This window comes from Thermoplasmata archaeon (genome assembly GCA_015063285.1).
Taxonomy (GTDB): domain Archaea; phylum Thermoplasmatota; class Thermoplasmata; order Methanomassiliicoccales; family Methanomethylophilaceae; genus Methanoprimaticola.
This window is the reverse complement of sequence record SUST01000003.1, coordinates 57672-115342: the sequence shown is the minus strand read 5'-3', so window position 1 is coordinate 115342 and position 57671 is coordinate 57672. Positions and strand designations below refer to the sequence as shown.

58 protein-coding genes, 1 tRNA gene and 3 pseudogenes (2 of these 62 cut by a window edge) are annotated in these 57671 nt (G+C 49.9%); 22 read left to right on the top strand and 40 right to left on the bottom strand.

The genetic code is table 11. The features are described from left to right. Both E7Z62_03155 and E7Z62_03150 read left to right on the top strand, forming a co-directional pair. Positions 1–786, top strand: partial view of a hypothetical protein gene (locus E7Z62_03155; protein MBE6522110.1) — the 3' portion only. Its footprint begins 600 nt before the window's first position; only the last 786 of its 1386 coding nucleotides appear in the window; its start codon lies beyond the left edge, outside the window; it ends in the stop codon at positions 784–786. A gap of 33 nt (positions 787–819) precedes the next feature. Next, the gene (locus E7Z62_03150) at positions 820–1329 is read left to right on the top strand and encodes a DUF2085 domain-containing protein (protein ID MBE6522109.1); all 510 of its coding nucleotides are present in this window, start codon (positions 820–822) and stop codon (positions 1327–1329) included. Positions 1330–1341: 12 nt separating this feature from the next. Here the strand turns inward: E7Z62_03150 and E7Z62_03145 are convergent, their stop codons facing one another. Next, entirely contained in the window at positions 1342–3573 is a 2232-nt protein-coding gene (locus tag E7Z62_03145) for an adenosylcobalamin-dependent ribonucleoside-diphosphate reductase (protein MBE6522108.1), read from the bottom strand. A 357-nt stretch (positions 3574–3930) separates the two neighbouring features. On the opposite strand from E7Z62_03145, the gene E7Z62_03140 reads away from it, so the two are divergent. Genes E7Z62_03140 through E7Z62_03130 form a run of 3 tightly spaced genes read left to right on the top strand, consistent with a single transcriptional unit; the run spans position 3931 to position 6821 of the window. After that, positions 3931–4773 carry a Fic family protein gene (locus E7Z62_03140; protein MBE6522107.1) on the top strand — a complete coding sequence of 281 codons (843 nt, stop codon included), beginning with the start codon at positions 3931–3933 and terminating at the stop codon, positions 4771–4773. Between the two features lie 44 nt (positions 4774–4817). Continuing rightward, on the top strand, positions 4818–6023 hold the full coding sequence (locus E7Z62_03135; protein MBE6522106.1) for an aminotransferase class I/II-fold pyridoxal phosphate-dependent enzyme: 1206 nt from the start codon (positions 4818–4820) through the stop codon (positions 6021–6023). A gap of 6 nt (positions 6024–6029) precedes the next feature. Beyond that, positions 6030–6821, top strand: a complete 792-nt coding sequence (locus tag E7Z62_03130) for a hypothetical protein (protein MBE6522105.1) — start codon at positions 6030–6032, stop codon at positions 6819–6821. Here the strand turns inward: E7Z62_03130 and E7Z62_03125 are convergent, their stop codons facing one another. After that, positions 6822–7175 (bottom strand): hypothetical protein, encoded by a 354-nt coding sequence (locus E7Z62_03125; protein MBE6522104.1) that lies wholly within the window; start codon positions 7173–7175, stop codon positions 6822–6824. A gap of 98 nt (positions 7176–7273) precedes the next feature. Between E7Z62_03125 and E7Z62_03120 the strand changes: the two are divergent. Then, positions 7274–8257: pseudogene (locus tag E7Z62_03120) on the top strand (lactate dehydrogenase). Positions 8258–8318: 61 nt separating this feature from the next. Next, entirely contained in the window at positions 8319–9728 is a 1410-nt protein-coding gene (locus E7Z62_03115; protein ID MBE6522103.1) for an MFS transporter, read from the top strand. 3 nt (positions 9729–9731) lie between these two features. Here E7Z62_03115 and E7Z62_03110 read toward each other — a convergent pair whose 3' ends face one another. Next, entirely contained in the window at positions 9732–10724 is a 993-nt protein-coding gene (locus E7Z62_03110; protein MBE6522102.1) for a hypothetical protein, read from the bottom strand. A gap of 136 nt (positions 10725–10860) precedes the next feature. Then, positions 10861–11844, bottom strand: a complete 984-nt coding sequence (locus tag E7Z62_03105) for a phosphoserine phosphatase (protein ID MBE6522101.1) — start codon at positions 11842–11844, stop codon at positions 10861–10863. A gap of 70 nt (positions 11845–11914) precedes the next feature. Between E7Z62_03105 and E7Z62_03100 the strand changes: the two genes are divergently transcribed. The 3 genes from E7Z62_03100 to E7Z62_03090 are packed head-to-tail and all read left to right on the top strand — an operon-like array spanning position 11915 to position 15481. Then, positions 11915–12562: a hypothetical protein gene (locus E7Z62_03100; GenBank protein ID MBE6522100.1), complete on the top strand. Its 648-nt coding sequence runs from the start codon at positions 11915–11917 to the stop codon at positions 12560–12562. Position 12563: 1 nt separating this feature from the next. Next, positions 12564–14054 (top strand): hypothetical protein, encoded by a 1491-nt coding sequence (locus tag E7Z62_03095; GenBank protein ID MBE6522099.1) that lies wholly within the window; start codon positions 12564–12566, stop codon positions 14052–14054. Between the two features lie 59 nt (positions 14055–14113). Next, positions 14114–15481: an adenylosuccinate lyase gene (locus E7Z62_03090; GenBank protein MBE6522098.1), complete on the top strand. Its 1368-nt coding sequence runs from the start codon at positions 14114–14116 to the stop codon at positions 15479–15481. 205 nt (positions 15482–15686) lie between these two features. Here the strand turns inward: E7Z62_03090 and E7Z62_03085 are convergent, their stop codons facing one another. Then, positions 15687–16088: a pyridoxamine 5-phosphate oxidase gene (locus E7Z62_03085; protein ID MBE6522097.1), complete on the bottom strand. Its 402-nt coding sequence runs from the start codon at positions 16086–16088 to the stop codon at positions 15687–15689. Positions 16089–16261: 173 nt separating this feature from the next. Between E7Z62_03085 and E7Z62_03080 the strand changes: the two genes are divergently transcribed. Then, a tRNA-Ala gene (locus E7Z62_03080) sits at positions 16262–16336 on the top strand. 112 nt (positions 16337–16448) lie between these two features. On the opposite strand, the gene E7Z62_03075 is transcribed toward E7Z62_03080, so the two are convergent. Next, positions 16449–17384, bottom strand: coding sequence for a site-specific integrase (locus E7Z62_03075; GenBank protein ID MBE6522096.1), 936 nt, complete (start codon positions 17382–17384; stop codon positions 16449–16451). Positions 17385–17554: 170 nt separating this feature from the next. Here E7Z62_03075 and E7Z62_03070 point away from each other — a divergent pair, with 170 nt between their 5' ends. Then, the gene (locus E7Z62_03070; protein MBE6522095.1) at positions 17555–17833 is read left to right on the top strand and encodes a hypothetical protein; all 279 of its coding nucleotides are present in this window, start codon (positions 17555–17557) and stop codon (positions 17831–17833) included. A gap of 36 nt (positions 17834–17869) precedes the next feature. Here E7Z62_03070 and E7Z62_03065 read toward each other — a convergent pair whose 3' ends face one another. The 7 genes from E7Z62_03065 to E7Z62_03035 all read right to left on the bottom strand — a co-directional run bounded on the left by E7Z62_03065 (position 17870) and on the right by E7Z62_03035 (position 21955). Further along, positions 17870–18169, bottom strand: coding sequence for a hypothetical protein (locus E7Z62_03065; protein ID MBE6522094.1), 300 nt, complete (start codon positions 18167–18169; stop codon positions 17870–17872). A gap of 9 nt (positions 18170–18178) precedes the next feature. Further along, positions 18179–18904: a hypothetical protein gene (locus tag E7Z62_03060; GenBank protein ID MBE6522093.1), complete on the bottom strand. Its 726-nt coding sequence runs from the start codon at positions 18902–18904 to the stop codon at positions 18179–18181. Between the two features lie 66 nt (positions 18905–18970). Next, positions 18971–19159 (bottom strand): hypothetical protein, encoded by a 189-nt coding sequence (locus tag E7Z62_03055; GenBank protein MBE6522092.1) that lies wholly within the window; start codon positions 19157–19159, stop codon positions 18971–18973. A 163-nt stretch (positions 19160–19322) separates the two neighbouring features. Continuing rightward, positions 19323–20288 (bottom strand): hypothetical protein, encoded by a 966-nt coding sequence (locus tag E7Z62_03050; protein ID MBE6522091.1) that lies wholly within the window; start codon positions 20286–20288, stop codon positions 19323–19325. 109 nt (positions 20289–20397) lie between these two features. Further along, on the bottom strand, positions 20398–20814 hold the full coding sequence (locus tag E7Z62_03045) for a hypothetical protein (protein MBE6522090.1): 417 nt from the start codon (positions 20812–20814) through the stop codon (positions 20398–20400). A 106-nt stretch (positions 20815–20920) separates the two neighbouring features. Next, positions 20921–21160 (bottom strand): hypothetical protein, encoded by a 240-nt coding sequence (locus tag E7Z62_03040; GenBank protein ID MBE6522089.1) that lies wholly within the window; start codon positions 21158–21160, stop codon positions 20921–20923. Positions 21161–21376: 216 nt separating this feature from the next. Next, a complete protein-coding gene (locus E7Z62_03035) occupies positions 21377–21955 on the bottom strand; it encodes a DUF3800 domain-containing protein (protein MBE6522088.1) in 579 nt (192 codons plus the stop codon). A 381-nt stretch (positions 21956–22336) separates the two neighbouring features. Here E7Z62_03035 and E7Z62_03030 point away from each other — a divergent pair, with 381 nt between their 5' ends. The 6 genes and pseudogenes from E7Z62_03030 (at position 22337) to E7Z62_03005 (ending at position 24842) form a co-directional block, all read left to right on the top strand. Continuing rightward, a complete protein-coding gene (locus E7Z62_03030) occupies positions 22337–22576 on the top strand; it encodes a hypothetical protein (protein ID MBE6522087.1) in 240 nt (79 codons plus the stop codon). Continuing rightward, entirely contained in the window at positions 22576–22875 is a 300-nt protein-coding gene (locus E7Z62_03025; GenBank protein ID MBE6522086.1) for a hypothetical protein, read from the top strand. Before E7Z62_03030 ends, E7Z62_03025 begins: the two co-directional genes overlap by 1 nt. After that, on the top strand, positions 22876–23172 hold the full coding sequence (locus E7Z62_03020) for a hypothetical protein (GenBank protein MBE6522085.1): 297 nt from the start codon (positions 22876–22878) through the stop codon (positions 23170–23172). Beyond that, positions 23172–23879 (top strand): hypothetical protein, encoded by a 708-nt coding sequence (locus tag E7Z62_03015; GenBank protein ID MBE6522084.1) that lies wholly within the window; start codon positions 23172–23174, stop codon positions 23877–23879. Before E7Z62_03020 ends, E7Z62_03015 begins: the two co-directional genes overlap by 1 nt. After that, a pseudogene (locus tag E7Z62_03010) lies at positions 23876–24172 on the top strand (hypothetical protein). Before E7Z62_03015 ends, E7Z62_03010 begins: the two are co-directional and overlap by 4 nt. A gap of 247 nt (positions 24173–24419) precedes the next feature. Then, positions 24420–24842 carry a very short patch repair endonuclease gene (locus E7Z62_03005; protein ID MBE6522083.1) on the top strand — a complete coding sequence of 141 codons (423 nt, stop codon included), beginning with the start codon at positions 24420–24422 and terminating at the stop codon, positions 24840–24842. On the opposite strand, the gene E7Z62_03000 is transcribed toward E7Z62_03005, so the two are convergent. Next, a complete protein-coding gene (locus E7Z62_03000) occupies positions 24820–25713 on the bottom strand; it encodes an NgoFVII family restriction endonuclease (protein MBE6522082.1) in 894 nt (297 codons plus the stop codon). The genes E7Z62_03005 and E7Z62_03000 overlap by 23 nt on opposite strands. 209 nt (positions 25714–25922) lie before the next feature. Next, positions 25923–26906 (bottom strand): annotated as a pseudogene (gene dcm, locus E7Z62_02995) (DNA (cytosine-5-)-methyltransferase). A gap of 227 nt (positions 26907–27133) precedes the next feature. On the opposite strand from dcm, the gene E7Z62_02990 reads away from it, so the two are divergent. Further along, complete coding sequence (locus E7Z62_02990) at positions 27134–27814, top strand: hypothetical protein (protein MBE6522081.1); 681 nt, start codon at positions 27134–27136, stop codon at positions 27812–27814. A gap of 42 nt (positions 27815–27856) precedes the next feature. Here E7Z62_02990 and E7Z62_02985 read toward each other — a convergent pair whose 3' ends face one another. The 24 genes from E7Z62_02985 to E7Z62_02870 all read right to left on the bottom strand — a co-directional run bounded on the left by E7Z62_02985 (position 27857) and on the right by E7Z62_02870 (position 53321). Next, positions 27857–28534, bottom strand: a complete 678-nt coding sequence (locus tag E7Z62_02985; protein MBE6522080.1) for a hypothetical protein — start codon at positions 28532–28534, stop codon at positions 27857–27859. Then, the gene (locus tag E7Z62_02980; protein MBE6522079.1) at positions 28531–29706 is read right to left on the bottom strand and encodes an SPFH domain-containing protein; all 1176 of its coding nucleotides are present in this window, start codon (positions 29704–29706) and stop codon (positions 28531–28533) included. Before E7Z62_02980 ends, E7Z62_02985 begins: the two co-directional genes overlap by 4 nt. Before the next feature lie 10 nt (positions 29707–29716). Continuing rightward, positions 29717–31261: a hypothetical protein gene (locus E7Z62_02975; GenBank protein MBE6522078.1), complete on the bottom strand. Its 1545-nt coding sequence runs from the start codon at positions 31259–31261 to the stop codon at positions 29717–29719. Between the two features lie 10 nt (positions 31262–31271). Beyond that, the gene (locus E7Z62_02970; GenBank protein MBE6522077.1) at positions 31272–32198 is read right to left on the bottom strand and encodes a hypothetical protein; all 927 of its coding nucleotides are present in this window, start codon (positions 32196–32198) and stop codon (positions 31272–31274) included. Positions 32199–33118: 920 nt separating this feature from the next. Continuing rightward, a complete protein-coding gene (locus E7Z62_02965; protein ID MBE6522076.1) occupies positions 33119–33922 on the bottom strand; it encodes a zinc ribbon domain-containing protein in 804 nt (267 codons plus the stop codon). Positions 33923–33992: 70 nt separating this feature from the next. Beyond that, complete coding sequence (locus E7Z62_02960; protein ID MBE6522075.1) at positions 33993–35843, bottom strand: zinc-ribbon domain-containing protein; 1851 nt, start codon at positions 35841–35843, stop codon at positions 33993–33995. Positions 35844–35857: 14 nt separating this feature from the next. Further along, a complete protein-coding gene (locus E7Z62_02955; GenBank protein ID MBE6522074.1) occupies positions 35858–36463 on the bottom strand; it encodes a zinc-ribbon domain-containing protein in 606 nt (201 codons plus the stop codon). Positions 36464–36634: 171 nt separating this feature from the next. Continuing rightward, positions 36635–38164 carry a hypothetical protein gene (locus E7Z62_02950; protein MBE6522073.1) on the bottom strand — a complete coding sequence of 510 codons (1530 nt, stop codon included), beginning with the start codon at positions 38162–38164 and terminating at the stop codon, positions 36635–36637. Between the two features lie 236 nt (positions 38165–38400). Then, entirely contained in the window at positions 38401–38805 is a 405-nt protein-coding gene (locus tag E7Z62_02945; GenBank protein ID MBE6522072.1) for a hypothetical protein, read from the bottom strand. After that, positions 38802–39416, bottom strand: coding sequence for a hypothetical protein (locus E7Z62_02940; protein ID MBE6522071.1), 615 nt, complete (start codon positions 39414–39416; stop codon positions 38802–38804). The genes E7Z62_02945 and E7Z62_02940 overlap by 4 nt, the downstream gene beginning before the upstream one ends. Beyond that, the gene (locus tag E7Z62_02935; protein MBE6522070.1) at positions 39400–40149 is read right to left on the bottom strand and encodes a hypothetical protein; all 750 of its coding nucleotides are present in this window, start codon (positions 40147–40149) and stop codon (positions 39400–39402) included. The genes E7Z62_02940 and E7Z62_02935 overlap by 17 nt, the downstream gene beginning before the upstream one ends. Before the next feature lie 75 nt (positions 40150–40224). Next, complete coding sequence (locus E7Z62_02930) at positions 40225–40416, bottom strand: hypothetical protein (protein MBE6522069.1); 192 nt, start codon at positions 40414–40416, stop codon at positions 40225–40227. Between the two features lies 1 nt (position 40417). After that, the gene (locus E7Z62_02925) at positions 40418–40786 is read right to left on the bottom strand and encodes a hypothetical protein (GenBank protein ID MBE6522068.1); all 369 of its coding nucleotides are present in this window, start codon (positions 40784–40786) and stop codon (positions 40418–40420) included. Continuing rightward, positions 40771–41151, bottom strand: coding sequence for a hypothetical protein (locus E7Z62_02920; GenBank protein ID MBE6522067.1), 381 nt, complete (start codon positions 41149–41151; stop codon positions 40771–40773). Before E7Z62_02920 ends, E7Z62_02925 begins: the two co-directional genes overlap by 16 nt. 2 nt (positions 41152–41153) lie before the next feature. Then, a complete protein-coding gene (locus tag E7Z62_02915) occupies positions 41154–42485 on the bottom strand; it encodes a PKD domain-containing protein (GenBank protein ID MBE6522066.1) in 1332 nt (443 codons plus the stop codon). Then, complete coding sequence (locus E7Z62_02910) at positions 42475–44271, bottom strand: hypothetical protein (protein MBE6522065.1); 1797 nt, start codon at positions 44269–44271, stop codon at positions 42475–42477. The genes E7Z62_02915 and E7Z62_02910 overlap by 11 nt, the downstream gene beginning before the upstream one ends. Continuing rightward, positions 44261–45721 carry a hypothetical protein gene (locus E7Z62_02905; protein MBE6522064.1) on the bottom strand — a complete coding sequence of 487 codons (1461 nt, stop codon included), beginning with the start codon at positions 45719–45721 and terminating at the stop codon, positions 44261–44263. The genes E7Z62_02910 and E7Z62_02905 overlap by 11 nt, the downstream gene beginning before the upstream one ends. Positions 45722–45735: 14 nt before the next feature. Further along, positions 45736–45987, bottom strand: a complete 252-nt coding sequence (locus E7Z62_02900) for a hypothetical protein (protein MBE6522063.1) — start codon at positions 45985–45987, stop codon at positions 45736–45738. 142 nt (positions 45988–46129) lie between these two features. After that, a complete protein-coding gene (locus tag E7Z62_02895) occupies positions 46130–48400 on the bottom strand; it encodes a hypothetical protein (GenBank protein ID MBE6522062.1) in 2271 nt (756 codons plus the stop codon). 7 nt (positions 48401–48407) lie between these two features. Beyond that, a complete protein-coding gene (locus tag E7Z62_02890; GenBank protein MBE6522061.1) occupies positions 48408–49574 on the bottom strand; it encodes a hypothetical protein in 1167 nt (388 codons plus the stop codon). Positions 49575–49716: 142 nt separating this feature from the next. After that, complete coding sequence (locus tag E7Z62_02885; protein ID MBE6522060.1) at positions 49717–49929, bottom strand: hypothetical protein; 213 nt, start codon at positions 49927–49929, stop codon at positions 49717–49719. Further along, positions 49929–50333: a hypothetical protein gene (locus E7Z62_02880; GenBank protein MBE6522059.1), complete on the bottom strand. Its 405-nt coding sequence runs from the start codon at positions 50331–50333 to the stop codon at positions 49929–49931. The genes E7Z62_02885 and E7Z62_02880 overlap by 1 nt, the downstream gene beginning before the upstream one ends. Positions 50334–51054: 721 nt before the next feature. Continuing rightward, positions 51055–52029, bottom strand: a complete 975-nt coding sequence (locus E7Z62_02875; protein MBE6522058.1) for a hypothetical protein — start codon at positions 52027–52029, stop codon at positions 51055–51057. A 176-nt stretch (positions 52030–52205) separates the two neighbouring features. After that, a complete protein-coding gene (locus E7Z62_02870) occupies positions 52206–53321 on the bottom strand; it encodes an acyltransferase (protein MBE6522057.1) in 1116 nt (371 codons plus the stop codon). Positions 53322–53493: 172 nt separating this feature from the next. Here E7Z62_02870 and E7Z62_02865 point away from each other — a divergent pair, with 172 nt between their 5' ends. Beyond that, the gene (locus tag E7Z62_02865; GenBank protein ID MBE6522056.1) at positions 53494–54294 is read left to right on the top strand and encodes a 4-hydroxy-tetrahydrodipicolinate reductase; all 801 of its coding nucleotides are present in this window, start codon (positions 53494–53496) and stop codon (positions 54292–54294) included. 70 nt (positions 54295–54364) lie between these two features. Here the strand turns inward: E7Z62_02865 and dinB are convergent, their stop codons facing one another. Further along, positions 54365–55549, bottom strand: a complete 1185-nt coding sequence (gene dinB / locus E7Z62_02860) for a DNA polymerase IV (protein MBE6522055.1) — start codon at positions 55547–55549, stop codon at positions 54365–54367. A gap of 124 nt (positions 55550–55673) precedes the next feature. On the opposite strand from dinB, the gene E7Z62_02855 reads away from it, so the two are divergent. Continuing rightward, the gene (locus tag E7Z62_02855; GenBank protein MBE6522054.1) at positions 55674–56636 is read left to right on the top strand and encodes a hypothetical protein; all 963 of its coding nucleotides are present in this window, start codon (positions 55674–55676) and stop codon (positions 56634–56636) included. A gap of 4 nt (positions 56637–56640) precedes the next feature. Then, on the top strand, positions 56641–57671 hold the 5' portion of the coding sequence (locus tag E7Z62_02850; protein MBE6522053.1) for a tRNA-dihydrouridine synthase family protein. It continues 10 nt past the right edge of the window; only the first 1031 of its 1041 coding nucleotides appear in the window; it begins with the start codon at positions 56641–56643; the stop codon falls past the right edge of the window.

The following is a 57671-nucleotide window of genomic DNA, read 5'->3' as shown; positions in this document are numbered from 1 at the left end:
AGATACGGGGCACCGTTAATCGCGTCTATCCCACTGGCAATAATATATCTGGCTGTAGGAACTGACGATGATTGGATGCTCCTTTTCTCACTCGCACCGTCATGTATCGCTACACTGATATTGATGTCAGATACCATGTACAAGGAGACCAAGAGGAGGAAATGCGAGATGTCACTGATGGATTCCGTCTTTGACATTGGTAACAGGATGCTATCGGGTTACAATTTTGAAAGAGCAGGCGTGGATTCGATGCACTCCAGAAATCTGCTATCTGATATCTCAGATGCGTTGTCGAGAGAATTTGCATTATGCAGAGGGGACATCCGTTCTGCGATTTGTTCCGTGGTCGGCCCTGTTTCGTCAGAGGTGTCCTTATCTCTCCAGAACATACAAATGTGCTCAGAGAAGAGCAACGATGATGCAGGTAAACTTGCAGTTACGCTGGGAAAACAATTCCAGAACAGGACCTCGACCCAAAGGGATCTGGACATGAAATTGAAATCTACGACCGATATGATGATCGGAACTGCAATGTTCTTCGCACCGATGGTCCTGGGAATGAGCGTTTCGATGCTCGAACCGCTGTCGGGAATCTCTGGTTTCGTCTCCCCTCAAGGTACAACCGCCATCCTGGGGACCTACCTGATAGAACTATGCATACTCATTTCCCTGCTCGTATCCAGCCTTGGGAATGGAGAAGGACTTACCAAGATGATATGGAGATTTTGCTTGATGTGTCCCGTGTCCCTTTTGGTATTCACGGTATGCTGCTCGATATCCTTGTGACAATAATATAAAGAGGCCCTTCCATGTTCATACGTGATCCACGATACCATAGCAAAGTGTCTGTTGGCCTTCTTCGGCATTTCGTTGGTGCTCATATCTCTGACACCTTTGCTATATCCTTACGGGACTTTCGTGGACCTCGACGGCCGTGCTGGGATACTCGATCACGATTGGGGAGGCTACGGTGCCGGAGGGGTAGTCTATGCCATTGGGGACATGCTTTGTCACCAAGAGGCTTCCAGATCATTCTTCCTTAACGGTTCGCAATTGGCCTTCTGCATCAGAGACGTGGGACTTCTGATAGGATTGATTATCGGTCTGGTCATGACGATCCGCGAAGGGATGAAATCCAGAGAGAACAAGAGGCTGTTCATCGGCATAGTGCTTCTGGTACCAACGGCTATAGAATATGCCTGCGAGCACGCATTCGATATGGATCTGCCGGGATTACGTTTCATTCTCGGAATCGTATCCGGCTTCGGTGCTGCGATGATTCTCAGCTATGCTTTGTATAAGAATGCGGGGCACGAGGCCCCACTTTAAAGTTTGATGCGATCACTCGCACTTGGTCCATCCACAGGATTTGCAGACGTTGCATCCGCCCTGGAATTCCAACTCGGCACCGCATTTGGGGCAGGGGTTGATGATCTCCCTCTTGGGTTCCTCGGACTCCTCGGTCTTTACACCCTTGATCTGGGCCTGCATCTCCTTGTACATATCGGTAAGTGCCCATCCGACGGCCATCGGACAGCATGAACCGGTACTGGTGTCCCTCTTGGTATGTGTCCTGACGACATATGAAGGACAGGATCCGGTGGATTTGAGCTGATCGACTATGGCATCGATTCCGCAACCGGACCTTGCCGCAAGAGATATCATCCTGGACAGACCGACCATGAAGTTGTTACATCCGCCTGTCGATCCCTTGTTGAGGTATGCCTCCACAAGCTCTCCGGTCACAGGGTTGAAGAATGCTGTACAGTGCAGAGAACCGCATCCTGTCATCAGCTTCCTCTTCTTTCCGATAACATTATCGTCCACGACGTCCACGAAGCCTCTCTTCTCTTCCTCCTTGGGTGCTTCCTCGGCCTTCTTGCTCTCCTTCGTGGAGAGGATACCGAGACGCTTGCATCCGTCACGGAAGACTGTGATTCCCTTACATCCGGACTCCCAAGCGTACATGTAGATGTTGTAGACGTCCTTCTCGGGGAACTGCTCCGGCAGATTGACTGTCGACGAGATCGATGCATCGATGTGCTTCTGCCATGTTGCCTGCATATCGATCCTCTTTACATAATCAAGGCTCTGTGCCGTGATGAACCTCTCGGGGAGATCCTTCTCATCCTTGATGTCAAGGTGCTTGTCCATGTATGCCTGGACGATAGGTGTGTAGACCTTGTAGTATTTGTCCTGGTCACCGTTGAGCGAGGTGGTCCTCCTCTCGTAGGAGAGCGCGAATATAGGTTCGATTCCGCCGGAGATTCCAAGCATTGTGGAAAGCGTTCCTGTGGGAGCTATGGTCAGCAGCTGGGAGTTCCTAAGTCCGTACTGCTTTACAAGCTCCGTCGTCTCCTCTGATGCATTCAGCTTAAAGTAGGGGGATGCGATGATCTGCTCAGGAACACATTTCTCGAACATTCCGTATTCTTTGGCGAGCAAAGCGGATTCGTTCATTGCAGTGTCTGCCATGAGCTTTCCGAGCTTATCACAGAATGCTATGGATTCAGGAGAACCGAAGGTATATCCGAGTTCGATGAGCATATCTGCGAGTCCCATGATTCCCAGACCGATCTGTCTCCACATCCTTACGGAGTCCCTCTGTTCCTGGAGAGGGTGGAGCGGGAGACCTTCATCGAGGACATCGTTGAGACCGCGTATACAGATCCTAACTGCCTCGACGAACTCATCGTTTAGGAACTTACCATCCCTAACGAATTTGGCCAGATTCATACTTCCGAGCAAACAGCTTCCACCTGCGGGAAGAGGTTCCTCGGCACAGGGGTTGGTACCAGCGTAGGAGTAATCGGGGAATTCGCTCAGAAGGTTCCAACTGGAAATCCTGTCCCAATAGAGGCATCCAGGCTCCCCATAATCCCAGTTCGTGTAACACAGTTTCTCAAAGAACTCCCCGGCATTGAGCTCTTTTCTGATCTGCTCTCCGCTTTCTGGGCGATCGAACTTCTGTGTGAACATGGTACGCTGTTTGACGCAGCCCATAAACTCGTCGGTGACACGGATGGACATGTTTGCCTTTGTGACCCTCTCGAGATCGGTCTTAACCGACATGAACTCTTCCAGGTCAGGATGGTCACATGAAATAGTGAGCATCAGCGCTCCGCGGCGTCCATGCTGACCTATCAGCCCTGTCACCATTGAATAAAGATCGGTGAATGATACTGCTCCAGATGTCTGAGAAGCGGTATTGTTGATCTTGGCTCCGCGGGGTGCCAATTTGGATATATCGATTCCTACTCCGCCTCCGTAGCTAAACGTACGTGCGAGCTTTCCCGCTGCTTCAAATATGGATTCGATGGAATCTTCTGGGGGCGTCAGGACATAACAGTTTGAAAGAGTGATCTTCCTCCCTGTCTTTTCCAGACCTCTGTTTGCGAGGATCCTTCCTCCGAACAGGAACTTCTTCTCCTCCATCAAATTCCTTATGTCTTTATTTCCGGCACTAACACGGTCCAACCATTCATCGAAGGTTTCGTTATTGTAACAGTACTTCTTCGTCCAAATGTCGATCCCTAACTGGTTGTCAGCGCCTAGCCAATCTTTGATATCCATATTTTTCCCCCAACCGAGGCAATTGCAAATGCATTCCTCTTGACTTTTTCTGACAAGTCTCGTGAGTACATAATACTTGCAATGCGAATATTGGATGTATACTCCAACATGTACTAAAAAGGATTGATTAGGAGCGAATTTTGTTTAGCTGGCAGGTTAAATAGTAAGATATGTCCTTCAAATGATAATTTTTGTCCGTTTTTGATCACATTTCAACCAACTAAGCGGCATAATACGATGTCGATTCTCTATATTTTACAATTATTTACTAAATTTTAATGATTAATAGTATGATAATTTTTTTTACATACTTAAAAATAAGTTTTTATAGTAAGAATACATTCTACAATTGATATCATGCTGATGAATGAATCTCTTGACAAGGAAGATTTCGACATAATGAAGGAAATCTGGACAGTGAGTGCCTTGGATGGGATCAGGGGCTCGTTCTACAGCAAGGAACTCATTGCGGCTGAGAAAGAAATCAGGGTCACCAATGCCCTGCTTCACGATACGGAAAGCATTCCGGTCGGAGAGGCACGCATACGTTCCTTATTAGACGGGGATGCCCCGATGACCCATAATGAGCACTTGATCTCAGGTTACGACAGGGCAATGAACATGGTCATGAAGGACTACTCTCGTTTGGATTTCAACGAAAAGAGCCTCTTAACCTTACACCGCGTAATGTTCGCTGAACTCCTCTGCGAGAAGGGTAAATTCCGCAGCGGATGCGAGAATGCGATGGAATTCCTCTTCGAGGACTACAACTCAAAGACGACGGAGGCATTGGCATACATACCCCGTACATTGGAGAACTTCTCACAGATAGCACCGTTCCAGGATGGGAACAAGAGGATGCGGTCTCTGCTTACCAATCTGCTCCTCTTGAGGAACGGCTATACTGCACAGTTCTATGTCGGGCTGGATGAGACTATGCCTTTGCTTCCGTCATTGATGCGCAGCTACAAGGAGCTGGACAGAAGGTATCCCATAGTGGAGAACCGCAAGGTAAAGAAGAGGGATAGGATCCTCCATATCATAGAGACATCTTCCGAACCGGTGAAGAAGAAGGATATCTGCGCATGCATCCCTGACGTTAGCATCAGAACGGCCGATGTTGTACTGTCAGATCTTATCGAACAGAACAAGATCGAAAAGCTAGGCTCCTACAAGGATGCTAGATATATCCTGGTCTGATTCAACTATAAATAGGACCTATAATCTGAACTGGGTTCGATAATATGAAGACAATCAGAGCTTCCAGAAGATCGTTGGGAATGAACTACGCAATACGCGAGGTCATCGTCCCGGCAGCAGAGGCCGAAAAGGCCGGCAAGAAGCTCTACAGGCTCAACATCGGAGACCCCAACAAATGGGACTTCGAAACACCAGAGTACTTCAAACAGACCCTTAGGGAAGCCGTGGACCGTGTGGACAATGGTTACGGAGACTCCCAAGGAGAGATGGACCTTAGACAGGCTATTGTCCAGAGAGAGAAGGAAAAGAACGGAATCACCATCAGCACCGATGACGTCTACGTGACCGCAGGAGTCAGCGAATGCATCGAAGTCATGATGGGAACGTTCCTCGAGCCGGGAGACGAGGTGCTCGTTCCCGGTCCAGGATATCCTTCCTACATGCAGTACATCCACTTCTTCGAAGGAAGGACGGTACCCTACAGACAGATCGAAGAGGAAGATTGGAAACCCGATATGGATATGATCCGTAAGAGGATAACCAACAGGACCAAGGCGATGGTCCTGATCAACCCCAACAACCCGACAGGAGCGGTCTACGATCCCAAGGACATACGTGAGTTCGGGGATATCGCAGCGGAATATGACATTCCGCTGATATCGGATGAGATCTACGATAAGATCGTGTTCGACGGCGAGTTCCACTCCGCTTCCAGACTCAAGTCGGATGTTCCCAGGATAATCCTGAACGGATTCTCTAAAGTCAACCTCATGCCTGGATGGAGGATGGGTTACTGCTATTTCATGGATGAATCCGGACTGATGGATGAGATCCGTACCGGAATGATGAAACAGTTCAGAGCGAGGATCTGCCCCAACGTCCCCTGCCAGGCTGCCGCCCAAGCATCGCTGCAGGGCCCTCAGGACTACATCGTTGACATGAACAAGAAACTCAAAGAGAGGGCGGAATACAGCTACAAGAGGCTCAACGAGATACCTCTCATATCGACAAGGAAACCGAAAGGGGCACTCTATATGTTCCCCCACATCGATCTCAAGGGAACACCGTGGAAGACAGACAAGGACTTCGTATTCGACCTGATCAGGGAGGAGGGCGTCGTGTTCGTGCACGGTTCAGGATTCTGCGAGGAGTTCGGACAGGATCACTTCAGATCCATCCTCCTGGCGCCGCAGCCTGTCCTCGAAGAGGCGTTCGACAAGATGGAGAAATTCATCAACAGACACATCTGAGGTCTCATGAAGGACGTCCGCCTGACATTGGTCCAGATGAGATGCGTTGCGGGAGACTCCGAAAGGAACTACCGCAGGATGGAAGGTTTTGTCAGAGACAATGCAGATTCGGACATCATATGCTTCCCGGAGATGTGCCTCTCCGGATACACCACCAGCGATCCCGTAAGATACGCGATGTCCCCGGATCACCTCTCCGTAAAGAAGATAAGGGAACTATCCGAGGAGACCGGCATAGCTCTGGTCTACGGCTACCTGGAAGATAACGGTGCCAAGCCATTCCTCAGACAGGAGATCGCTGATGGCGATTCAATCGGATTCTATAGGAAGACGCATCTAGGCAAAGCGGAATCGACAGTGTTCACTCCGGGGGATTCTCTTCCGATATTCGATGTCAAAGGGGTTCGTACTGGGATACAACTGTGCATCGAATCCCATATCCAGGACATCTGCTCCACATACAGGTCCAAGGGGGCAGAGCTGATTCTCACCCCGTTCGCCAACGGGATATCCGGAGATAAGAGAAGATCGGTATGGTACAGCTACCTTCCGGCCAGAGCATCTGATAACGGGCTGTACGTCGTCGCTTGCAGTGCAACGGGCGATAATGGGCTGGGAACGGTATTCGGAGGCGGGATGATAGCCTTGGATCCGAAAGGGAACGTCATGAAGGAGCATTACGGTACTGACGAATGCTCGCTGACTGTTGACATAGGCGGTAAGCTTCCGAGAGATGGTCCGGAAACGATGTCTAATATCTCGTATTATGACAGAAGAAGGCCCGAACTGTACAGGTGATCATGCCTTTTCGGCGTGATTATGGACACATCCTTCCACGAATTCTTCGAGAACCTTGAACCTCTCGACATGAATGTAGTAGACGTGATCGGGACCATCGATACGGCTATTGACCAATCCAGCTCTGAGAACCCTCCTGAGAGCCTTGTTGGTCCTCTGTGAATCCATGCCGAAAAGTCCGTCAGGGAACGGCGAGCGAACCTCTGTTTTCATGAGCCCTTTCAGAATCTCCAATGAATCCGCATCGTCCAGAATGGAAATGATGTCCAATAGTGGATTCGCGGATACTGTCGTAAGAATGGGGCCGCATGCACATACGTGCTTGCTCATCTTCGGTTTGGATTCTTCTCCCATGAGGAATGGAACTCTGGAGTAGTAGATAATCCTTGTTCGTATATGTTCGGCGCATACCTATAAACGATACTGCCCGATACGGAAAGATGGTAAAGGTCATGAAGGTCTGCGCTTACGCTGTCAGAGAATTCGATGAATAGGGTTATTTGAAGAAGACCGCTGAAGAGCTCAAGGTCGAAATCGTTTGTACAGGAGATAATCCCACCATCGATAACTGCAACCTTGCTGAAGGCTGCGGATATGTTTCCGTCTTCACATCCCCAATTACCGCAGAGATGCTGGACGAGTACAAGAGGCTGGGCGTAAGAATGGTATCCACCAGATCGATGGGTTTCGACCATATTGACATGAAACATGCACAGGAGATCGGAATGGCCGTCGGACACATCACCTATGACCCCACAGGAGTCGCAGAATTCACAGTGATGGACATCCTTATGGCGGTGAGACGTATCAAAGAGATCAATGCCAAGACGATGGAGGGCGACTTCCGCCTCAAAGGGATGCTGGCCAGACAATTGAAGAACCTATCGGTGGGTGTAGTGGGGACAGGACAGATCGGACTGTCTGTCCTTAGGGACCTTAGCGGATTCGGGTGCAAACTGTATTATTGGAACCGCAGCAACAACGAAGAGGCCAACAAGTATGCAACACGCCTTGGGTTCGAAGATCTCCTGCAAAAATGTGATGTGGTCTCCATCCATCTTCAATACAACAGCTACACACATCATCTCTTCGATGCGGAAAAGATCGGTATGATGAAGGAAGGATCCATTCTCGTCAATACTTCCAGGGGAGGCCTTATCGATACAGAAGCGATGATCTCCGCTCTTGAATCTGGGCATTTGGCATCAGTTGCACTGGATGTTGTGGAGAACGAATTCGACCTCTTCTACTATGATTGCAGGGACAAGGACCTTTCTAACTATTATGTAGGAAAACTCAGGGGAATGCCTAATGTGATCTATTCGCACCACATGGCCTACTATTACCGCGAAGCTGTTTGGGGAATGGTTTACAACAGCATTTTGAGCATGAAACAGTTCGATGAGGGCAAAGAAGTACCGCTTAGGCTCATCTAATTGGAACGGACAGTTCTAAGATGCCCATAGTTAAATCCTTGTTAAACATCGCCGTACTGCTATGAATGACAGAACTAGAGCGGTATTGCCTATCTTCGGTATCCTCTTCATGGTGGATTTCCTGAATTGTCTGGATGCTTCCATCGTGAATGTCGCCCTGCCTGTTATTCTGAAACAGTTCGGCATACTTTCCGGATCCGACGGCTCTTGGTTGATATTCGGATATGCGCTAGGACTTTCCTCCCTTATCCTACCGTTCTGCAAATTCGGCAAGAACGGCAGGCTGAAGAAGATTGGTATCTGGGGAACGATTCTTCTTCTAATCACATCCATCTTATGCGGGATATCCTCAGATTTTATCATGCTGATCATATCAAGAATCGCCCAGGGTGCAGCATCAGCAATGATCGCTGCCACTGTCCCGATCGTCCTGTTGGATTTCGTTCCTAACGAGAGCAAAGGCTTAGGCCTGGCGGTGACCGGAGCCTCTACCGGTCTGGCCCTAGTGGTAGGACCAACCATCGGAGGGATAATCGCACATCTGTTCGATTGGTCTTGGATATTCTATCTCAATGTCCCGCTGTGTTTGATTCTTCTATATCTTTATGCGTATCATCTTCCCAAGGATACTGCGAAAGAAAAGGACAGGGACCCCAGCATCATCGGTACGATAGCATCCCTCCTGTTCTTTGCATCCATGCTCACTTTAGTCGAGGATCTTGGCGACCCCGATCTCACATTCAATGGCAGAATAATCTCGCTAGCAGTTGCTATCGTTTCTGCTGTTCTTCTTGTCCGCAGTGCTAAAAAGGACACGGACAGAGCAATACTTGCGACTAAGATGGTCATGAATCGCGAATACCTTATGGTAAGCATCGCCTTCTTGCTGACTACAATGGTGGCCGGAGGGTTGAATTTCATGGCACCTTATCTGATGCAGATGACCTGGGGAATGACTCCGTCGGAATGCGGCCTATATCTCATAATCTGCTCTGTGGCCATGATGTCCGTGGTCATATTGGTGGGCAAATGGTGCGACAGATCCGGTGCGAAGAATCCGTCTCTGATGGCGATGATTGTCAGACTCATAACATGTGGTCTCGGAGTGATCCTGGCACCGGCTGTGGGAATCCCGGTATTGGTCGTATATCTGATCATTCTGGGGATTGGACACGCATTCTCCGGTACCGCACAGCCGACACGTATGGTCCATCATGCCACTCCCGGTTTCAAAGTCGAAGGAACTGGGTTCATGCTGGTCATCAATTACTTCGCTATCGCTGCAGGAAGCGCTTTATTCGCTATGATCCTAGGATTCGTCACCGGAGGGATTGAAACGCCCGATTCGGTATTCGAAGCATTCAAGATTATGTCGATAGTCAGCGCTGGAATTGTAATTGCTGCAACCATACTGACATTATTGGCCAGGAACGTTGTGGTCGATGAGAACGGGAATCAAATCGAACGCTGAACGTCATTCCTCGAAGAATACGGAGTGCGTCTCATTCATCAGGTGAGCATATCTGTCATGGATCACAGTTTCCAATCTTCTGAGAACGTTATTGTATTCCCCTTCTAGGTCCTTCTCATTAAAGTTCAGTGAATTCAGGTAGATCTTCTGATATTTGGGCTCATCAGCTGATTCTACGAATTCGATAATGTCGCGAAGGCTTTCTTCGATGCCCGACTTGCTACTGACGTTTATGTTCAGGATCTTATCTATGAGGACGACATCGTTCTTCAGGAAATCTATGACTGCTTCGCACGCATCCTCTTTGGTATGGCCAGACATCTCCTCGTCGATGAAAAGATCGATCTTTGCATCCTTCATTTCTTTGACCTTCTTCAGGGTCACGGCATCATCGATAGAGATCACGAGTTCAAATGTGAAATCAGAGCCGCTCTGTGGTTTGATTTCCTCTGTATCGGCCGGAGACTCTTCTTCTCCTCTGGCTGTCGGCTGCTTTATCATTTGAGGAACCTCAGGTGCCGTAATGGATGCCTGTGCAACCGGAGACTCGATCTTCTGAGGAACTTCCGGGGCCTCTATCATATCCTGACTCTTGGCAGCAGAAAGTTTGTTTTTGTCTTCAGGAGCTTCTATTCTCTCAGAATCGTCAGGCTGTGCGATCTTCTCTATTTCCTGTGGGGCCTCGATCATATCAGGATTCTTTGCCGGAGAGATTCTATCCAGTTCATCTGGTGCCTCGATTTTATCTTGCGATGCCGGTGACTTCAGAGACACCTTTTCGTCTTCATCCATCATCCCTTTTCTGCATTGATCCATGACATATTCGTCCAAAGATTCGTATTTGGATAGCCTGCTGCGATAAAGCGGAGAAAGGATTGGTTCAGAATCGGGAAGAGGCTTTTCAGAGATCAGCGCATCCAAGACATCTAAATCGCTGAACAGATGGCGAATGATGTCCTCATACTCCTTTCTATTCGGCTGGTCGGTGCGAACCATCGCTGAAAATATGACCAACTCATTCAGTTTACGATCCCTAATCGAATCAAACCTAGCATCCCACATGAATATGAAATGGCGTTAAGAGTATAAGTATTAAGTGAAAAAGTGGGGGCAAAAGCCCCCTGGAAAGGTTTCAGAGGTATCCAGACTTCTGGAGGGCCATGAGGTCCTCAGTGGAGAGTTTCTCTCCCGCCTTGAAGCGCTCGAAGATCTCCTTTGCTTCTTTCTTACCGGACTCGTCGACCTTCTTCTTCTTGACGCTGTTCTTCTTGTTCTTGAATGCTGCGGCATCCTTGTCCATCTCGTGAACGGACTTGATCTGCTCGATGTGCTTCTTGTGCTCCTCATCGGCAGCCTGCTTGCACTCTATGAACTTTGCCTGGGCAGCGTCGGCTTCCTTCCTGAGCTTGTCTGCCTGCTCGTAGTAGCCGATCATCTTGTCGTGAGCGGCCTGGGCCTGCTCTGCGTACTCGGACACCTGGTGGTGGTAAGTCTCTGCCTGGGCCTTTGCCTCCCTGAGCTGTGCGACGAGACCTTTCATCTCATCGTTCTGCTCGTAGGTCTTCTCCCTCTCCTCGATCTGCTTTGCGAGGACGGATATCTGCTTGACGATGCCGTTCTCCTTGTCCTTTCCAAGGGGCATCGTCTGCTGCATGTATTCGAGATCCTGGAGCTGCTTCTTCAGCTGTTTGAGGGGGACCTGGTCCTTCTCCTCTGTCTTCTCAGTCCTGTAAGGTGCGAGCTGCTCTTTGAGTGCGGTTACCTTCTGGTTCCACTCGTCCCTGAGCTCCTTTGTTTCCCTTACCTTCTGGTTGTAGGAGTCGCGCTCCTCCCTGCACTTTCCTGCCTGGTCGACAAGTTCCCTGACCTGACCGTTGAGCTCGTCCCTCTTGGCCTTCCACTCTTTGGTCTGGTTGTTGAGCTCGTCCCTGAGCTTCCTGTGCTTCTCTGCATCCTCGTTAACGATGCTGCGCTTCTCCTCCATTGCTGCGAGACCTTCCTCAGAGGTGATAGACGTCTCCTCTGCGGTTTCGGCTACCTGCTCGATAGCCTCTTCTGCCTGCGCCTGCTGTTCCTGAGAATCCTGCTGCTGAATTTCCTCCACGAAATCTTCCATAAATGTTCAACTCACTATGTTCGCATTGACCATGAGATAAGCATGGCCCACTTTATTCGTGCATATTAGGATGTTATTTATAAAGATTTGCCGAGTTGGACACGTATTTCCCGTTCCATTTGAGGATTTAAACGCCTCGCTTTCGAATAACAGACGATCATCGTCACACTTATATCCGTCGTTATGCGAATCGGGATTCATGAGCGATGAGTTCGCCGTTGACGAATCCGGAATGACCTCGGACGGGTATCACAGACTGCAGCCGACATGCAAGAAGGCGATGTATGTCAGGAATGTCATCGCGATGGCAGTGCTAATCTTAATTGGAGCCGCGATTCTGGTATTCATGAAGCCTCAGTTGGGAGAATGGTACGATACTGCATTGTATCTGATCCTTGGCCTGCTCATCGTGATAGCCGTATACTTCATTCTGGGCCCGCAGATTTTCTTCATGCGCTACCGCTACAGAATCGATGACGAGAAAGCAGAAATCAGAAGAGGAGTGCTGGTCATCACCCATACGCTTGTCCCCATCGAGAGGATACATCAGGTGCAGGTAGCCAAAGGACCCATCAACAGGATGTTCGGACTGGCCGATGTAAACATAACAACTGCCGGAGGGACGGCGGTTCTCGAATACCTCGATATCGAAACGGCAGAGAGCGTCGCTTCGAAGCTCAACGAATGTGTGGTCAGTCTCCTGAAAGACCGTGATTAAGATGGACGAACAGACGAACGAAGTCGACCTGGAATCCAGGGTATACAGGAACCATTTCACCATCGTGGTCCAAAGCATGGTATCCATACTGATCATGCTTGGGATAATGGGGCTTGTCGGATCGGCGTCATCTGGAGGGGTCTTCCTAGGGAACCCCGCACTGTGGATAGTTGCTATCGTAGGCATCGTCTACATTTTCATCTCCATCAGAATCTGGATGAAGACCACGTTCACATTCGGGCCTACGGAGATAGTCGTGGTGAAGGACACCTTCTTCAAGAACACCAGCAGGATTCAGTACTCGAAGCTGGCATCAGTCAATGTCCGCAGGAGCTTCATCAACCATATATTCGGCACCACCACACTGCTTTTCAACGTGAACTCGTCCGTGAACTCTATGTCCGCTGAAGCCTCACTTACGCTAGAGAAGGACGAAGCGGACAGACTGCGCGAGATGGTGTCTGCCAAGATCTTCCAGAAACAGATGGTTATCGAGGAGGACAAGATGGAGGAGACGCTAGTCGATGTGAGCAACTTCGACGTCATACTCCACGGTTTCTTCGGACAGCCTACCAGGTCTTCGATCCTGGGATTGATTTTCCTAGCATACTCTTTGATAACGATGTTCGTCGGAGAGGGATCCTCACTGCTGGGATGGCTGATGTTCGGATTCACCTCCATCATCCCTTGGATAAGGACCATCTTGAGATACTACAATTACAGGATATACCGCATCGATGACACGATCACCGTTGAGAGCGGACTGATCAACAAGTACCGCAGCTCCTTCAACATAAAGAAAGTGAATTCGGTACGCATTAGGGAACCTCTGCTCGCCCGCGCCATGGGGAAATCCCTCCTCGAAGCAGAGGTGGTAGGTCTTGCAGACAACGAGGGACTTCCACTGCTCTGCCCTCTGAAGAACAGGAAAATCGTGGATTCCTTGACGAAACAACTGGTCCCCGAATTCATATTCGACAGCAACCATCAGACTCAGCCCAAGGAATCGCTGGTTCCCACCATGACCTACAAGATTCTCTGGGCGACGGTTTTCCTGGCGGTAGGCATCACCCTATACTTCTTCGTCACACTCAGCTATGACATCGGTTCCAAGAATTACGCCGAGTACATCCTGTATGCCGCTGTTGCGATGCTTGCTGTCGTCATCCCCATTCTGCTCATCGTCCACGGGATACTTGCCCAGAAGAACAGGGAGTTCGAGATGGGGCAGGAAACGTTCCTGTTCATCATCGGCGCCTATGACAGACAGAGAGAGTACATAAGATACGACAAAGTCCAGATGTGCGATGTCATTTCTGGGCCCGTCCAAAGGATGTTCGGTGTGGGAACATGCAACGTCGGACTCATGTCCGCCCAGGGATTCAGAGGGATCAGATCAGGATTATTCCGCAGAGACGAACTTGAACTGATTGGAAAAGAGGTCATAGACAGGATCAGGGACGGCAGGTACGATTATCGCAAGTACCTATGATGCGCGCATCCGTGCACATAGACTTATAAGTGGCACTCACAATCGCCGTATCGATTTCAATGAGCAACAGTTGTCCCCTCGACTACAGGTACGGGCGCCCCGACATGAAGGCAGTCTTCTCGGAGGAGAGCCGTATCCAGAACCAGATGTACGTAGAAGCCGCACTTGCCAGGGCGCACGCATCCCTCGGAACAATCTCCGAGGCTGATGCGAAAGAGATCACACGCGTTGCAAGTCTGGACGTCGTCAGCGTACAGAGGATCAAAGAAATCGAGTCGGAGACCAGGCACGACCTCATGGCCATGGTCAAAGCCATGACCGAGAAATGCGAGGGAGATGCCGGAAGGTATGTCCACCTTGGAGCGACCTCCAACGATATCGTCGATACTGCAACAGCTCTGCAGATCAAAGCCGCCATGGAGATAATTCTCAAGGACGTTGAGGACTTCATATACACACTGGCGGTAATCGCGAAGAGGGAAAGGGACACCCTCGAGATCGGAAGGACACATGCTCAGTTCGCTATACCGATCACATTCGGATTCAAGATTGCTGGATACATTGCAGAGATGATCAGGCACAGAGAGAGGATAATCGAGTGCATGCCGAGGGCCTGCGCTGGAAAGATGGCTGGAGCCGTCGGTACCGGTGCCGCTCTGGGAAAGAACTTCTTCGAAATACAGAAGAGGGTTATGAACGACCTTGAACTTACCTATGAGCCTGCAGCCACACAGGTAGTCGGACGCGACAGATACACCGAAGTCATCTGCCTTATGGCGAACATCGCCACTTCCATCGAGAGATACGGGACGGAGGTCAGGAACCTCCAGAGATCCGAGATTGGAGAGGCTTCCGAATTCTTCGATGTGAAGAAGCAGGTCGGCAGTTCAACGATGGCCCAGAAGCGCAACCCCATGAACTCAGAGAACTGTTGCGGTCTGGCAAGGGTTATCAGAGGATTCGTCACACCCACGTTCGAAAGTCAGGTCCTTTGGCACGAGAGAGATCTGTCCAACTCGTCAACTGAGAGGTTCACCCTCCCCCACGTGTTCATCCTAACTGACGAGATCCTGAAGAAGATGAATTGGATCTTCGAGGGACTCGAGGTCCATTCAGACAAGATGCTGGAGAACATCGAATCGTCCAGAGGTCTCGTGATGGCCGAACCCCTCATGATGAAACTAACCGAAAAGGGAATCGGAAGGCAGGATGCCCACGAGATCATCCGCGAATGCTCAATGATCGCAGAGGATCAGAAGAGGCACCTCAGGGATGTCCTCCTGGAAAGGGAAGGCCTGAAAGGCGTCCTCACCGAGGAAGAGATCATCGCCACCATGGATGCCGCCAACTATGTCGGCGGTGCAAGGGAGATAGTCGACAAGATGGTGGAGGCAGCAGAGAACGTGACCGGAAGGCAGGTGCCGTGATGATCCCCCAAATGAAGCACGGACTCATCATAGGGGCCGTCGTCGGTGCTGCTCTCACCGCTTTCATGTACTACTACAACCACAACCTGCTGGTCGACCTCATCATGATCCCGATCGGAGCAGTGATGGGTGCAGCACCCTGGTTGCTCAAACCGAAGGACGAATGAAAACAAGACGCCCCCGGAGACCCGGGAGCTGATTGATTTTAGAGTTTCTGTCCAGCGTGATCGCCGGGCGTGACGTAGAAGACCTCCTCCACCTTCATCTTTATCAGATTCTTGGCAGGATAGGTCTCCTTCTTGGAATGGGCAATGGAAACAGCTTTAAGATAATCCGATCCGGAATTCTCTATGATGACTGTTCCTTTGATCTGATAGGACTCCTTGAAATCCCTGTTCCATACGAAGAATGCCGCTTTGGGATTCTCCTTCAGGTTTGCAAGAGTCTTGTTTAGGTAGTTGTCCACAAGCCAAATATTACCGTCATCGCCCAGGAATATCATTCCTACAGGCACAACGTTGGGTGTTCCGTCCTTTGATGCGGTAGCGAAGGAAATGATTCCTGTCGCCTTCATCTCTTCGAGCATCTCTTCAGTTAATTGAACCATGAAGGCTTGAATCACAGTGATTTCATATAACGTTCACCACATAATATCCCATCCTGATCATTATAAATCCGGATCGCCAGAATACCATGAGCACAGATAGAATGCCAAACTTCTGGCAGTGCCAAGGTTTTTATTGGACTTCTCAGTACAGATGCCTGCCGGGAATTCTTAATGGGCAAGTAGATCAGCCCGGTTAGATCGCTTCGTTCGCAACGAAGAGGCCGCGAGTTCGAATCTCGCCTTGTCCACTTTCACTTCATACCCAGATTGTCCAAAAGTGGACAGAAACCTTGTCCGCCACGTGGACAATTGTCAGGAAAGTAATGAATTTCGATACAGGAAACTGTTTTCCGCTTGAGATCACCATGTGCTCTTAGCATTCTCGACAGCCTTGTTGAGCCTCTTCCTGCTGTAGAATCCCTCCGTTGTCTTTGTGCTCGCATGCCCCATGAGGACCGATACGGATTCGATATCCAGATCGTTATCGAGATATCTCTGTCCGAAGGTCCTCCGGCACATGCGGAGGTCGAATTTGATTCCGAGGTCCTTTTCCACGACGGTCTTGATCTTGCGGATCGAGTTGCCGGACAGATAGCCGTCAGAACTATCTTTGGATGGGAATAGCGCTTGTGACTTCACGTTATTGTCCGCCAACCACTTTTCGCGTAGCACGAGGTACAGAGTGAGGATCCTGCGGACATCGGGATGCAGCGGAACGGTCCTCGGCATCCCGTAAGTCGCCTCGCCTTTGACGTGGATGATGTCGAATGTCCACAGGGTGGTATCGACGTCCTTCACATCGGCGAAACGGATCTCCTTGTTCCTAGTGCCGGTGGTGATGCTCATCAGGACCAGGGCGTAGGCCCTGACCAGATTGAAATCGCCGGTGTCTATGATCTTCGACCTTTCGAGGATGAGGTCGTACATGTCGTCGGACATGCTGTCCTTCCTCCTAGTCCCCTTGAAGTTCGGCTTGAGCATCGGATTGTGCGCAAGGCACAGCTGGACCGCAGGATTGTCGAGGTACAGCAGCAGCTGGTTCAGAGCGTTGATCTCATGGACCATATCGGCAGTGCTGACCAGACCCTTGCAGTAGAGTATGTACTCGCGCACATCGTTCTCAGTCCAGTTCTTGGGGGACATGGACCTCATCTTTCCCTCTTTGACCAGGATCTGCACCTTGGACTCCATCCTGTGGTATCTGCGGACACGGTTCTTGAACGTCTCCTCAGAATACACTTCGCGTATGGTATCCAGATAGCGATCCAGGTATTCTCCGAGTGGATTTCTTCCCAATTCATTACCTCCTGTGAGCTATGTTCCCGATTGCCGGGTTCTTTCGCTCTGTATATTGCATTGGCAACCGTGTATTTAATTGTTGGTAAAAACTACACTGTAAGAAAATACCGAGTTAAACGGGTGTTTGATAGGAACTGTTAAAATATTACTCGGTAATAACTACTGTAATGGATTGGAACTCATCGCTGCTCGAGGAGAAATACGCTCTCAGCATTCTATGGATCATCAGGAACAATCCCAATATGACCAAGACGGATATCGTCAGGGTCGACAAGGGAGGGGAGAAGACCAAGTACGCTATGATCAACAAGCTCATAGATGCCGGTCTCGTTTCCACATACAGCGACGAGAGCATGAGATGGAACACCGAATATCTCATCCTCACTGAAAAAGGGAAGACCGTCGCCGAGCACATCGAGATTATCAACGAAGCGATGAAGAATTGATATTGAAATGGAGGGTATGGCCCTCCGGTTTTCAGATCAGGCGTTTATCCTGATGGATTGGATTGAAGACAGAGGATAGGAAGCTCTGATCGATTCGTAATAGATGATGTCGCCATGAACTGACAGAATGGTTCCTGCCTTGATCTCGATATGACCGGCACTGACGAAATTGATCGTCCCGCCTTTCTTGCTGAGAAGTTCTACCTGCTCCTTCAGGAAATCGGTAGAATCGTCATCTGCATGCGATCCTCCGTTCGTTATGAGAACGGCCCCTTCGACCGCTACAACGGCCAACAATGCAATAGCGACTATGGTCAAAACCTTCTGAGAATCCATTTCATCACCTCATTCATCCTTGATCCAGAAAAGGACCAGTCTCGTATCCCCTTTGTGATACCAGCAGTAATCATCGATATACTTGTATTCAAGACCGTGCTTGGCAGCGAAATCGATGGCATTGCGTTCCTCCCCTTCCTTCTTATAGGGGTTGGATACCAGGAACACCCTGTCATCCTTGGTCCTGACGGCGAACTCGTGATCGATTATCTCATCGTAGATATCGAAATCCACTCTGGAGAGGGGAACGGTACCGACGACGTCGTAATCCCTAACGAATCTCTCCAGCTGTCCGAGGTCATCGACATAGATCGACTCGCGGTTCAGTTTCCTAGTCCTCCTGTCACGGAATATCTTCCTTATCGGATCATCGCCCTTAGATCCGTACCAAATCCTGTCATTGGAATCCCTTGTAAGTTCTCCTGTTTCAATCATAATATCGACCGCACGTTTCGTCATCGCATCGGGAGTGCCCGTGGACTCGTAAGCATAGAACTCGACCTGAGTGAGGAAAAGACCTTTCTTTCCAAACTCCTCGAAGATGGATCTCACAACGCTGACAGCTTCCTCTTCGGTGAGGGCGCTCTTCTCCGGAACAATCTTATCGGCGAAATCAGGCACCGAGATATCAATGAGGACCTGATCGCCGGCATCGAGGCCCAGCTTGCGGCAGAGCCTGGTGACATTCACACTCAGTGAATTTCCGTTCTTGATGATACGGGCTATCTCTTGCATAATACTTGTATTACATGTATGACATATAATACTTGTCGGACAAAAAGAGAATGGGAGGATTCCCATTCAGAATTCCTTGACATCCTTGAAGATGGTCTCGGGAGGTAATGGTTCGTCACCGGAAAATCCTCCGATGCAGTTTGCCTGACCTACATACTGGCGTGCGTAGATCCTTATCCTGTCCATGATGCTGATCATCCAAGCATCCATATCGCCGGAGAAGTAGCGGTCCATGTCCATGGAGACTGCTGTCATGAGAAGCATCTCAGCCTACCTGTCCTTATCCTGGACCTCAACGAAGGAATGCTGCTTTATCCTGTCGATGATGATCTCGTTCTCAGTCAGATCCAAAGGTTGCTCGGTGCGAAGTCTCATGCTGATCTTCATCTGTTCGCAATAGGGCATCATCCCATCCAATTCACTCACCAGACATTACGTTGTATTCATTGATCAGATTCTTGACCTGCACCACCGTGCTCTGGTCGGAATCCTGCTTGATCTCCAGCTTCCACTTCAATCTGAGGTAGGAGACGAGCTCTGAGCACTCGGATTCATCCATATACGGACCGAATGCGTATGATTGGGAATTGTCATCGGAGAACGATTCCAAGGCCATCCTGTGGGTCGGAGCGGATATGACCGAGAACTCCGGCATACCAGTGAATCCTCCGTCGGATCTGTTCATCTTCAGACCGACGAAGTACATGTCGCGGTAGATGACCTTGTTCACCTCGTCCTGCCATTCCTGATTGATTCTGCTGCACTCCTCCTCCCTTCTTTCGGGAGCACAATGGAACAGCCTGACCACATCCTCCAGTGCCCTGTCCATATAGTTCTGGAGATGCTTGACGGAATCTATCGGGGAGAAATCGAACAAAGGTGTGTTCAGACACGCCCTGAGGACGTTAATCTGCGTCATGAGGTTCTTGATGTTGCGTGAGATCTCATCATCATCCACAAGCTCCGACGGATCGAACTTGGCCACGAACGTCCTGAGATCCTCTGCATAGTATGCATAGGGTCCGGAGACCATGGTCTTCGTGTAAGAGCGCATGGTGTCGATCATGTAATTCAATGCTGCCAACCTATTGACGATGAGCTCGCATTCTGAGCGGTTGGTGTCATCCAGCATGTTCTCGAAATGATGTCCAACAGGATTGCAGTCCTTCGATGTGAGGTACTTCTCATTCACATAGTATGCGCCCTGGTTGCAGAAGGTCGTGGCGAGATCCAAAGCATACTCCTCAAGGGATCCGGGGATCGCGAGATAAGCTACGACGGTATCCTTCGGACCCAGTCCGAGCTCCTTGACCTCGGTGGAAACGGGGATGATCTTCGACGTACCTGATATCGTGATGTTCCTTACAGCCTTCTTGTAGGGCATGATCGGCTGGATGTATATGACAAATATAAACCTTATCAGATACTGATTACATAAGTATGATTGAACGTCTGGCTGATGGTCCTGAGGGTCGTTTTCGGACATTATGTAATCACCTGAAGTTACAGAATTCCGCCTTGAACCAAGAGATCCAACCGAATCTTGCACCGGCGTTCTTCTTCCGAGCCCACTCGTTGAGATCGGGATCCTCTGTCCTGTCGGACAGGGCCATGAACTTGTCGAGATGGTCGTTGACGAACTGCCTGATGACGTTCTTATTGTACTCGGGCGTGCGCTTGTTGTTCATGACCTTCTCGACGTAATGCTGATTCTGAGCGATGGTGTTGGTGCGGGGCATCCTCTGCATGAGATAGCTTTCGGTCATCGTCCTGCGCTTGGTATTGATGCCCGGAGCGAAGTGCACCCAACCGAGAGGATACTTCTTACCGCGGGTGCTCGTGGGGATGAGCTCGTAATCGCTCATGGGAGCACCCCTTGCATTCCTTGCAGCGGCTGCAGCGATCGTCATCGCAACCTCTGAAATCGGTGATGTAGGAGAGAGCATCGACATATCCTGCGACAGATGTCGATCCGCCAAAGACTGTATCTCTATCGAGATTGTCAACTATAGAATCCTATACGGCCGAGATGAATTCCCCCAGGACCTCCGTCGGATTATCGAGAACGGAATACTGTCTGTGGAATTCCGCCGCTAGAGCTTGGATCAGAGTGTCGATGCGCATCTCGTCATCGATGCAGAGGGAATCTGCGAAAACAGATACCATGGCGGCGTTGAAGCCGACCTTGTAAGAGTATTTCGTGAATGCTGTCCCCGAATCCTTTGACTCGGTTGAATCGTTTGAGAGATCTTCCATTTGTTATCCTCCGAAAGAGTTTGCGAATGACAGTGTATGTCATTCCCATTATTTTATTAAGTGTATATTTTACATATAATATTTTACTAAAAACAAAGAGGAAGGATGCGGACAATCAGCGGGATCAAAAGTTGAGAAAGGGATAGATTAAATATGAATGAGGCCAATAGTGTATTATCCTGATAAGACCCGCATCCAGGTTGCCATGGGTGGCCATCAATGCTTGCGGGCAAAGGATATCTTCTCTATTAACCCGTAGAATCTGATATCGTCGTATTCGAATTTGCGGTTTATCGCACCGGCAGCGAAATCGGCGATCTGGACACATCTGTTCTGATGGGATGTGGCCTTGACGCATTTCTTCACGTTTGTTCCGTGATGCGACGCAGCTTCCAGACAGATGCTGTTCAATTCGAGAATGGTCACGAAGGTGCTGCGATCCAAGAAAACGGAAACGTCATGGGCACCGATATGTTCGAAAACACTGTCGAACAGATCCCCGAGGACAGCTGCGTACAGCTTGTTCCCGTGAACCCCATAATGACTTCCGGTATAGTCATGTTTATCGACAGTGACCGATATGATGATCGAATCGGAATCGGGCAACGAAGCCAGTACATCGATGATCTCCGATTCGGTCGAGTTGTAGAATTTGGAATCCTCTCTGATCTTAGGGATCTTTTTGAAAACAGGTTCCAGATTGCGTACACGCTCGTTGATGACCGCTGCCATAGAGAAGAATCTGGAATCCTTACCGAGATCCCCTGATTCATCAATTGCAACGACCCATGTCATGACCTATCGAATCCGGGAAAGAAAGACGACAATAAAGAGATTTGTTGGTGGACAGTGGAATCAATACATTCAACCCGTGCTTTCTTCTCCGCCACCCTTCGCTAATCTCGGCCCGCATCATCGGGCTTTCCATCTTCGATGTGTAAGCTACGTGCATGCGGCCCTCGTTCCTTCCCGCTTGGGTTTCGAAGAAAGCCCAGGGTTGAAAGAAATGGTCTGTAAAAGAGATCAAGGAACCAAGTCAAACTCCTTAAGAAACCAGTTCCTTCCAAACAGCTTCGCCGACTTCGGAGATGTCGGAGCGGTAAGAGCGGATATTCCAAGTTACGGATATCCGCTGGACGAGGATGGGAACTACCCCGAGGACATGAGGTGGTTCAGATGAGCGACTACGGGATCCTCACCGGAGTCGAAGTCATCGACAGACTGAGCGTCGACGACATCGTGACCATCCTGGATTACGGATGGGACACCCAAGATCTGAAGAACATGCTGGAGAACCGCGACTGGGAATCCATCGGATACCTGGCGGCATGGATCAGGGAGTGCGGGAACGGACACACCGGATTCATGGTCGAAGACGATCAGTGCATCAACGGAGTATATGGGAGGTGCTGCTGATGACCACCAGGCAGGAGCAGATACTGATCCACCTGTACGGACAGATGGGATTGGGGAACAGCTACGAGATGCTTTATGAGACCACTCAGGACGGCATAGCGGATGCTATCGGAATCTCCAGAGGACAGGTGTCCATCGAGATCAGAAGACTGGAGGAGAAGGGATTCGTCTACCACCTCCTGAGGCATGCGACCGACAGTCCGAAAAGAACGAGAGCGCACAGGATGTGCTACAGGCTGAACGCCCTCGGGATGCTGACGGTGAAGGACATCCTCGCATGCGGAGAGGGGGTGGCCTGAATGCAGGATTGGCAGATCGCTGTCCTGAACAGCGAGAACATCAGGGTCGACCAGGACCAGTACACCGGATACAGGCTGGTCATCAGGAAGACCGACAGGGAGCACAGGATGGGGATCCCTGCGATCGTCGAGACCGTCAGGAAATCCAAGAGGAAACCGGTCATCATGTGCCCGGACGAGCCCTTCAGAGGGATGTTCGCGGACAGGAAAGAAGTTCTGGACATACTGATGAGCACTTCTGAATACGAAGAGTTCACGGTGTGGATGGCAGAAGCCAAGATGTCGGGGGTGATCTGATGGGGAACAGAGCGGTGATCACCACCGAGAAGGACATGGCCAGAGAAGGCCTCGGGATCTACCTCCACTGGAACGGAGGAGCAGATTCAGTAGGAGCGTTCCTGGAGTACTGCGATCTGAGAGGGTTCGCAGCTCCGGACAAGAGCGACTACGGATACTCCAGGCTCTGCCAGGTGATCGGGAACTTCATGGGAGCGGATGGGAACTCCCTGGGGATCGGGAAGCTGAATGAATTGGACTGCGACAATTGGGACAACGGGATGTACATCCTGAACGGATGGAAGGTCGTCGCCAGGAAGTACTTCAAGGGACAGGAACAGAACTGCTACGATAGGATGGAGTTCCTAAAGGAACTGGATGCGAGCCAGCCGGAGGCCCAGCAGCTGGGATCGGAGATGATAGAATCTCTCAAATTCCATGGGAAGAGGATCACCGATGTCTCATGGAACTACCACTACGAGATATCGAAGAGGAAGGAGAACGGCATTGCGGCAAGACCTTTCGAGATCGGGAAATTCTACACCGATTGCAGGAACAGACCTTTCAACATCGTCAAGATCGTGGACAAACCGTACATGGAGGCAATCATCGAGAGGGATTGCAAGAAGATCACCGTACCGAGGTTCACCTGGAAGGACGGGTCGGAATCGATAATCCTGCCAGAGAACGGAAGAACAATCGTTTCGATGGAGGAGGTGAGCTCGTGAGCCTGTTCGAGACCGGTACCATCGTCAACACCATCGGAATCAGGGATATGATGATGGGCAGTGCCGATGCTGCCGAGACCATCCGGAAATGTCTGGACCGCCATTGCCGTGGAGATTGGGGCGATCTCTGTGACGAGGACAAGCAGATGAACAACGATGCTCTGGAGGCGGAGAGATAGGAAGGCGTCTCAGACAGACTGTTCAGTTCGTACGACACCGATTTCGGGAAGATCTACATCATAACCGAGTACGATAGGTCGGTGACAACAATACTGTTGCCAGACGAATATTGAATAAAACCCCTCCCTACGGGGAGGGGATCATAATCATATTAAATCGTCTTCCACCTTTTCTCTATCAGCATCAGTTTGCGATTCTGCAGCCTCGATGCTGATACCGATAATATCCTTGAGATAGCGGAACATGTTGTCCGACCTGGACTCCAAGAAGCCGTCCAAGTCCTCCTTGATGAAACATTCATAGGCGGTGTCATCGATGAAATAATCGATAAAGGTAAAAATACAACTTCGATTGAAGAATGTGGACAATCACACTCCTGAACAGCGCAGAAAGAACATGCAGGCCATCCACTCGAAAGATACAGAGATAGAGGTCATTTTGAGAAAGGAATTATGGAAACGCGGGCTTAGATACAGAAAGAACTGCAAAGACCTTCCGGGAAAACCAGATATAGCATTCAAAGGAAAGAAAGTAGCAATTTTCTGTGATTCAGAATTCTGGCACGGATATGACTGGGAAAATCAGAAAGAACGTATCGGAACCAAGAGAGAATACTGGATTCCGAAAATCGAAAGGAATATGGAAAGAGACCGCAAAGTCGAAGCCCAGCTAGAACAAATGGGGTATACTGTACTGAGATTCTGGAGAAAAAAGATTATAAAAAATACGGAAGAGTGTGCAGACTCTATTGAGAAAACTCTTAATCGTAGTCGATGTTGGTGAAATCTATCGAATACTTACCCGAATCTTCTTTAGTGAACATCACTGCATTAACGCCCAGGCTGTCAAGCATATCCATCGTGACTAACTGCCCCTCATCCAGATGAAGCACGTCCCGGAGAAGCCATCTTCCGAGTTCCTTGTTGGGATTTGACATTATGGCCTTTCCCTGATCCTGACAGACCTTGGCACTGATAGTCTCCCCGCTGGGCAGCTCCAGATCAAACGGAGTGTCCCTAGCTGGGAAGAAGCCTGGTATACGATCGCGATCCTCCTTCTGATAAGGAATGTAAATCTCATCAAAATCTCTTCTGCGTCCTCCTGCATTCCATTGGTTGAGTCCGCTCTTTTCTGGGACGTGAACACCTCCTCTCGTAGAGAACAGCGGGAGAACTATAGTCGGTTTCTGAACGATAGACTGTGAAGATGGCTCCCCTATAGTAAACTCCCCCTCATAAACCTCGACGATAGCCCTCATCGGATCCTCGACGAAATCCACTCCGAAATCATAAAGAGAGTGCTCAAGACTAAAAGATTCAAGAATTGTACTCTTAGATCTGCTGAATCTGAACCTGTTCTTTCCATCAGTAAAGTCAAATCCTTTGCCAGTCTGCTTTGTAACCTTGATCGAATCAAGATCGATATAATCCATGGAACATTCATGGATTGAAAGACGATTGGGCCTGCGGACGACATAATGATAGATGAAATCATCTATCGCATAAGCATCTTTGGAGAAATCGAGTCTCTCATTTCTGAGCTCGGATACTCTGCAAGCATCCTCAATTACATCTCCAGTATCTGTGTATTCCCGTTTCTTGTCGAATTCAGCAATCTTCTGAAAAGGGGTGTCTACGAAAGTTTTGATGCCCACTCCAATCGGACCGATACGTGCATCAATCGCAATGCATGATCTGGAAAGATTCTCTGCATTAAAACATCTGCAAAAGAGATTCTCCACGATACGATAATCGATATACGGAGTATTGCTTTCAGAGAAAAGACTGCTAATAGAAGACATCGCCCGGAGATACTGAATGTAAGAATGCCTTTCCTCCTTCGAAGCCTTACAGAAAACACTGGTCAACCTATCATCCCCGAATTGCGCATAGCGAAAATCATATTCTCTGCTATCCTCTTAATGACAGGAACGGAAACAGAATTACCCGCCTGCTTGTACATATGGGACTTGGCAATATCAGGGAAAGAGAAACTGTCAGGGAATCCTTGGAACTTAAGGCACTCCTCAGGAGTGAGCTTCCTAATACCATAATCATCTCTGATAAGGGGGACATTATGACCTCCCGTGCCCATGTTGGCAGTCAGCGTAGGACAGACATTACTTTTGTTCTCACGCACATAGACACGGCGCCATTGATAAATAGTATCCGGATTTGTCATCTCCCGATCCAGCTGAGAATAATACTTATGATCTTTACTATAATAGAAAGAATCGGCTTTCTTATCGTGATAATCGATGATATCATGAACGGAAACAGTCAGACGAATAGGTTCGGGAAAACTAAAACAGTCTTTAGCAAGACATGAGCCGTCTGGAGACTTTCTGAAAGCAACAACATAAATGCGCTCTCTGTTCTGAGGAATATTGCCGTATTCCATTGTGTTAAGAACGGCCTGAGTTACGCAATATCCTGAATCCTAAAGAGCGGCTTTAATTACACTATACGTACGTCCGTTGTCATGAGACATCAAATTCTTCACATTCTCTAAGAAAACAGCTTTCGGATGACACTCATTAATAAGTCTGTCAACCTGCGTGTACAATACTCCGCGGTCATCTGCAAAGCCCTTACGGTAACCAGCTATCGAAAACGCCTGACATGGAAATCCGGCTGCAATAATGTCAACATTGTCCAAATCTGAAAGATGCTGGTTATATACATCATCCTGAACGAGATAAGGAGCCCCATTGAAATTATGACGGTATGTCTGGCAAGCATAGGAATCTATCTCATTGGCATATATTATATCGGCACCGGCTTCTTTGAAGCCAAGACATATGCCACCGATACCGGCAAAAAGACTTGCAACACGGGGTTTTACCATAAGACCGTGATGAAACAAAGCTGCTTTATACTTATCGGAACAGAATTAAAGACATCTCCTTTTCGGGCCCTTTCACCCCTACACTTATCGCGAGGGGCAATATTGTGTATTGCGGCTCGCCTTTCCTGTTTGAACGATGTTATTTACTCACCGCATACGCATAATCCCCTCGCTCCAGCTCCGTTCCGGGGTTCAAGAGGCCCCTAAGAAAAAAGGAGTTGAAGAAGATGGTAACATCGGAAGAACTGAACTTGACCTTCCAGAAGGTCGGAAACGATTTCGGATTTGAGAACGTGGAAGCGGAATTCTCGCCATTCAGAGACCTCAAAGTGAAATGGATTCGCACATGCGACTTCGCGAACTTCAGCGTCTCAGACTACCTCAAGGAGGCACCCGAGGATGTTGTGAAAGGGATCGCGAAGACGATCTTCTCGAGGATCCTTGCGGAAGAGGAACTGGATTACCCGGAATGCGCCAAGGAATGGCTGACCTCCCAGGAGTTCAGAGATCTCAACCAGGAGAAGTACATCGAAAGGAGCCGCAACCTCGCTGTCTCTGATGAAAACGAGGATGAGAAACTCTGGGATGCCTACCACAGAATCGTTGATGCTGGCCTCGTCGAAGAGATCAACGGACTGAAGCTGTTCTGGTCGAAGGAGGAATCCGAATCAAAGGCAGGACAGAGCTCATGCCTGATGAGGGTCGTGATCATGAACAGGAAACTCCTGAACGACAACGTTCCGGAAGAGGTCCTCGACTACTGCCTACTGCACGAGATCGCCAATATATCCCTGGATTTCGGACTTGATTTCGTCGAGAGGAAGAAGGAGGTAGAAGATCTCTTGGCGACTTGCCCTGGAAGGGAGGCCGCCAAGGAATGGCTGAAGAAGGCCATGATCGAAGTTTGATCAAAACAGGGGCAGTCTGCCCCCATTTTAATATGTTTTATATCAACTGGATTGGAGTTTGCGAGCCTTCTGAGCCCTTTCATCAGCGATATTACAGAATTTGGCGTAGAGCTGCTGGACAGCGTCCACATCACCGGTCTTGGATTGAGCAGAAATGGCCTCCGCGACATCCATCAGTTCCTGATCGTAATCTGCGAGTTCGTCTCTGAATCCAGTTAAAGATCTCGATTTATCATATGCCTTCTCGATGACTGATTTCATCTCATTGCCTTCCGCCGCATTGAAAGCCTGATAGAGACATGAGGTGACGTCAGAAATCCTTGCGACACCGGCATCGTTGACATCAGCAGTCTGGGCAGTATGATTGTTGGCCACGACATTCATGATGAAGAGGATCGTGAATATGATGAACACGACGATCTCGATGACCATGATGTACGGCTCAGGAATCTCCTTGACGAAGAGGCCTACAAGCATCAATGCGATCTCTATGATAATCAGATAAGATGCGAAGATCGATGTGGATGACTGGAAGATATAGCTGTTCTTGTGATTAGGGGTCGTAAGGAACGAGACCATATTGAGAACAAAGGCCAAATCTATCATCACAATCGAACAGATCATTGTGTTTGTCCAGTCCTTGATAAAGATATACATAACGACATCGACGACAGCCATTATGACAAGTTCAATAAGGACTGCAAGGTAATTCGCTTTCATTCTATCTTACTCCCGCATTCTGAACAGAATTTGACTCCAGGCAATAGTTTGTTACCGCAGTTAGGACAGAATAGATTGAGCTTCTGCCCGCATTGGGAACAGAACTTGCTGCCAGCTGGAAGAACTGCACCGCATGAACATTTCACCGTACCGGGATTCTGCGGCTGTTGTTGCTGAGCCTGCTGTTGCTGACCGCTACCATCCAAAGGCGTCATGGTGCTCGCAGCCATGTTGTACATGCCGGAACCAGCGGCAAGACCAAATCCGATACCGACACCTGCGCCGACCATTCCTGATCCCTCGTTCTGAGCGGCATCGTGCATGATGCTTGCACTCTCGCTCTGAGCCCATGTGATGCCCAGAGTCTCCAGTCTGGCCTTCTCACCTTCAGCCTCGATCTGAGTGGTGGCCCTCTTGGTACGAGCCTCCTCGAGCACCCTTCTGGATTCATCGTTGGCAACATCGAGCGCCTCAACGTAGAAGTTGACAAGACGTATTCCGTACTCGTCGAAGATTGGATCCAACATGGGTTTGACCATTTCAGCTACTTCATCCTGTCTTGAGCAAATACCGATAATCTCATCATCCATGGACTTGATGACGTTACCGAGGAGACTCTTTATCTTCTGCGATACAGGAGCCCTGAACTCGCTGATGACATCTGTTGCTGTCAGTCTGTTCTGATTGAGGCCGACGAACTTCAGGAAGAACTTCTTAGAATCCACTATTTGCAGGGTATAAGCGCCTCTTGCCTGGACCGATGTGGCGATGTTGTACTTCTTATCGACAACCTGGATCGGACTGTCGGTGCCCCATCTGTTATCCAATTTATGGGCTTTGTTGATGTAATATACCCTTGCATTATAGATGCTGATGCCGTTAGACAGCATGTTCCTAATACGGCTCAGGAAAGGATAGTTGTTAGTCTCCAGATCATACTCTCCTCCCGAGAAGACCTCTAGGACCACTCCGTTCTTATAGAAAAGAGCGTCTTCGCTCTCGCCTACGATGAGTTTGGAATGAATGTTGAAGTCCTCGAAAGGCACCTTCCAGAAGACATCATCAGCTGACATCGCGCCGTATGATCCGGCGTTGTTATCGCTCTTGATGACACTCAGGAATGTCTTCTTGTTGTCATATGCCGATTCATTCTTGTTCTTGAACAATCCCATTCGATTCACCTCACAGGATCAATTTTGAAATCGTTTCTTTATCGCCCAGATTAGCTGGAGCGATATTGCCCAGATTGACCATGAGTGTGTATCCATTAGAGTTAGGTTCTGCTGGAACGTAGATTAGACCATGGATAGTAGCCCGCCCCATCTGTAACTTCGGATGAGTGGATCTGCAGGCATCCAGATAGTTATTGACTATGAGCTCTACATCATACTTAGTAGAAGTGGGTGCGACTACCTTCGTACTGGCGTTTAACCTAGTATGGTGTGCATCGTCATAAACATAGCGCACCTGACTGCCCATTGTGATAGATGTCTCATCGCCCTTTACCCTCTGCATGAAAGTGGTCTCGGGCATTGCTTTGAAAATATCGGTGATCGCCTGTCTGGAATTCTGGACAGTGGACGAAGAAGTCGGGAATTCAGCAGAAACGAATATGAGCTCAGACACTTGCACTGAATGCTTCTTGAACAGTGATCCGGTGACAAAACTGTACTTGATTTCAACAACCCACAATGGGAAAAGAACTGAACCGGAACCGGATGCGACCTTGAGAGAACCGTCACCGCTCTTCGCAGAAATGACTTCTGAAAGAAGATTGAGTATCTCAGAAGTCCTCTCTATCCTGCTGAAAGAAGCGAGATTGCCATGCTGCATTTGGTTCTCAAGAGTAACTTCGGTCATCAGATCGCTTATGACCTTGAAGACCTGCTGCGTATCAAGACCAGAACTGACAGACAACGCCTTTGCGATGCGAAGAGTGGTCCTGCAGACGATGGCCTCTCTGGAAACAGCCAGAGCCATCGATAAATAATCGATGTTGGAACGTGCATCTTTCTCAACCGAATCCAGATTATACGCTGCATCCTCAAGTTTCATAATCGCCGCCTGAGAATTGCCTGACATGATATCGTTGATACCATCGCAAGCTTTGCTCAGAGCATCGAATCTCTTTTTGACGAGCTCATACCCCTGCAGATCAGCGATGGCTTCAGCTGACGCTTTGTAGTTGTTTGTCATGAACTGATAGCGATCTAGCTGATCCTGAGCCATCAATTCGACACTATTGACGGTCATCGCATAGGATGTGGAAACACCTGAAGCCTGATTCACTAGTCTTTTACTGTCATCATCGACTGCCAATGCCTTGATTGATTTGACCTTTGCATCGAACTCGAAGAGCTCTTTAGGACTGTATCTTGATGGCAGTCCTTTGAGAGTTTTGAAAGGCATGACAAGCAATTGATTGGAAAGGGTGCTGATGAATCCGAACTTGTATTCTCTAAATGTAGCTTCCAGAGAAGGTTTGATCGAGGACATGAAGATATTATGGCGAGCGATAGGATCCATGGTCTCTGTCTGATTCAGCGACATACCTGTCGGTATGGTCTTAGAGATCCAGGCCATCATCTCCATCTTTGCCTGCTCGATATATTTCTGAGAATCAACCTTAAGCTGCGATCTACCGCAAGAAAGACATTTCAGCATATCTCCCTCACCGGAGAGCGGCCCTCCGCATGATTTACATCTTAATTCTATGACTTCATCCATGATCATCACATCAATGCATACCGGCCCTTAGACCATTGATCTGTCTCTGCAAATCATTGATCTCCGACATCAGTTGATTATAAGCCTTCGTGACCTCAGCATCGGTGTACTTCTTTCCCAATTCAAAATAGGTCTTACCGACGGTATCGATCGCGGAATAGCAGGCACGGCAAGCGAATATAGACTTCGTACTATTGGTCGCCAACGGCTTATTGGGGTCTGCCTGCCTGAGAATGGGGTCTGTGAGCATACTACTCATAGGAACGAAATGTATGTTCTCACCAGAAACTTCACGTCCGCAGAACCAGCAATGGACGGTCATCGATGCACCGCGGATGAATTCCTGATTCTTGGAGATCGCTTCCTGATTATGACGTTCGTTGTTGTATATCAACGCCTGCTGTTGGAATTCAGCAGCCTTCTTTGGATCTTCCCACTTAATGGCCTCAGATAATCTTTCATATCCAAGAGCATACATCATGTTAGAATAATCGCGAGCTGTAACCTTCTTCTCATCGAATATCTCCTCAAGGATGAATGTACGGTCATAAGCCGCAAATTCGGCTGCTGTACTGATAAGCTGTAAGCCTGCTTCCTGAGACACATCACTATTATTCAGAGCCTGCTGTCCTTTGATACGGAGATTGCATTCGTTGAGAAGGGCATCCACAGAAACATCATATACACCATACTTGACCATAAGGCCAGGATAGTTACTGAATACACCGATAGATTTAGACAGTTCATTAGGATCCCTGTAATTAGTACGCATCTCTAACATACGCTTAAGAACATTAACTTCCGGAGTCGCTTGACCCAAACTGATGACTTTGTTCAGGTTATTCAAAGCATCGCCGTATTGCTTCTGCGCAATTAAATCGGAAGCCTTATCAAATTTGATGGAGGCTCTTTCCTCTTTGGTCTTAAATAATGCCATCAAACCACTGAAGCCGAATCAAATAACAACATTAATAATGCTTCCAACAGAATAGGAAAATATATCCAATATCAACCAATTCTATCTTCTATTACTCCCAAATAGAGAAATAGCAAATTCAGTCTGTGTCGAAGTCAAATAGGCACATAATCCAAGTACATACGAGATTGTTCTATCAGGTAAACCCAGGTTATATCATTAAAAACTACTCGATGATTGCATTGACTAATCATAATCAGAGACACGGACGATCAGTATTTGACCAATCAATACAAGTACAGCGTCTGAAGTTCTGTTACGATCGTATTGTTGGAATTATTGTACTTCACTTCCAAACGCTTATTCTCAAAAGTGGTGAAACGATTGTCATAGCAATTCATGCCACCTATATCTATAGAGAGATCATAGATGGCGTTGGTCAGGATGAATTGATATCTGCCCGCTTCCGTGATATCGAAAGAACGCGACTTTTTAAGAAGAATCCTGAACGATCTGGAGAAGTCAATAGCTGATTGGGTTATAACTACTTCAAAAATATGTGAAGGATAGTGTGTTCTGGAGTTACTTTTGCCACAGCTATCACAAACTATTCTGAACACCCCTTCGTCAAAATGGATATGATTCCCACAAGAGCATATAGCATTAGAAGTGTTGTAATCCCACGAATCCAGGATAACCGGATTGGCAATTAGAGTGGTACCACACAGAGGGCAGAAGATATATGCCGCATCTCCAAATGATCTGCCACACAATTTGCATCTAAGGGCGCTAAACTTAGCATCATTCTTCGCGCCACATTTGTTACAATAAATCTGATCCAACGACTCATCATTTTTAATCGGATTCCCACATTCTCTGCAGAAGATTATATTCATCCTATCACCGATAATCACCTGAATAATTCATAACTAACTAAGAACTCATACAACATTCCTAATAGGCTTAGAAGCCTTAGAGAGTAATTCAACAGATATCGAGATAATGATAGCAGGAACAAGGAAGAACAAGAAATAGATCAACAAAGACATGGGCCCAGTCTCTGGATCAATTAGAGCAATTTTAGGAGCAACTTCGACTATATATAGATTAATCGGATAGGTCATAACAGTCATCAGCATCCCCATAAAAAAGAATACAAGACTACCCAAGGCTGAAGGTACATAATGAGCAAAGCCACACAGGACCAAAAGGAACGATCCGAAGAACATGATGAGCAACAATTCGTTAGGAATAACATCCCCCAAACCTGTTACCCCTTTGGATATTAGTTCATACAACGTAGCTTCTGTGATATCGATGCTTTTGCCATCTCCAGAGATATAGATGTGGAACTTGTGGATGAATCCGACATAAGCCATAGCGATAAGGCCAATGGCCAGGAAAAGATAAGACATATAACGTTTCCGATCAAGATCCTCTTTGGTAACTTTAGAGACAATGATCGTGTCCCCCCTGGAATCCTTGGTAGAATATGATCCTGTAGACATTCTTTCTTTCACTGCATCATAGAATTGGTGTTCTTTATCTTGCTGAGCTCCTAGAGGATTCTCTCTTTGATAGGAATTGTTTATATCATCAGATCTAGGAGATTCATAATGATGAGTGGAATAATCTCTAGTATAATCGGACGACGATTCGTCCTCATCCTTAAGTGAATAACCACATTGTCTACAGAACAGATCCTCATCCGAGTTCTTTGTGCCACATCTACCACAGAAGGCCATGAGGTCAGATAGTAAACGCAGTATTTAACAAAGACATTCGAGAACGACCTCAATAGATACTGCGTTTACCTCAACTTACCTGATATGTCCTTTGAATGACATAACCTGTTGGAATATAACCTACATTCGCCCAATTATGGATTCTCGAGCCTGCATCTGAGGTAGCCTCACAATAGTAATAGGTCTTGCCCTGGAATGTAGTACTAGTTCCAGATGCACCGGAAACCGCGACACCTGTAGCAAGATGGGCAGCGGTAAAATTACCAGAAGAGTCATAACAGTAGACGTAATAGAGCACAGCATCATAACCCATGGCTTCCATTAGGGTTGCAAAAAGGATGGCATGATCCTCACAATCGCCCTTCTGTTCCCAGAGGATCTCAGCAGGATATTTCCAATAATCCTGGACATTCTTGCCGTCCTTATCGTACTGATATTCGAAACTCTGCACGAACTTCAGGACATAATTGACACGCTCGATATCAGACATCGATGAAGATTGATTATTCAAATATTTGGCCAAACTCTTGATCCAGGAATCATCAGAGGTTACAAAGTCATCGATCCTATCAGCAGCTCCGTTGATATTGCGAGGTATGGGATCAGAGTAGTATTTGTAATACCACTTGAAACTGAGGTCCCACGTAAATGAATCCGATGAATTGTTCAAACTGAAGAAATCAGTGAAAAAAGAATACCATTTGTCCACGTTATATTTCCATGAATACTTATGAGTAACATTTTCATTGACTACATATGTGTCCGTATATGATGCCGTATAGCCGTCTGTATAGGTTATCTTCTGGACCACTTTCACCGCTGTACCTGACGAGATGCTGGTGGAAAGAGATGAATTGGAACTACCATTATACGTAAGGAGAGTCGATCCGGTCATAGCATCCATGAAGGTAACATACCTATTGCTGTATTCTACCGTATATTTCGAATTGATACTCAGGGTGACAGGTGCAAGAGAAGCAGAGGCTTCGAAAGAAAATGAAGCATCATGAATAATGCCGAACTTGGCAGTAAAGGTTACATCCGATTCCACGTTGAAGGTGTAGGTACGTAGATTGCCAAGATAGGATGATCCATCATACCATCCCAGAAATTCATAGCCAGAATATGAATTAGCATATAGAGTCACAGATGACTTATATAAATATGTACCCCCGCCCGAGCACTCGCCCCATCCTGAGTTACTCGAGTAAGCTTGGATGGTAAATGACCGCAACTCGAAAACAGCTACGTAGGTAGCATCAGAATTAGCCGTAAATGTGTAAGACGGATTACTTGAAACTCTAGAACCATCCTTCATCCAGTGAGAAAAATAATAACCATAAGAGGGTTCAGCTCTGATTGTTACTGAATCTCCCTGCTTAATATGCCCTCCACCGGATATGCTCCCTCCGTCCGAATAATTAGACTTCACAGATATATCATAAAAATAAGCAAAATAAGCAACTAAACTCTTATCGCCATCAACGGATATCGTACGACTTGCAGAGGTGTTACCATCACTCCACTTGTAAAACTCCATGCCATTGGTACCAGCAGCTCTGATGGTGATCATGTCGCCAGACTCATAAGAGCCCGAACCATATACCATACCAGATCCATTGGTAGATAAATCGATTTCATATTTTGTCGGCATCAAGAATAATACTGCAACAATGGCAATAACAGCAACTACAGAGATAACAACCAGAATCGTCCGGCGATTTGTCTTCTTATTGGATGTAGATATTGAAGCTATAGTAGTAACGACAGGTTCTGGAGGCAATACTTGAGCATCAATTTTCGTCTCAGAAACTGAAGAACTCATATCAACAACGGAATCGGCTGAGGCCATAGTACCGCATTTAGGACAATACTTTACACCATTACCGATCTCGGTACCACACTTCTTACAGAAAACCATGTCATCACCGAAGATTAAATCTTAATCTTAACAATATTTGTCGGATAAAGGAACGTGTTACACCGGCTACAACGCTCCTGGCCTTCAGTGATCGAACAACCACAAACCCTACAATGATATGAATAATTATCAAAGTTACCTTGAGAGAGGTCAGACGATTGATCAGAATCACTTGATTTCTTTTGAAAAACTTCCAACCTCTTTCCACAAACGGTGCAGAATAAAGAATCATCAGAGTATTCGGTTTTACAAGCCGGACAATACATAATATTAGAATCGGAAACCAAATCTCCGTCATACACTTCCACGAGTTTTATCCCACACATATTACAAAAGAGAGACTCATCTTCGAACTTTTTCTCACAACCAGGACATTGTTTATACAAAAGAACAGGATCCGGCTGCTGTCTAGGAACAACTTCAAGTTTAGTTCCACATTTATTACAAAATAACGAGCCATCTGTAAAGATGATTTCACAAGAAGGGCACTTCATCTCTTGAAAAGGATCTTTGGTGTTGTCCTGCGTAGTAAGTGGTTCTGAAGATAATTTAGTACCGCATTTGGTACAAAAAAGTAAATCATCTTTCAGCTGAGCATTACAATGAGGACAAGCCTTCATACTAACAAGTAAGAAGATGATTGAATAATAAAATATCGACAAGAACAATCAGTTTAGACCATTGGCAAACTAAAAATGGATGAAATAAAAGAAGAAGAGATGATGCACAATACATTAGAAAACCTCGACATAACTGTTAATTGATAGAATAAGAGCGCGTCCGCTGATGCTTCATGCAGGGAAAGAAGATGATTCAGTCTGATCGATTGAATCCTCACCGTATGCTGCCCTCTGCCTGCTGAGGAAGTACTCATCGGGTTCAGCGAACGGGCCACCCATGACGAGATCCTTGTTCTGGGGCATGAACTCCAGGGATGAAACTGCGAATGGTGTGAACTTGGCAAAGTCCGTAATTGTGAGCTTTGCGGATCTGAGGTCGTCCTTGTATCTCAGGTACGACGATTGGGCCAGATCGAACTGGTGCGCCAAGCACAGGACCGGATTGTCCTGGATGTATCTTACGTAAGAACCGATGGTATCGTCATCCCCTTCGTAAGTCCTGATGATCTCGCCGCATTCCTTGCAGACCCTGATCTTATATTGTCTATCATAACCTATGAGTCTGATCTTGTTCTTGGAGATGCCTCCCCACTGTCTTGCTCTGAGCTTGGCCATCAGCCTTTGCTGTGTCCAGTCCTCCCAGTCGATGTCGATGTCCCCGGACATGCGGCCCTTTCCGAAGAACTGCTCCTCGTAGTCCTGCTCCGAGTACCTGGCCTTGGGAGATTTGATGCCGGGGATCATGTAGTTCAGGATGTCCTCGGTCCAATCGACGTCCTCTGGATCCTTATCGGCAAGTCCGAGGCCCATGTGGGTGTACAGGTACGCAGCAGTATGCCTGATGCTGTGGACACCCTCGTGGGAATGGATCTTCTTGATTATCCATCCTGGATTCTCCTTCAGGAACTTGTCGGTGTCAAGCCATCCATAGCAGATATTATGGAAATGCGGTGATAATTCCCATTTTCCGTTGTTCATCCTCCAGGGGTGGAATATCGTTTCTCCTGATAAAGCTCCGATATCCTGGAGGGACAGCTCGATGTACTTCACCACCTTGGAGAAATCCTCCTTGGTCTGCATCCAGGATTTCATCAGATCCTGTGGAGGGGAGATCACCCAATGCCCTATCCTCCCTACGTCGATACCCTGCTTACGCATCAGCATCTTGTAAGCCTTGAGCCTGAGCTCCAATTCCACACCCTGCCTAAGGGCGGTATCGTTCATGCACTCAGGACAGTGCATGCTCCAGCAATGCCTTCTCTTCGCTTTGGCGAAATGTTCCGGATCGTTAGGACATGCGTTGATGACGAGACCTCCGGTCTTCGCATGGATGATGCCGCATCCCTTGACCTTCGGACGGTCCAGATCCCTGCCGGGCATGGTCCAGTGGATGTAGTTATGATGCTGCCTCCTGAAAAAGACCGTATTGCCCTGTCTGTCCTTGAACGAGGTTATCCCCCTCCTGACGAGCGAATACACCTCCTGGACGGGCCTTCCTATCTGCTTCGCAACTATAAGGTACTCTATGGCAGGATACGTTGCATCCTCCACGGGGAGGGTCTTGACATATTTCACTACCGGATGAGAAGCAAGAGCGGCCTGCTCTGCGAGGCCTGCCCTGTATGCCTGAGTGAAATGGGCCTCGATGGAGTTCAGCCTGAGCTGTTCTGCCCTGGAATCATAGCTTTCGATGGATCTCATTTCACTGTATGGGGATTTAGGTGAGCAGGTATCCCCTTACCTGCGTGTCATTGAATGTGAATATCCCCTCGGAGGGGATGTAAACGGCGACTGTGTCGCCGGTGGGAAGGCGGCCGGCGTCCGCCGGGGCTGTCGCCCTCGCCGGCGTCCGCACGGCCTGTTTGTCGCCCGCACCCTGCGCTCGCTAAGGCTCACTCCGGGTGCGCGCCGTCTGCTCACGCTTCCGGCGGGCGACATCAGGGGGATGAGGGCGGGGTTCCGTGACCGCCTGCGGCGTCGGCTACGCCTCCGCCCTTCGGGAACCAGCCCCTGCGGGGCCTTTGAGCCATCCCCTCCTCGGCGAGGTTCTCAATCCTCACCGGGCTGTTCCCCAGCCAGGCGCTGTAGTGCGCTACGCGGTCCAGATGCTGCGCTCTTGACAGCGCGGAGGACATCATAGTCTCCAGCTCCATGTCCTTCAGGAGCCTGACCATGGGGTGCTCTCCGAGACCGTAAGCATCGAAGAACGTGGCCATCCTGAAGAAATGAGCCGAACGCCTGGGATCGGCCAGGGAGATCTCCGGCGGAAGGGGCACCTGGGAGGATACTCTCAGCGACAGCAGCCTGTCCGTCTCCGGATCCGACGTGACACGGATGCTCATATGACCACGTCCCTGAGCATGTGGCTGTTGCGATAGGTCCACCATTCCACCTTTGGAATGGCGACGCACTCGTTGAACCTGGGGAAGAAGCACCAGGCCCTCCTGTCCGTTCTTGGATAGGCCTTCCCGGACCTGTCGATCCAAAGGTTGGCCATCGCCTGGCCCAGCTTGAATTCCGGGCGCTCGAACATCAGGTCCTCGTCGTGCATGTACTTGTTCATCAGGATGCAGTCCTGCGACCTGACGAATGCTACGTCGGTATCCGCCATGTTCTGCGTTGTAACGCAGACGACATTGGACTTGTGCGATATGATCGACAACCAACCCTGGATGTCCGTGTTCTTGGAGGATCCCCTGGAATGGAAGATCCTGTTGACATCCTCGATGACGACGACAGCTCCTACCGGGATGCGCTTGGTCTCGGATACCCTATGGTATCCTGGGAACATCGAGATGTCGTAGACCAGGGGATCGAGCATGTACACGGGACGGTCCTTCCAGCATAATGCGATCAGCGAGTGGAGGGAGCAGGATTTGCCCTGCTTCCCGCTACCGACCGCTATGATCAGGCCGTGCTCCATGCCCTTGATGTAATCAATCGCTCTGCTCATTGCTTGCCTCCCTGTCCTCCGGGGATTCCACCGATGTGTCCTTGGAGAAGTCCCTGTCCTGCATACCGAGGACGCTGGCGAAACCGTCTACCACCCTTCTGAGGGCCGACCTGGTGTAACCGAGGCCTATGATGTACGGGATGTCCAGGATCTGTGAGTTCTCCCTGAGGATGTCCTCTGCGGCCTGTCTCCAGTTGATGAAGGCCTCCTCTCTTGTCATGACGACAAGAGCATCCCTCTCGTGGATCCAGCTGTACACAATGTACCCCTCATCTGTGTCGATCTCCCTGGCGATGTATGCCGGAGCTCCCATACCGGTGTGGTAGAGGACGTTGTTCCCAGACTGGTTGAACAGCTTGTACACCTGGTCGGGAACGAACACGACACGGATACTGTGGGTTTCAGGCGTGAGGCAGACGACGTAGTATCCGTAAGGGTGATACATCGTCTTGGCCGCGTACCATCCCAGGGCGAATCCTGCGAACGGTGCGATCAGTATCGGCCAGGATTCTCCGAGGAACCAGATTATCGCCTCAGGACCGAAGACGAAGTAGCATGCCGCCGATGCGGTCGCTACCAAAGCTGCCAGAGCAACGATCCTGAAGGCGATGAGGCGGAGATTGCTCCTTCTGACGTAGATCGGTCTCTGGATCGGTTCCGATATCTCCGGCTGTACCGCCAGATCCTCGGGGCCTGGCTGACGCGGACCCATCTGGGCGTCATCGGCATACATCACAGACCTCCAGATCCATCATGGACTTCCTCATCGAGAACGCCCAGCGGAAGAAGGACATCGCTATCAAGACCATCACGATCGGTACGAGTATGTGCACGATCTCACCCCCGAATAGAAGATGATCCCTCCGGCGAAGGAGAGGATGCCGCCCACCGACAGGAAGGCGAGGGTCTCGGGTATCCCGAAGGATTCGGAGATGAACGGGGAGAGCCATGACGATGCGGCGAACAGGATTACGCCTACTGCCATACGAAGGATGTCCATGTCAACGACCTCCCCAGAGCTTTCCGTTAGGGCTTCCGATCTTAGGATTTATGGATACGTTCCTGCTGCATTCGGAAACGTCGGAATAGAATGCGATGTAGATCACGATGCATTCTATGGCGCATACGAAGAACAGGATGAACCCGGACATCATCCAGAAGACCGTGGGGTCCGTGGGGATGTTGTCGATGATCGTCTTCGCAACTGTATTTCCGGTGGCATCGCTCAGCAGGCTTCCCAGGGATTCACCCGAGGCCAAAGTGACCAAGAGATCCATGATGAAACTCGCATTGAGAATTCCTGCGAGCATGGGGATCCAGAACCTGAGCTTCATCTTACCCTCTCCCAGATCCCCTAGTCCGGATTCCATTGGTATCTGCCGATGTTCCTGACCACCGGGATGTCGAAGTACTCGCTGTCGATGTGGAATCTGCGCCTGACATAGTTGACGATCAGCCTCGTGACCAATATCATCAGAACGATGAAACCGAAGATGATTAGTATCTGCGCCGCATCCTGGCCTATCCCTAATGTTGACGCCACCACGTTGGAGGCACCCCCGTTGAGGAACAGGAAGGTGAATCCTCCGGCGACGGCCACCCTGAAGGCGTTCCCCCAGGTGATGACGGTCCGGGTGCCGGCCTGGACAGCCTCGGATGCTGCCACGGCAGCTTTGGACGTGCCTCCACCCAGGAGCTTGGACAATCCTTTGGCAAGACCGCTCCAGGCCGACATGGTCAGAACCTCCTCGAACAGGCCCTTGCCACCAGGACTACGATACCTATGATCAACGCGATGACGATCACGATGACCACGGGGTCGGTCAGGAAGGAATCTTCTTTCTCCTTATCCTGTCCTTCGGAATCCTGGATCCAGATGGCCTTGGCCGTGATGTCGCCTGATACGGTGACCGAGGAACCGGGCTGGTAGGTCAGCATTCCGATGGCCCATCCTCCGAAACTGTGGCCTTCCCTGCTTCCGCTGTAATCGGGAAGCGTTACGGAAGTCCCGGATTTCACTGTCACGGAGGATACCGAGGAGGATCCTCCGGCCACATCGAAGGAGACGGTGACATCCTCGTCGGTCGGAACAGGGAGATTCGAGGTCCAGATGGCCTTGAAGGTCATGTCGCCTGTCACGACAACAGTGTTGCCCGGCTGGTAGGTGACGTTGCTGTAGGTCCAGCCGCCGAATGTGAATCCTGTCCTGGTCCCATCATAGGACGGGAGGGTCAGCGATGTTCCATTGGAGACCATCCTGGACTGCATGGGAATGGATCCGCCGTCGACATCAAAGGAGATATTGTGGGAGATCACGGGCTGTGTGTTCTCTGTCCATGTTGCAACGAGGACGATGTTGCCTGTCACGGATGTTCCGAAATCATAGGGCTGGCCGTTCAACCTCCATTCAGAGAAGGCAAATCCCGCCTTCGTGGGCTTGACTGGAACCGTGGCGACCGATCCGGACTGGACGGTCTGCTGCTGGACGGGGGAACCCCCATTGCTGTCGAAGGTCACGGTGAAGGTCTGGATAGGGGTTTGGACCGGGGTCCATTTGGCGTAGAGGGTCATGGATCTATTGACGCCAGCATCCCAATCCATGGGGTTGGTGAACTCCTGATCGGTGAACCAACCATCGAATGTGCTATCCGCTTTGATGGGATCGATGGGCTTCGAAGCGGTGACGTTGTATGCTGTCTGCTCTATCTGAGGGACAGCGGAGCCTCCGTTGCTCTCGAAGGTGATCACAGGGAATCCCATGATCTGCACCTTGTAGACTTCAACGGTCGTTCCCTTGGGGTTGCTGGTTGTTTGGGTTACGTAGTATGTTCCCTTTGCGGCATATGTGTGCCTGGGGTTCCATTCCGTGCTGTGCTCGGAGCCGTCGCCGAAATCCCAATCGATGGTCTGGGCTTCGGCTCCGTCGAATACGAACTGCAGGGTGTAGGAGTAGAACTCCCCGTAGTCCTTGTCGTATGCCTGATCGGCATCTGATTCGCTTAGAGCGAAGGGCACCGCCATGAAGACGGCGGCTATGATTATCGCTGTTGTTCTGATATCATATTGCATAGATGATCGCACCTCCTGCGGGAGATGATGTGAATTCGAGGGACGAGATGACAGTGACTGTGAAGGTCTTGGTCGCAGACGTGTATCCGGACTTGGAGAAGGTCAGGGTAATGTCGTAGGTCCCCGTCTGGGTGGGTGTTCCCGATACCGTGGTTCCCGTGGATGAAAGCCAGGAGGCCCCGCTAATGGAGACGGAGCATCCGCTGACGCTGACCGTTGGGGAGAACGACCAGTAATTGCCTACGATTGCGTACTGGTCGGGAGTACCGGAGACGGTTATGGTGAGCTGCTTCCAGACCGCATACAGCTGGGTGGTACCGTAATCGAAGGAATACGAGGATCCCGCGCTATAGGTTGGGGAAGCAGCATTGCTCGACTTGGACCATCCGAGGAACTGATATCCCGATCTGATAGGTGTCTTAGAAGAGAGCTGGATGGTCTTAGTGGAAGAGCTGTCGGTGGTCGTGGTATCGGAGGGGGCTCCGGAACCGCCGTTGGCGTTGTACTTTATCGTGTAGTTGTATGTGTACACGGTCTCCGAGGTCATCTGGACCGCAGGATAGTACGAGGCCTTCTTGGTGACGGTGACTGAATCTCCGAGGCTCGTCCCGTAGAGGGACGAGGCCATGTTGTAGTTGCTTGAAGAGTAGGTGGTAGTGTATGTGTAATTGGATCCGGAACCATTCTCCGTCGCCTTCCCGTACCAATCGACGTCGATGGAGGTTCCGGAAGCGATGGTGTAGGTCTTGCTGTTCGAGGTGACCTTGTCGTTGTCAACCCCGAGCAGCTTGAAGCTGTCCCAATTTCCTTTGTAGATGGTGATCTGATAGTTCGTGACGTTCTGCTGCCAGACCGCATACAGGGTCTTGGATCCGTTGTAAGAAACGGTGATAGAATCCCCTGCTGAGTAGGTAGCGGAAGTCGCAGAGCTCGAAGTGGACCATCCGAGGAAGGTGTATCCGGATCTGGTCGGCTGGGTCGACGATACGGTGAAGCTGTGGCTGCTAGTACTGGTGCCGGTGTAGGATTGGGTGCTTGGAGCACCGGATCCGTTGTTGGCATCGTAATACAGATAGCAGGTGTAGTTGGTGGCCTGGGCTGATCTGGTGAAGCTGGCGGTTATCGACTTTGCCGATGTAATCGTTCCCGATGTGGAGGACCATTTGGAGAACGAGTATGTGTATGACGATGTGGCGGATGACGGAGTCGCCGTCACGGACTGACCGTCGCTGAACGTGATCTTGTTACCGCTGGCCGTGTATGTGGTACCCGAGGCCACCGAAACGCTGGTCTTGCTGACGGAACCGTAGCTAGATGGGCTCGCAGAGAAGGATACGGTGTACTTGGTGGTGGATGCCGCTTTTACGGTGACACCGTAGAGGAGGTCTTCCAGCTCATCCACCCCTCCTTCGTCCATGATGACCAGACGCATGTAGTATTTGCCCGGGGACAATGTGGATTTGGCAGTAAGTACGAGACCTTGGGCATTCGGTTCCAGATCGTATTTTGAAGACTGGACCCAAGTCCCCCATGTGGTGCTTGTGGCCAATCCGCATGAGTAGTTTCCACCGGCCGCCTGGATCAGGTCCCACCAGTCCTCATGGAGGTCGTCGACCCAGTAGAAAGTCTTGGTCTCGCCCACATTTATGGTGAGGTCGTCCTCTACGAGATCAGCCGCATCGGAATCGTCCGAATCGAGGAAGATGTGCGTTACAACAGCCAGCAGGATGGCCGAAACGAAGACAATCATGAGCTTGTGCTTGAAGTCCATGCTATCACACCGCATAGATGATCGCGCCTGCGGTCGGGACGCTGCTGAAGACAAGTTGGTTATAGACGTTGATCCCGACCTCAGCAGAAGCCGTCTGGCCAGCTGCCGATGTGACGGTCACTGTGGCTGTTAGGTCCTGTTCGGCCGAGCTGTCGATGGCATAGAGCTTCCCGTCGGCGATGCGGACGGTCAAGCCTGCATCATCCGTGGATGCTACCAACGTGTTGTCGGAACCTCCAGTGACTGTGAACGATGTTGTGGATCCCTCGGTGCCGGCCAGGAGGTTCAGGACGGAATCCCCAGAAATCGCGAGGATATCTTCGACACTGACCGTGACGTTGCAGGTCTTGGACTGGCCATAGGCCGTGGTACAGGTCACTGTGACGGTCTGATCCATACCGACAGCTGTGGAGTTCTTAACCTTCAGGACACCGTCGGTGACGGAAGCTCCGCTGAACTCTGATACCACCCAGGTCTTCTCCGACGTCACGGGGGAAGATATAGTGGCGGATACGTCCGATGCGTTGTTCCTGTAGGTCAGGATGGAATCGGAGCAGCTCAGGGTCAGAGCAGGCTCGGACTGGATAGTGATCTGTTTCGTTGCGGATTGGGAAGGTCCATGGGCGGATGTTCCCGTGATGGTAATGGTAGAAGACTGGACAGCAGCCGACTTACCGAAGATGACTCCTGTGCTTGGATTCAGAGTGAATCCTGCAGGAAGCGTGCCCGACGTTACCGCCCAGGTGACTCCGATGTCCGAACCGTTGACGATGGCATCGGATGATACGTTGCTGTCGTAGGATCTGATTGTCTGGGCCTCGCCTCCGACTATCTTCGAGTATACGGTGAAGCTGACCTCGAGATTCTTGGACTGGCCGTTGGCGGTGGCTGTCAGGTAGACAGTCTGAAGACCGATCTCCGTCGGTGTACCGACGATCTTCCCGTTGCTCAGAGAGAGTCCGGCAGGAAGGGCCTTACCGGAAGTGACCGCCCAAGCGACAGCACCCATGTCGGATGTTCCCGTAGGGGTGAAGTCGATGTTGCTGCCCTTGATGATGTCGTTTATCGTTCCGGATACGTTCAATCCGTTGACCACTGTGAACGTTACATACTGGTAGGCTGTCTGAGCGACAGGCGAAGTCATGCTGGCCTGGATGACCACGTTGTACTTCGTGCCGACAGAGGCGTTGGTCGGGATGTTCACGGTGACGGTCTTCCCACTGACGGATCCGACGTTGGTGTCGTTTACCTTCAGGGATACCGTGAGGTACTGTGTGAGGTCGCTGGGGAATTCAGGTGTATAGGTCCACCTGTATCCCGGAGCGATGTTGATGTTGGTAGGCTCGCCGTATGTCGAACTGAGGTCCTCTCCGACGGCATCCGATCCGTCCGTTAGGAGGAAGGAACCAGCGAAGAGCATGGCCATAACAGCTATTACGGCAGCCGTTTTCGATGTGCTGAACATGTTTTTCAACTCGTTTACAAGGAGGTTTTATCACGGCCCTCCCAGCCGTTGTTCTTATGCTTGGGGATGGCGAGGTAGATGGAGGAGCAGATCAGCAGAAGGTACAGGAGCAGCTGCAGCCAGTAGAGTCCGATGAAGTCGGCAAATCCCAGACCGGAGATGTAGGCCACTTCCGTCCCATCCTGGAAGATCCATGAGATGCCCAGGTCTATGCCCACCCAGGCCAGCATCGAAGCTATCGCAGGGATTATCGCTGGCAGGGGCATGGCGAGCACCTCCTTCCGATACGGCGTCTGATAATCAGGGAGATCGTCAGCATGCCCAGAGCGGATATCATCCAGAAATCGGGATCGTCCAGAGCGTTGGCCAGGATATCCCATACCGTGGTGATCGGCACGACGACCTCGGTCATCTGCGGAACCTCCCAAAAAGGCCAGAGATCCTTCTGATGACGGACCCTTTATTCCCTGGACCTGCAGGACTGATGTCCCTGAGGACGAAGACCGCTATCGCAGTGACCGAAATGATGAAGAACACGGCCATGACGACCATGTAATCATGCTTCTCCTCCACCAGATCCTCGATCTCCGTTCCCCTGACGGTCAGCTTGACGGTCTTTGAATCGGATGTGCCGTTATCGTGATGGATCTTCACGGTCAGATCGAAGACGCCCTTGGAGGTGGGTTCGACCCTCAGGATGCCGCCGTTCACGGTGATGAAATCCTTGGCCGAACCGGATACCGTGACGATATCCCCCTCGGAGATGGACAGGATGATGTCCTGCTTCTCGCCAAGGAGCATCTCGAAATCTGTCAGCCTGAGGACATCCGTCCTCTCCGATGGAGCGAGGTCGATGGATACCGTCCTGGAGCACGATGTCTCCGAGAGGTTGTTGATCGCCTTGCATACGACGGTGTACCTGCCGCTGGAGGAGTAGGTGAATCCGTTGCCCTTTTCGGGGATGCCGTCGCCGTTGAAATCGTAGGTGTAGAACGATGCGTTCTGTCCCTTGAACAGCGCTACGACGGTATATCCGTCGGATCCGACCTGGAGATCGAAATCAGCTACGGGTGCTGCGGATTCAGATTCGTACACAATGATGGACCATGATTCCCCTCCGGCATTCACCGCAAAGGTGCTGCCGACATCATGGATGGTTGGAGTCCCGTACAGTACGGTGTATTCCTTTCCATCAACGGTATCTGTCTTCACTGAGAACGGTGAGCCGTTCTGGACCGAGATGTCTGCGGAGCCTGGAAGGACATATGAATACTCCATCCCCGACCAGGCCGCATCCCTGTGGTAGTTGTCCAGGCAGATGATGTCGATGCTGTCTGATATGAATGACCCGTCGAGACCTGCGATTGTACAAGTTACCGTGAACACCCCTGATGCGGGGAATTCGTACAATGCCGTCGGTGAAGAGGTGGAGAACACCTTCCCGTCGTAGGACCAGATGATGTTGCTCGCGTTGGCGTATCCCGATACCACGAAGTCGTAGACCCTCGGTTCGGATGCCCTTGGGGTCGCTGTTATGGATCCCATGACCGGAGCCGGGGCGGAAGGCTGCCTCTGGTTGACCTTCACGAAGACCGTGTTGGTAACGTCGACATAACCTTCCATCGATGCCGTATAGGTGATCGCGTAGGTCCCCGTGGATTGCAGTTCGCCTTTGATCGTCCTCCCCTCGACGGCCAGACCTGCGAATTCAGGAACTGAGTTTCCGTCCAGGGAGACGTGGTCCAACGAGATGGAGGCGTTCGTAGGATTAGTCACCGGGGTGTATGAGAACAGATCCCCCTCGCTGAGCACATACTCTATGGGCTTGACGATGGTGATGGGGACGTTCACCGTGACGGTGGATTCGCCGGAGATGTACCCTGTGTAGGATGCCTCCAGAAGGATCTGGTAGGTTCCAGGCATAACATCGGTCATATCCAGCATCAGCGAACGATCGTCGATACGGATGTTGTATTCGGAGAGGCCTCCGTAGGATACTATCGATATGAGGGCATCCTCAGGGTCCGTCGCCAAAGGCAGCTCTGCGGACTGCCCACTGGTGACCGTCGCGGTGGCATCGGAGATCCCGACAGTGTTCCTGTCCCAAACGGCATAAAGAGTGGTGTCCTTCGACGGCTGGTAGGAGATCAGGGGTTCAGCGGCGGTGACCGAGAGCGCCCATCCCCTGAAGCTGTATGCTCCGCTGGAATGGGATGCCTGGGGCATCGATGCGTACGATCCCTTGGTAATGGTCTCGGACCAAGTCTGCTTACCATTTATCAAACCGATGCCGGCATCATAGGTCACCGAGCATTCGCCGGCATAGACCAGGACGGTGAATCTGTAGAAGTTGGAATCGTCCGAAAGTACGAAGGAATAGGTTCCCGCAGATGCCGAAAGGGATCCGCGGAGATGCGTCTCGTACTTCCAACCGTACCACGTCTTCTCGACCTGGTCCATGTCCAGACGAAGGCCGTCGGGGAGGGAGCCGGTGTAAAGGAACAATACCTCCCTGCCGGTGGTCTCGGTCAGATCCGTGTCGATGTCCTGGCCTACCTCGTATTCCAATGTGTAGGTGTTGGTGTATGCATCGGAATCATCCGCTTGGATGAGGGCCGATGCCATCAAAGCCATGACGACAGCCACAGCTATCGCTGAAATACGCATGATTCCGTTCATATCCCGATCACTCCACGGCCTTTGTCCTGTTCGGTTTGGGGTTCCTGAAGAACAGTTCGCTGTGCTCGTTGACGACCTCGGTCATCGCCGCCTTATCCTCCGGAGTGGTACCGGGGTCAGTGGTCACACGCAATCCGTAGGCACAGTTCTTGGCACGGCTGTTCCTGTTGACGGCACCGACGAAGAACCTCTTCTTGGTGGGGGACATGGAGTCGAACTGCTCCTTGGGCATCCAGAATCTCGATCTCATGGAATCCCTGTGGGGTGCGTTGGCTACTTCTTCAGCAGAAGCGAAGAGCTGACCGTTAGCCTCCCTGAAGGCCACGAGCCTCTGGACGGTCTCCGGATTCGAGTTCTTGTTCGCCATGACCTTGTCGTAGTATCTGGTCCTGGAGACGTTGTCCTTCAGATGCACCAGGGTGTTCTGGATCTCCGCATCCGAGCGGGCCTGATCGATCGGTTTCCTGACGAGACCGAAGAATCCCCTCCTCTGACCGCCAAACTGTCTGGACCCCTTGGGATGGGATGCTCTGTAGGCGGCCATCTGCTCATCGTTGGCGATGAACGAGCTATTGACAGCGAGGAAATGCTTCGCATTCTCCACCGTCTCGGGGTTGGAGTCCTTGTTGGTGATGATTGAATCGATGTAGGCCCTTCCGCGGATGGGGTTCTTCATCCTCTTCAGGATGTTCCCGAGCTCCTCAATGGACCTGGGCTCGGAGATGGGCTTCTGCTTGCGGCGGAAAAATCCGGGACCCTTGGAGTAGGAGTCCATGAATGCGGTACCGTATTCGCGCTCCTTCCCGCCGTCCTGCCAGCCTCCGACCGGATTCCCGTACGGATCGTAGGAGTTCCCATGGTTGTCATAGGAATATCCGTCGGAATAGACGCGCCCTCCGGATCTGTTGAGGAATCCGCCGTTGATCCCTGCCCTGTTGTTGGGTGAGTTCTTGGAATTGCGGATCCTCGCGACCTGATCATCGGGCATGAAAAGGCTGGGGTTGGATGCCCTGAACTGTCTGAAGAGAGCGATGTTCTCATCAGGAGTGTTCACGTTCGTCATGCATTTGTTGTAGTAGCAGGTAGCCTGATAGGGTGTCTTTCCCTTGAATTTCTGTGCGATGTCACCCGGAGATAGCTGCTGCACTACCCTTGAAGTCGTTTTGTAAGACATTTGGATCACCTGATTGGGTGTGTGTCCGGATTGGGTTCCCTCCGGACGGGGGAAGTTTTGGGGGCTGAGGACGGACGGTGCCGGACGAATGGGATTGGAGGTCAAGAACGGCATCATCCATCCTCACTATGGTCGGGAGCAGTCAGTTAGGAGGTGTCCATTTACGGATCTTGTTCAACCTGTTCTTGTAACCGCGCTTGGAGATCAGGATCTGCGATGTGTTGCCTAGCTCGGAGAGCATCTTCATCTTCTCGATGGCCTCCTCTTCGGTCTGGGCATGATAGCGCTTGGTCTTGATATCCGAGTGGTTCAGGAAATAGGTGTGATCTATGACATACTCCCCTTGTTCGGTCATCAGTCCTTGAACTGCGCCATCATCATCTTGGCGTAGTCCGCATCTCCGGAATTGGTAACGGAGATCTTGCAGATACCGTCGAGGGCCTTGCTCATATTGGCTGCGAAAGCCGAGAACTCTCCCCACCATTCTCCGCTGAGGGGGAAGTTGAGGAAGTTACCGTTTCCGTAGGCTGCTGTGAGCTGAGGGACGTCCTCAGTCTTTCCGGTCTTGGGGTTGAGCTTGTTGGCGACCTTGAGTCCTATGTAGAACTCTCCGCTCCTGAAGCTCAGAAGCGCCTTGCCTTCCTGAGGCTCGATGGCTGTTGCGGGCTGAGCGAACTCCGATCTGAGATTGTTGAGTACCTCTGTCTGATTGGGTTTCTTAACTGAGTTTGCTAAATTCTGTTTCTGTTCTTCTGACATTTTTATTCCTCTGTTCTGTCTTTGTTGATAGATTTTGACCGGTGCCGGAGCACCGTAAATGGTTTGCACTAGACTGCTTTGAAATCTACAACAAGAAGAGTAGAGAATGAAAGAGCGCGAAATGACTCAAAACGGACAGTATCCGGAGTCGAATTCACTTATTTCCTGACAATAAAGGGTGGTTGTGAGATGACTGGCAAGGGGGTTGTGGCTCTCGCCTTGTCCACTCATTTATCCAATCCAGATCCCTAAAGTCCGAAACCATCAATTTTTCACCGTTTTCCGGTCATTGTCCACCATTTTCCGGGGACTGTCCACCAGTAGCATTTGTTCCATTGTCCACCATTTTCGAGGGTGATTGTCCACCAGTCACAGTTAACGGATTGTCCACCACTGCGCCGGAGGCCCCCTCGGGATCGGCGGACGACCAAGTTGCGCGGGCCTTCTCGATCGCCATCCTATCTTCATAGCATACGGGATCGGAAGGGATCCATACCATCCACACTGGATGGTGTTCAACCGAAGGAGAACCTGCATACCAGTAGAATGACCAAGAGCAAGTAACCGATGCTGGACAGGGAGGTGTCGACGCTGTCCTATTACAACATAATCTATCAACAAAGGATGAGGGAACAGTGCTTCACTAACGTTAGTAATGGATGGATAAAGCAGAGCAGAAATATGAAAGGAGGGGCCAGATAACCGGCCCCTAAGTTTCTGTTTAGATCTTTAGGGATGTTTCCTGGAGAATATGGGCACGTTCTCCCACCCAAGATTCCGAATACGATATAGTCAGAGAATAGATCATACCCTTATCGCCATAAGTGATGACATATCTGCGGTCAATATCGTCAGCAGCAATATGGACATCCAAGGTCTGGATGGTGACATGGCGCTTGCCGTAGATGGTGTCAATGGTATCTTCGAATGTTGAAATGTAGGAGATGGTATTCCCCTCACGTCCAATCCATCTGATGGTGGAGTCATACAAGAAACCGCTGAAAAACTCATCCTCTGACTGCGGTTCATTTTTGAGGTTGGTGATGATTTTTCCGGAAGGTGTGATCTCTGTGATCATCTCCCTGACGAGCCCATGCATACCGAGATCGGCGGAGGTCACCATGGTTCCGAGATCTGTCTTGGGATTGTATTCGTCCATCTTGTATTCCAGATCGCCCTTGTAGCTGTATTCTCCTACATATGGGGTGGTATATTCGAACAGAACAAAGGATCCCGCCGCGACTTTCTGTTCATCCTCTTTGAGGGAAAGATCGAGATTGGTGTCCTTAAGGAGGTACGAAAAGAAACCATCCTCATTCATAATCGTGGCTTCGTAAGTGACTCCTGTGGCGGGATGCTTCGCACATGTTATGTAAGTGGTTTCGACGGAATATTCGTAATAATCGCAGACTATGCTCTGGCCCTTGTAGTTGACGGTCTTAACAGACTTGTCTCCCATGGCCTCACCCATATACAGTTGGTCAGTCAGATCCGAGCTAGGACAGCCCGTGATGGTATCCTTTAGGGCAAGATCCGAATCTATTCTGTTTACAGCATAATCCCCTACTCTAAGGTCAGTCCTGACCTCATCGACGTCCAACGAAGCGGGACCGCCATTCATAAGGAAGAAAACTCCGACACCTACGGCCGCGACCGCAACTATAGAGACAAACGCGACCAACACTTTAGAATTCATGGCTCAGAATCCGAATATAGTCATAAATAGATGACTATCTGGACCGATAAATTCAAGAGATGATGGGGGTGACGAATACGGCATCATTGAAGATTTTTCTAGTGATAAAAAGCACCGCGCGGAAGTTCACCCGGGATTGCTTCACACCGAAGTCGTGCTCGTACATGTATCCGAGCTTACTCATGGCCTCTGACCCTTCTGATGAACTGTGAACCATAGGCACAGACCAAATACGTTATCAGCAGAACTGCGAAAGCAAATATCGTTCTTTCTATTCCTCCAAAGTCACCGGTTATGCATATCTCATTGTTGAATGTGAAGAATGGGGCCAGAGCGACCTTGGCGATGAACACATGCAACAAAAGGATCCCCATTGTGTGCTCCCCGAGTCTCTCGAAAACGGATGCAACAACAGGTATCTTTGAAATGAAAAATGATATGTAGAGGATCATAACGAACGCCAGGATCCCTTCCACCAGATAGGGGAATGCAGAGTAACCTCCGAAATGTCCAAAGCTCATCAGATCGAAAGTGATTGTCGGCGGAAGAATGAAAACCATCACCAGAAGAGCGGCTGTACTGCCTATGAACAGACCCCACCATTTCAGGCCCCTGAATGCCCCCGACTCCACTTTCCCCACAAGATCTATCTTGGCCAGATACATTCCGCAGATCATGAATGCAGCTGCGATTGGAACCAGATTTAGATAGAACGGCAGTGTGAAGTCCACCAATTCTCTGTAAGCTGCAGTGATGCATACAAGCACGGTTATTGTAATGATTCCAAGCTTGAGATTGTTGACGATACGGTCAGCGACCGCATAAAAAACTACGAAAGCACCGAGCATGCACCAAAGGTAATAGTAACCCATGGAAAAGCCGCATATGGCCCACGGGACGCTATCATCATATGGTACGAAGCTGCGCTCCAGACAAAAAGTTCTCCTCCAGCAGTCAATCAGATCTTCAAAACCAGTTGGCTGATCGCAAAGGCTGCACCATAGGAAACTGATGATAGGAAGACAGAATGCAGATATCAGCAAGGCAACGAAGAGAATCTTAACACGGCGACCAATATTCTCCTTGAAGCCTCTCCCTGGCTTGAAGAAGTATCCTGACATCACGAAGAATCCGACCAACCCCAGATACAAGGCCTGGATTGCTGGTGAAGGCTCAGACATCCCGCTTCTAGCTACGATGGCCAAATGCAGTATGACGATGAAGAATATCGCCAAACCCTTGAAGACATCGATGGTACTTAGACGAATGCGGGATGCTGTCTCGTTTGACATTGGCCAACAATGATTTTACCTTCTATTTAACAAAACATGTCGTAGTTAAGCAGCATACCTGACGGTATATCGGAATGCGTCTGATGATCCTGAAGCTACGGTGTCAGAGTTTTATATAGGAACTAAAGAATAGACGAATCATACCGCTGAAGCGGAGAAAAGAGGAATTTGTATGGCAGAAGTCAGAGCGGCCCTTGTCGGGGCATGTGGAAAGATGGGACAGATGATCGTACGCCGCATCAACGCTACCGAAGGAATGAAGGTATCGGCAGCTTTCGATCTCGTCAACGTCGGAAAGGACATCGGCGAGATCTGCGGACTGGGAAAACTGGATGTCCCCGTATCCGACCCCAAGGATCTGGAGAAGGTCCTCAAGGAGACCAAGACAGATGTCCTTCTGGACTTCACCGTCGCCCCTGCCACAGCGGTCAATGCACCTGTCGCGGCCAAGGCTGGGGTCAACCTTATCATAGGAACAACAGGACTCTCGGCCGAGCAGAAGCAGAACATCACAGATGCTGTCAAGGCGAACAATGTTGCTGCCGTGATTTCCTCGAACTACTCCATTGGAGTGGGCATTTTCTTCAAACTCTGCAGAGAAGCGGCCAAGAACCTTGGTCTGGACTACGATGTGGAAATCATCGAGGCCCATCACAACCAGAAGAAGGATGCGCCCAGCGGAACAGCAATGACTGCCGCGGAGATCATCAGCGAGGAACTCGGAGGAAAGGAGTTCGTTTACGGACGCGAAGGAGCCTGTCCCCGCGGAAAGGAGATCGGGATTCACGCTGTCAGGGGAGGAGACATTGTCGGTGACCACACAGTCATGTTCATCGGAAATGCCGAGAGGATCGAGATCCGTCACCAGGCACATTCCCGTGAAGTCTTCGTTGCAGGAGCAGTCATGGCAGCCAAGTGGGTTGTCGATCAGAAGAAGGGCGTCGTATACGCGATGACCGACGTCCTCGCTTGAAACCATTCCGGCGGCTTAAACGCCGTCGGACTTTTTTCTCACCTGTTTGTTGTAAAACTGTCTCCATTGTTCATGATTGTCTATGCGTACGCATGTGCTCGGCCAACATATGGAGGTTCTCCCATCCGCTGGCTTGACTTTCGTCCAGAGTATCGATCTTGTACTTCTTTCTGATGAACGCTAAGGCTTCCTGAAGCTCAGCCTCCTTATCGCTCTCGCCAAGTACAGAATCCAATGTCGTCTGTTTGGCTTTAGCATCGGTCAGATTGTAGATTCCGACACCGATGAGCCTAATAGGTCTGTTCGATACTTCCTCCAGCATAGATACTGCTTCCTTATGGACGCTTATCGCATCATCGCAATAGCCCGTAACCCTTGAACGCGTGATGCTCTTCATATCCGAATAAGTGACCTTCAGCGATACTCCGCTGCCATGAAGCCCATATGAGCTGGCCCTGTCAATCACGCTCATCGACAAAAGCAGAAGAACATCGCTTAGCAGCCAGAAATCGTATACATCTTCCTGAAAGGTCAATTCCCTGCTCACCGACTTAGCATCCTCCGGCCGGTACGGAACCACCTTGCTGTCATCATGGCCATACGCCAGATCGACGACATATCTCCCCATCCTTCCCAACATGTCGATTACGTCTTTCTCCCTGAGACGCACATCCCCTACCGTATCGATCCCTGCTGAATGCAGTTTCTCAGCGGTCTTCGTACCTACACCGTACAGTGAACGAACATCGCGGTCTATCATCAGGTTGACGAAATCATCCGGGGTCTGAATCTCGAAAAACCCATTGGGTTTCTTTTCCTCACTGGCCGTCTTGGCGGCACATTTGGAGTAAGCCAATCCGACCGAACAGCTCAAGCCCACCTCCTCAAGGACCCTCCTCTTTATTTCCATGGCAAAATCTCTGGCAGTATCGAAATCCCCAGCCGTCGTAGTGACATCCAGATATGCCTCGTCAAGCGCTATGGCCTCCATCGCCGAAGCATATTCAGACCAAATCTCGTGGAGTTGCTCCGATACGGCGTGATATTTATGGAAATCAGGAACAAGGAATACGCCGTTCGGACAAAGTCTGTAAGCCTCCTTGATGTTCATTGCCGAGTGGACACCGTATTTCCTTGCTTCATAGCTGCATGTGGATACTACCCCTCTCATGTTAGGAGGGGCACCGATTATGACGGGTTTTCCAACCAATGAAGGGTTGTCCCTCATCTCGACAGAAGCATAGAATGCGTCCATGTCCACGTGGATAATGATCTGCTCCAGAAACCCGCCTCCCTTACTCTGGATACATGTGTTAGGATGTGATAATGTTTTGCTAGTATGAATCAACTATAAACGGGGCATCCGCGTACACCCATCCATGAAGATCTACGATGCCTACAGGATGGGCGTTGAAGCTGGAATGAAGAGGGATCTGCGTCCCCAATCGGAAGTCCAAAAGATTCTGACAGATGCCCAAGAGCTCTACGATTCGCTTCCTGAAGACAGGAAAGAACTGTTCGACATGGAAAGACTCTGGAACCCATATGCGGACTCCAGATTCTCCGTCATGTCAGAGGAGGCCAAGGAGATGGATGCGGTCCGTCTCATGTGGGGTATCGACATCTCTCCGGCAGAGATATTGCTGGCCGATAGGCTCAGAGAGAAGGGCGAGAGGATAGATGCCGTAGTCGCACACCACCCGAACGGTACATCAAAGACATGCTTCCCGGAAGTCATGATGCAGATGACTGCCATGTTCGAGAACATGGGCGTTCCTAAGGACAAGGCATATCAGCTGGTCAAGGACCGGATGGACGAAGTCCTCAGAGGAATGCAGGGCTACAACTACAATCAAACTGCCGATGCCGCGCGCATGCTGAACATCCCCTTCTTCAACATACACGCCCCCGCCGACAACATGGTGGAGGCATTCATGGTAGACAAGATGAAAGAGGACGAACCCAACACCCTCAAGGACATCATAGATTCTCTGATGAAAGAACCCGAACAGAGGATGGCTGCCAGATGCAACAGTCCGCCCATAATACTGAATGGAAATCCCGATGACGAATGCGGAAAGATCATGGTCAAGATGAACGGCGGGACATCATTCTCGAAGGAGACCTATGCTTCCCTGGCAGAAGCCGGCGTTAATACCATCATAGCGATGCATTATCCGGACAATCATCTGGAGGAGGCCAAGAAAGCAGGAGTCAATTTGGTCATCTCCGGCCACATGTGCTCCGATTCGATCGGAGTGAATCTCATATGCGATATTTGGGAGAATGAGGGGATCGAGGTAATCCCCTGCTCCGGATTCACCCGCTTCAGCAGAAACTGATACGATGGTCTGGAAGATCGGCGATATCGAAGTAGGAGGGCCAGTCGTATCGGGCCCGATGTCAGGTTACACATCCAGAAGCTACCGGGACTTCATGAAACCGTTCGGAGTCGCGGTATCCATGACTGAAATGACATCCGCTGTCGGAATCCTCAACTCGGATGCGAAGACAGGCGACTATGTGATGTTCGACAGGAATTACCCTACCGGCCTTCAGCTCTTCGGACACAGCGAAAATGATCTGGCTGAAGCAGCCGCAAAGGCCCTGAGATGGAATCCAAACATAGACTTCTTCGACATTAACATGGGATGCCCGGTTCACAAGATACTGCGCAGCGGCGCCGGTTCTGTGCTAATGAAGGATCCCCCACTATGCGGTAAAATGGTTAAAAAGGTCAAAGAGGCGACTAAAAGGCCAGTCACCGCCAAGATACGCCTCGGCTCAGACATCAATCACATGAACTATCTAGATGTGATCAAAGAGCTTGAAGCCTCTGATGTTGATGCCATCACCGTCCATGCGAGGACCAAGGACCAGAACTATTCTGGATATCCGCATTACGATGTCATAGAGGGACTCCAGAATGAGATGTCCGTTCCACTTATCGTCTCTGGAAACATCTACTCACTGGAGGATGCGATTGATGCGAAGAACGTCACTAATGCGACCGGAGTGATGGTCGCAAGAGGAGGCGTAGGAAATCCGTTCCTCTGCACCCAGATTGATGAATATTTCAAGACCGGGAATAAACTCAAGAATCCGACGGTACATCAGCAGATAGAGTGGTGCATACAACTCGCCGATATGCTGATAGATGAGAAGGGTGAGGATTGCGCCATACGCAAGCTTCGCAGCATTGCGCCCAAATTCGTTTCAGGATGCCACAGATGCAGAGAGTACCGCCTTAGACTGGCCACAGAAACCGTGGATCGCGAACATCTCATCTCCATATTGCAAGAGATCGATGATAAGATGGGATACGAACATATCAATATGGACGGCAGAAGGACATACTACCCCATAGATGTGCCCCA

What these genes read in the sequence shown, in the direction of transcription:
- E7Z62_03145 (MBE6522108.1), bottom strand. Translation starts at nt 3,573, where the DNA reads ATGGATATCAAAGATTGGCTAGGCGCTGACAACCAGTTAGGGATCGAC.
- E7Z62_03140 (MBE6522107.1), top strand. Translation starts at nt 3,931, where the DNA reads ATGCTGATGAATGAATCTCTTGACAAGGAAGATTTCGACATAATGAAG.
- E7Z62_03135 (MBE6522106.1), top strand. Translation starts at nt 4,818, where the DNA reads ATGAAGACAATCAGAGCTTCCAGAAGATCGTTGGGAATGAACTACGCA.
- E7Z62_03130 (MBE6522105.1), top strand. Translation starts at nt 6,030, where the DNA reads ATGAAGGACGTCCGCCTGACATTGGTCCAGATGAGATGCGTTGCGGGA.
- E7Z62_03125 (MBE6522104.1), bottom strand. Translation starts at nt 7,175, where the DNA reads ATGGGAGAAGAATCCAAACCGAAGATGAGCAAGCACGTATGTGCATGC.
- E7Z62_03115 (MBE6522103.1), top strand. Translation starts at nt 8,319, where the DNA reads ATGAATGACAGAACTAGAGCGGTATTGCCTATCTTCGGTATCCTCTTC.
- E7Z62_03110 (MBE6522102.1), bottom strand. Translation starts at nt 10,724, where the DNA reads ATGGTTCGCACCGACCAGCCGAATAGAAAGGAGTATGAGGACATCATT.
- E7Z62_03105 (MBE6522101.1), bottom strand. Translation starts at nt 11,844, where the DNA reads ATGGAAGATTTCGTGGAGGAAATTCAGCAGCAGGATTCTCAGGAACAG.
- E7Z62_03100 (MBE6522100.1), top strand. Translation starts at nt 11,915, where the DNA reads ATGTTATTTATAAAGATTTGCCGAGTTGGACACGTATTTCCCGTTCCA.
- E7Z62_03095 (MBE6522099.1), top strand. Translation starts at nt 12,564, where the DNA reads ATGGACGAACAGACGAACGAAGTCGACCTGGAATCCAGGGTATACAGG.
- E7Z62_03090 (MBE6522098.1), top strand. Translation starts at nt 14,114, where the DNA reads ATGAGCAACAGTTGTCCCCTCGACTACAGGTACGGGCGCCCCGACATG.
- E7Z62_03085 (MBE6522097.1), bottom strand. Translation starts at nt 16,088, where the DNA reads ATGGTTCAATTAACTGAAGAGATGCTCGAAGAGATGAAGGCGACAGGA.
- E7Z62_03070 (MBE6522095.1), top strand. Translation starts at nt 17,555, where the DNA reads ATGGATTGGAACTCATCGCTGCTCGAGGAGAAATACGCTCTCAGCATT.
- E7Z62_03065 (MBE6522094.1), bottom strand. Translation starts at nt 18,169, where the DNA reads ATGGATTCTCAGAAGGTTTTGACCATAGTCGCTATTGCATTGTTGGCC.
- E7Z62_03060 (MBE6522093.1), bottom strand. Translation starts at nt 18,904, where the DNA reads ATGCAAGAGATAGCCCGTATCATCAAGAACGGAAATTCACTGAGTGTG.
- E7Z62_03055 (MBE6522092.1), bottom strand. Translation starts at nt 19,159, where the DNA reads ATGACAGCAGTCTCCATGGACATGGACCGCTACTTCTCCGGCGATATG.
- E7Z62_03050 (MBE6522091.1), bottom strand. Translation starts at nt 20,288, where the DNA reads ATGCCCTACAAGAAGGCTGTAAGGAACATCACGATATCAGGTACGTCG.
- E7Z62_03045 (MBE6522090.1), bottom strand. Translation starts at nt 20,814, where the DNA reads ATGACGATCGCTGCAGCCGCTGCAAGGAATGCAAGGGGTGCTCCCATG.
- E7Z62_03040 (MBE6522089.1), bottom strand. Translation starts at nt 21,160, where the DNA reads ATGGAAGATCTCTCAAACGATTCAACCGAGTCAAAGGATTCGGGGACA.
- E7Z62_03035 (MBE6522088.1), bottom strand. Translation starts at nt 21,955, where the DNA reads ATGACATGGGTCGTTGCAATTGATGAATCAGGGGATCTCGGTAAGGAT.
- E7Z62_03030 (MBE6522087.1), top strand. Translation starts at nt 22,337, where the DNA reads ATGAGCGACTACGGGATCCTCACCGGAGTCGAAGTCATCGACAGACTG.
- E7Z62_03025 (MBE6522086.1), top strand. Translation starts at nt 22,576, where the DNA reads ATGACCACCAGGCAGGAGCAGATACTGATCCACCTGTACGGACAGATG.
- E7Z62_03020 (MBE6522085.1), top strand. Translation starts at nt 22,876, where the DNA reads ATGCAGGATTGGCAGATCGCTGTCCTGAACAGCGAGAACATCAGGGTC.
- E7Z62_03015 (MBE6522084.1), top strand. Translation starts at nt 23,172, where the DNA reads ATGGGGAACAGAGCGGTGATCACCACCGAGAAGGACATGGCCAGAGAA.
- E7Z62_02990 (MBE6522081.1), top strand. Translation starts at nt 27,134, where the DNA reads ATGGTAACATCGGAAGAACTGAACTTGACCTTCCAGAAGGTCGGAAAC.
- E7Z62_02985 (MBE6522080.1), bottom strand. Translation starts at nt 28,534, where the DNA reads ATGAAAGCGAATTACCTTGCAGTCCTTATTGAACTTGTCATAATGGCT.
- E7Z62_02980 (MBE6522079.1), bottom strand. Translation starts at nt 29,706, where the DNA reads ATGGGATTGTTCAAGAACAAGAATGAATCGGCATATGACAACAAGAAG.
- E7Z62_02975 (MBE6522078.1), bottom strand. Translation starts at nt 31,261, where the DNA reads ATGGATGAAGTCATAGAATTAAGATGTAAATCATGCGGAGGGCCGCTC.
- E7Z62_02970 (MBE6522077.1), bottom strand. Translation starts at nt 32,198, where the DNA reads ATGGCATTATTTAAGACCAAAGAGGAAAGAGCCTCCATCAAATTTGAT.
- E7Z62_02965 (MBE6522076.1), bottom strand. Translation starts at nt 33,922, where the DNA reads ATGGCCTTCTGTGGTAGATGTGGCACAAAGAACTCGGATGAGGATCTG.
- E7Z62_02960 (MBE6522075.1), bottom strand. Translation starts at nt 35,843, where the DNA reads ATGGTTTTCTGTAAGAAGTGTGGTACCGAGATCGGTAATGGTGTAAAG.
- E7Z62_02955 (MBE6522074.1), bottom strand. Translation starts at nt 36,463, where the DNA reads ATGAAGGCTTGTCCTCATTGTAATGCTCAGCTGAAAGATGATTTACTT.
- E7Z62_02950 (MBE6522073.1), bottom strand. Translation starts at nt 38,164, where the DNA reads ATGAGATCCATCGAAAGCTATGATTCCAGGGCAGAACAGCTCAGGCTG.
- E7Z62_02945 (MBE6522072.1), bottom strand. Translation starts at nt 38,805, where the DNA reads ATGAGCATCCGTGTCACGTCGGATCCGGAGACGGACAGGCTGCTGTCG.
- E7Z62_02940 (MBE6522071.1), bottom strand. Translation starts at nt 39,416, where the DNA reads ATGAGCAGAGCGATTGATTACATCAAGGGCATGGAGCACGGCCTGATC.
- E7Z62_02935 (MBE6522070.1), bottom strand. Translation starts at nt 40,149, where the DNA reads ATGTATGCCGATGACGCCCAGATGGGTCCGCGTCAGCCAGGCCCCGAG.
- E7Z62_02930 (MBE6522069.1), bottom strand. Translation starts at nt 40,416, where the DNA reads ATGGACATCCTTCGTATGGCAGTAGGCGTAATCCTGTTCGCCGCATCG.
- E7Z62_02925 (MBE6522068.1), bottom strand. Translation starts at nt 40,786, where the DNA reads ATGGAATCCGGACTAGGGGATCTGGGAGAGGGTAAGATGAAGCTCAGG.
- E7Z62_02920 (MBE6522067.1), bottom strand. Translation starts at nt 41,151, where the DNA reads ATGTCGGCCTGGAGCGGTCTTGCCAAAGGATTGTCCAAGCTCCTGGGT.
- E7Z62_02915 (MBE6522066.1), bottom strand. Translation starts at nt 42,485, where the DNA reads ATGCAATATGATATCAGAACAACAGCGATAATCATAGCCGCCGTCTTC.
- E7Z62_02910 (MBE6522065.1), bottom strand. Translation starts at nt 44,271, where the DNA reads ATGCGGTGTGATAGCATGGACTTCAAGCACAAGCTCATGATTGTCTTC.
- E7Z62_02905 (MBE6522064.1), bottom strand. Translation starts at nt 45,721, where the DNA reads ATGTTCAGCACATCGAAAACGGCTGCCGTAATAGCTGTTATGGCCATG.
- E7Z62_02900 (MBE6522063.1), bottom strand. Translation starts at nt 45,987, where the DNA reads ATGCCCCTGCCAGCGATAATCCCTGCGATAGCTTCGATGCTGGCCTGG.
- E7Z62_02895 (MBE6522062.1), bottom strand. Translation starts at nt 48,400, where the DNA reads ATGAACGGAATCATGCGTATTTCAGCGATAGCTGTGGCTGTCGTCATG.
- E7Z62_02890 (MBE6522061.1), bottom strand. Translation starts at nt 49,574, where the DNA reads ATGTCTTACAAAACGACTTCAAGGGTAGTGCAGCAGCTATCTCCGGGT.
- E7Z62_02885 (MBE6522060.1), bottom strand. Translation starts at nt 49,929, where the DNA reads ATGACCGAACAAGGGGAGTATGTCATAGATCACACCTATTTCCTGAAC.
- E7Z62_02880 (MBE6522059.1), bottom strand. Translation starts at nt 50,333, where the DNA reads ATGTCAGAAGAACAGAAACAGAATTTAGCAAACTCAGTTAAGAAACCC.
- E7Z62_02875 (MBE6522058.1), bottom strand. Translation starts at nt 52,029, where the DNA reads ATGAATTCTAAAGTGTTGGTCGCGTTTGTCTCTATAGTTGCGGTCGCG.
- E7Z62_02870 (MBE6522057.1), bottom strand. Translation starts at nt 53,321, where the DNA reads ATGTCAAACGAGACAGCATCCCGCATTCGTCTAAGTACCATCGATGTC.
- E7Z62_02865 (MBE6522056.1), top strand. Translation starts at nt 53,494, where the DNA reads ATGGCAGAAGTCAGAGCGGCCCTTGTCGGGGCATGTGGAAAGATGGGA.
- dinB (MBE6522055.1), bottom strand. Translation starts at nt 55,549, where the DNA reads ATGGACGCATTCTATGCTTCTGTCGAGATGAGGGACAACCCTTCATTG.
- E7Z62_02855 (MBE6522054.1), top strand. Translation starts at nt 55,674, where the DNA reads ATGAAGATCTACGATGCCTACAGGATGGGCGTTGAAGCTGGAATGAAG.